Annotated in this window: 55 protein-coding genes, 1 tRNA gene and 1 pseudogene (1 of these 57 running past the window's edge); 17 read left to right on the top strand and 40 right to left on the bottom strand. The window is 58.1% G+C overall.

Translation table 11 applies throughout. From position 1 onward, the window contains the following. The 6 genes from hutH to F617_RS0122680 all read right to left on the bottom strand — a co-directional run. A protein-coding gene (gene hutH, locus F617_RS0122705; protein WP_019566839.1) for a histidine ammonia-lyase crosses the window boundary here: on the bottom strand, positions 1–622 show its 5' portion. The gene continues 869 nt to the left of window position 1, outside the view; 622 of the gene's 1,491 nt are visible here — the first part of the coding sequence; it begins with the start codon at positions 620–622; the stop codon falls past the left edge of the window. 79 nt (positions 623–701) lie between these two features. Beyond that, complete coding sequence (hutC, locus tag F617_RS0122700; RefSeq protein WP_019566838.1) at positions 702–1,445, bottom strand: histidine utilization repressor; 744 nt, start codon at positions 1,443–1,445, stop codon at positions 702–704. A 104-nt stretch (positions 1,446–1,549) separates the two neighbouring features. Next, entirely contained in the window at positions 1,550–2,464 is a 915-nt protein-coding gene (locus F617_RS0122695) for an ABC transporter substrate-binding protein (RefSeq protein ID WP_019566837.1), read from the bottom strand. 61 nt (positions 2,465–2,525) lie between these two features. Next, positions 2,526–3,203, bottom strand: a complete 678-nt coding sequence (locus F617_RS0122690; protein ID WP_003518330.1) for an ABC transporter permease — start codon at positions 3,201–3,203, stop codon at positions 2,526–2,528. Then, positions 3,200–3,850: an ABC transporter permease gene (locus F617_RS0122685; protein WP_019566836.1), complete on the bottom strand. Its 651-nt coding sequence runs from the start codon at positions 3,848–3,850 to the stop codon at positions 3,200–3,202. The genes F617_RS0122690 and F617_RS0122685 overlap by 4 nt, the downstream gene beginning before the upstream one ends. After that, a complete protein-coding gene (locus tag F617_RS0122680; RefSeq protein ID WP_019566835.1) occupies positions 3,847–4,959 on the bottom strand; it encodes an ABC transporter ATP-binding protein in 1,113 nt (370 codons plus the stop codon). The genes F617_RS0122685 and F617_RS0122680 overlap by 4 nt, the downstream gene beginning before the upstream one ends. 503 nt (positions 4,960–5,462) lie before the next feature. Between F617_RS0122680 and F617_RS0122675 the strand changes: the two genes are divergently transcribed. Next, entirely contained in the window at positions 5,463–5,666 is a 204-nt protein-coding gene (locus tag F617_RS0122675; RefSeq protein WP_003518333.1) for a cold-shock protein, read from the top strand. Positions 5,667–5,727: 61 nt separating this feature from the next. Here F617_RS0122675 and F617_RS0122670 read toward each other — a convergent pair whose 3' ends face one another. From F617_RS0122670 to F617_RS0122595, 16 genes are all read right to left on the bottom strand, one after another. Continuing rightward, a complete protein-coding gene (locus F617_RS0122670) occupies positions 5,728–7,485 on the bottom strand; it encodes a bifunctional diguanylate cyclase/phosphodiesterase (RefSeq protein ID WP_236772734.1) in 1,758 nt (585 codons plus the stop codon). A 66-nt stretch (positions 7,486–7,551) separates the two neighbouring features. Continuing rightward, the gene (locus F617_RS0122665) at positions 7,552–8,538 is read right to left on the bottom strand and encodes a GlxA family transcriptional regulator (RefSeq protein WP_003518336.1); all 987 of its coding nucleotides are present in this window, start codon (positions 8,536–8,538) and stop codon (positions 7,552–7,554) included. Between the two features lie 299 nt (positions 8,539–8,837). After that, positions 8,838–9,143: a putative quinol monooxygenase gene (locus F617_RS0122660; RefSeq protein ID WP_026331023.1), complete on the bottom strand. Its 306-nt coding sequence runs from the start codon at positions 9,141–9,143 to the stop codon at positions 8,838–8,840. 139 nt (positions 9,144–9,282) lie between these two features. Beyond that, entirely contained in the window at positions 9,283–9,876 is a 594-nt protein-coding gene (locus tag F617_RS0122655; RefSeq protein WP_256379952.1) for an NTP transferase domain-containing protein, read from the bottom strand. Positions 9,877–9,920: 44 nt separating this feature from the next. Beyond that, positions 9,921–10,880: an XdhC family protein gene (locus F617_RS0122650; RefSeq protein WP_019566831.1), complete on the bottom strand. Its 960-nt coding sequence runs from the start codon at positions 10,878–10,880 to the stop codon at positions 9,921–9,923. Continuing rightward, positions 10,870–13,068, bottom strand: coding sequence for an aldehyde oxidoreductase molybdenum-binding subunit PaoC (paoC, locus tag F617_RS0122645; RefSeq protein WP_019566830.1), 2,199 nt, complete (start codon positions 13,066–13,068; stop codon positions 10,870–10,872). Before paoC ends, F617_RS0122650 begins: the two co-directional genes overlap by 11 nt. Positions 13,069–13,073: 5 nt before the next feature. Beyond that, entirely contained in the window at positions 13,074–14,024 is a 951-nt protein-coding gene (locus tag F617_RS0122640) for a xanthine dehydrogenase family protein subunit M (protein WP_019566829.1), read from the bottom strand. Next, on the bottom strand, positions 14,021–14,659 hold the full coding sequence (paoA, locus tag F617_RS0122635) for an aldehyde dehydrogenase iron-sulfur subunit PaoA (RefSeq protein WP_034502497.1): 639 nt from the start codon (positions 14,657–14,659) through the stop codon (positions 14,021–14,023). The genes F617_RS0122640 and paoA overlap by 4 nt, the downstream gene beginning before the upstream one ends. A 218-nt stretch (positions 14,660–14,877) precedes the next feature. Then, a complete protein-coding gene (locus tag F617_RS28750; RefSeq protein ID WP_003518350.1) occupies positions 14,878–15,054 on the bottom strand; it encodes a hypothetical protein in 177 nt (58 codons plus the stop codon). Between the two features lie 551 nt (positions 15,055–15,605). Continuing rightward, positions 15,606–17,204 (bottom strand): MFS transporter, encoded by a 1,599-nt coding sequence (locus F617_RS0122625; RefSeq protein ID WP_019566827.1) that lies wholly within the window; start codon positions 17,202–17,204, stop codon positions 15,606–15,608. Further along, positions 17,201–17,644, bottom strand: a complete 444-nt coding sequence (locus tag F617_RS0122620) for a DoxX family protein (RefSeq protein WP_019566826.1) — start codon at positions 17,642–17,644, stop codon at positions 17,201–17,203. The genes F617_RS0122625 and F617_RS0122620 overlap by 4 nt, the downstream gene beginning before the upstream one ends. A 173-nt stretch (positions 17,645–17,817) precedes the next feature. Then, complete coding sequence (locus F617_RS0122615; protein ID WP_013762172.1) at positions 17,818–19,800, bottom strand: amidohydrolase; 1,983 nt, start codon at positions 19,798–19,800, stop codon at positions 17,818–17,820. Beyond that, positions 19,800–20,087, bottom strand: a complete 288-nt coding sequence (locus tag F617_RS0122610; RefSeq protein WP_003519470.1) for a XapX domain-containing protein — start codon at positions 20,085–20,087, stop codon at positions 19,800–19,802. The genes F617_RS0122615 and F617_RS0122610 overlap by 1 nt, the downstream gene beginning before the upstream one ends. A gap of 62 nt (positions 20,088–20,149) precedes the next feature. Next, on the bottom strand, positions 20,150–20,839 hold the full coding sequence (locus tag F617_RS0122605) for a hydrolase (RefSeq protein WP_013762171.1): 690 nt from the start codon (positions 20,837–20,839) through the stop codon (positions 20,150–20,152). Positions 20,840–21,565: 726 nt separating this feature from the next. Further along, positions 21,566–22,483: a LysR family transcriptional regulator gene (locus F617_RS0122600; protein ID WP_013762169.1), complete on the bottom strand. Its 918-nt coding sequence runs from the start codon at positions 22,481–22,483 to the stop codon at positions 21,566–21,568. 58 nt (positions 22,484–22,541) lie between these two features. Continuing rightward, entirely contained in the window at positions 22,542–23,474 is a 933-nt protein-coding gene (locus F617_RS0122595; protein ID WP_019566825.1) for a VOC family protein, read from the bottom strand. Positions 23,475–23,594: 120 nt separating this feature from the next. Here F617_RS0122595 and F617_RS0122590 point away from each other — a divergent pair, with 120 nt between their 5' ends. Next, positions 23,595–24,494: a LysR family transcriptional regulator gene (locus F617_RS0122590; protein ID WP_019566824.1), complete on the top strand. Its 900-nt coding sequence runs from the start codon at positions 23,595–23,597 to the stop codon at positions 24,492–24,494. Beyond that, positions 24,491–24,598: a hypothetical protein gene (locus F617_RS29180; RefSeq protein ID WP_370647637.1), complete on the top strand. Its 108-nt coding sequence runs from the start codon at positions 24,491–24,493 to the stop codon at positions 24,596–24,598. Before F617_RS0122590 ends, F617_RS29180 begins: the two co-directional genes overlap by 4 nt. On the opposite strand, the pseudogene F617_RS0122585 reads toward F617_RS29180, so the two are convergent. From F617_RS0122585 to F617_RS0122575, 3 genes and pseudogenes are all read right to left on the bottom strand, one after another. Then, positions 24,556–25,191: pseudogene (locus F617_RS0122585) on the bottom strand (gamma-glutamylcyclotransferase); the annotation flags it as partial. The gene F617_RS29180 and the pseudogene F617_RS0122585 overlap by 43 nt on opposite strands. 75 nt (positions 25,192–25,266) lie before the next feature. Then, positions 25,267–26,247 carry an alpha/beta fold hydrolase gene (locus F617_RS0122580; protein ID WP_019566822.1) on the bottom strand — a complete coding sequence of 327 codons (981 nt, stop codon included), beginning with the start codon at positions 26,245–26,247 and terminating at the stop codon, positions 25,267–25,269. A 187-nt stretch (positions 26,248–26,434) separates the two neighbouring features. Continuing rightward, the gene (locus tag F617_RS0122575; protein WP_003519240.1) at positions 26,435–27,226 is read right to left on the bottom strand and encodes an alpha/beta fold hydrolase; all 792 of its coding nucleotides are present in this window, start codon (positions 27,224–27,226) and stop codon (positions 26,435–26,437) included. A 143-nt stretch (positions 27,227–27,369) separates the two neighbouring features. Between F617_RS0122575 and F617_RS0122570 the strand changes: the two genes are divergently transcribed. Next, complete coding sequence (locus F617_RS0122570; protein ID WP_003519242.1) at positions 27,370–27,837, top strand: MarR family winged helix-turn-helix transcriptional regulator; 468 nt, start codon at positions 27,370–27,372, stop codon at positions 27,835–27,837. A 21-nt stretch (positions 27,838–27,858) separates the two neighbouring features. Here F617_RS0122570 and F617_RS0122565 read toward each other — a convergent pair whose 3' ends face one another. Both F617_RS0122565 and F617_RS0122560 read right to left on the bottom strand, forming a co-directional pair. Next, a complete protein-coding gene (locus F617_RS0122565) occupies positions 27,859–28,638 on the bottom strand; it encodes an SDR family oxidoreductase (RefSeq protein WP_019566821.1) in 780 nt (259 codons plus the stop codon). Continuing rightward, positions 28,635–28,958, bottom strand: a complete 324-nt coding sequence (locus tag F617_RS0122560; protein ID WP_019566820.1) for a nuclear transport factor 2 family protein — start codon at positions 28,956–28,958, stop codon at positions 28,635–28,637. The genes F617_RS0122565 and F617_RS0122560 overlap by 4 nt, the downstream gene beginning before the upstream one ends. A 47-nt stretch (positions 28,959–29,005) precedes the next feature. Between F617_RS0122560 and F617_RS0122555 the strand changes: the two genes are divergently transcribed. After that, positions 29,006–29,959, top strand: a complete 954-nt coding sequence (locus F617_RS0122555) for a LysR family transcriptional regulator (RefSeq protein ID WP_026331020.1) — start codon at positions 29,006–29,008, stop codon at positions 29,957–29,959. A 71-nt stretch (positions 29,960–30,030) separates the two neighbouring features. On the opposite strand, the gene F617_RS0122550 is transcribed toward F617_RS0122555, so the two are convergent. The 3 genes from F617_RS0122550 to F617_RS0122540 are packed head-to-tail and all read right to left on the bottom strand — an operon-like array spanning position 30,031 to position 32,617. Next, the gene (locus F617_RS0122550; protein WP_019566819.1) at positions 30,031–31,002 is read right to left on the bottom strand and encodes an alpha/beta fold hydrolase; all 972 of its coding nucleotides are present in this window, start codon (positions 31,000–31,002) and stop codon (positions 30,031–30,033) included. A 24-nt stretch (positions 31,003–31,026) separates the two neighbouring features. Further along, complete coding sequence (locus F617_RS0122545; protein WP_003519251.1) at positions 31,027–31,545, bottom strand: Dps family protein; 519 nt, start codon at positions 31,543–31,545, stop codon at positions 31,027–31,029. Positions 31,546–31,597: 52 nt separating this feature from the next. Further along, the gene (locus F617_RS0122540; protein WP_019566817.1) at positions 31,598–32,617 is read right to left on the bottom strand and encodes a cupin domain-containing protein; all 1,020 of its coding nucleotides are present in this window, start codon (positions 32,615–32,617) and stop codon (positions 31,598–31,600) included. Positions 32,618–32,979: 362 nt separating this feature from the next. On the opposite strand from F617_RS0122540, the gene F617_RS0122535 reads away from it, so the two are divergent. The 5 genes from F617_RS0122535 (at position 32,980) to F617_RS0122515 (ending at position 37,719) form a co-directional block, all read left to right on the top strand. Further along, entirely contained in the window at positions 32,980–34,557 is a 1,578-nt protein-coding gene (locus F617_RS0122535; RefSeq protein WP_019566815.1) for an ATP-binding protein, read from the top strand. Then, positions 34,550–35,191, top strand: coding sequence for a response regulator transcription factor (locus F617_RS0122530; RefSeq protein WP_013762159.1), 642 nt, complete (start codon positions 34,550–34,552; stop codon positions 35,189–35,191). Before F617_RS0122535 ends, F617_RS0122530 begins: the two co-directional genes overlap by 8 nt. 91 nt (positions 35,192–35,282) lie before the next feature. Further along, positions 35,283–35,654, top strand: a complete 372-nt coding sequence (locus F617_RS0122525; RefSeq protein WP_019566814.1) for a response regulator transcription factor — start codon at positions 35,283–35,285, stop codon at positions 35,652–35,654. A gap of 28 nt (positions 35,655–35,682) precedes the next feature. Beyond that, positions 35,683–35,988 (top strand): UBP-type zinc finger domain-containing protein, encoded by a 306-nt coding sequence (locus tag F617_RS0122520; protein ID WP_003519260.1) that lies wholly within the window; start codon positions 35,683–35,685, stop codon positions 35,986–35,988. A 57-nt stretch (positions 35,989–36,045) separates the two neighbouring features. After that, the gene (locus F617_RS0122515; protein WP_019566813.1) at positions 36,046–37,719 is read left to right on the top strand and encodes an FAD-dependent oxidoreductase; all 1,674 of its coding nucleotides are present in this window, start codon (positions 36,046–36,048) and stop codon (positions 37,717–37,719) included. Positions 37,720–37,815: 96 nt separating this feature from the next. Here the strand turns inward: F617_RS0122515 and F617_RS0122510 are convergent, their stop codons facing one another. Continuing rightward, positions 37,816–38,931 carry an FAD-dependent monooxygenase gene (locus tag F617_RS0122510; RefSeq protein WP_019566812.1) on the bottom strand — a complete coding sequence of 372 codons (1,116 nt, stop codon included), beginning with the start codon at positions 38,929–38,931 and terminating at the stop codon, positions 37,816–37,818. Positions 38,932–38,941: 10 nt separating this feature from the next. Next, complete coding sequence (locus F617_RS0122505; RefSeq protein WP_019566811.1) at positions 38,942–40,165, bottom strand: MFS transporter; 1,224 nt, start codon at positions 40,163–40,165, stop codon at positions 38,942–38,944. A gap of 156 nt (positions 40,166–40,321) precedes the next feature. On the opposite strand from F617_RS0122505, the gene F617_RS0122500 reads away from it, so the two are divergent. Continuing rightward, positions 40,322–42,607, top strand: coding sequence for an FdhF/YdeP family oxidoreductase (locus F617_RS0122500; RefSeq protein ID WP_019566810.1), 2,286 nt, complete (start codon positions 40,322–40,324; stop codon positions 42,605–42,607). Between the two features lie 219 nt (positions 42,608–42,826). After that, a complete protein-coding gene (locus F617_RS0122495; RefSeq protein WP_019566809.1) occupies positions 42,827–43,408 on the top strand; it encodes a TetR/AcrR family transcriptional regulator in 582 nt (193 codons plus the stop codon). 40 nt (positions 43,409–43,448) lie between these two features. On the opposite strand, the gene F617_RS0122490 is transcribed toward F617_RS0122495, so the two are convergent. The 4 genes from F617_RS0122490 to F617_RS0122475 all read right to left on the bottom strand — a co-directional run bounded on the left by F617_RS0122490 (position 43,449) and on the right by F617_RS0122475 (position 47,575). After that, positions 43,449–44,453: an NADP-dependent oxidoreductase gene (locus tag F617_RS0122490; protein ID WP_019566808.1), complete on the bottom strand. Its 1,005-nt coding sequence runs from the start codon at positions 44,451–44,453 to the stop codon at positions 43,449–43,451. Between the two features lie 111 nt (positions 44,454–44,564). Further along, complete coding sequence (locus tag F617_RS0122485) at positions 44,565–45,389, bottom strand: oxidoreductase (protein ID WP_019566807.1); 825 nt, start codon at positions 45,387–45,389, stop codon at positions 44,565–44,567. 254 nt (positions 45,390–45,643) lie between these two features. After that, positions 45,644–46,738 carry an alkene reductase gene (locus tag F617_RS0122480; protein WP_019566806.1) on the bottom strand — a complete coding sequence of 365 codons (1,095 nt, stop codon included), beginning with the start codon at positions 46,736–46,738 and terminating at the stop codon, positions 45,644–45,646. A 48-nt stretch (positions 46,739–46,786) separates the two neighbouring features. Beyond that, positions 46,787–47,575: an SDR family oxidoreductase gene (locus F617_RS0122475; RefSeq protein WP_026331019.1), complete on the bottom strand. Its 789-nt coding sequence runs from the start codon at positions 47,573–47,575 to the stop codon at positions 46,787–46,789. 112 nt (positions 47,576–47,687) lie between these two features. Here F617_RS0122475 and F617_RS0122470 point away from each other — a divergent pair, with 112 nt between their 5' ends. Beyond that, a complete protein-coding gene (locus F617_RS0122470; RefSeq protein WP_019566804.1) occupies positions 47,688–48,236 on the top strand; it encodes a TetR/AcrR family transcriptional regulator in 549 nt (182 codons plus the stop codon). Between the two features lie 202 nt (positions 48,237–48,438). Here the strand turns inward: F617_RS0122470 and F617_RS28465 are convergent, their stop codons facing one another. From F617_RS28465 to F617_RS0122455, 3 genes are read right to left on the bottom strand one after another with little or no spacing between them, the layout of a single operon-like run. After that, positions 48,439–48,597: a hypothetical protein gene (locus tag F617_RS28465; protein WP_019566803.1), complete on the bottom strand. Its 159-nt coding sequence runs from the start codon at positions 48,595–48,597 to the stop codon at positions 48,439–48,441. A gap of 8 nt (positions 48,598–48,605) precedes the next feature. Beyond that, on the bottom strand, positions 48,606–51,716 hold the full coding sequence (locus tag F617_RS0122460) for an efflux RND transporter permease subunit (protein WP_019566802.1): 3,111 nt from the start codon (positions 51,714–51,716) through the stop codon (positions 48,606–48,608). After that, entirely contained in the window at positions 51,716–52,828 is a 1,113-nt protein-coding gene (locus tag F617_RS0122455) for an efflux RND transporter periplasmic adaptor subunit (protein ID WP_019566801.1), read from the bottom strand. The genes F617_RS0122460 and F617_RS0122455 overlap by 1 nt, the downstream gene beginning before the upstream one ends. A gap of 98 nt (positions 52,829–52,926) precedes the next feature. Here F617_RS0122455 and F617_RS0122450 point away from each other — a divergent pair, with 98 nt between their 5' ends. The 4 genes from F617_RS0122450 to F617_RS0122435 all read left to right on the top strand — a co-directional run bounded on the left by F617_RS0122450 (position 52,927) and on the right by F617_RS0122435 (position 56,354). Further along, a complete protein-coding gene (locus F617_RS0122450; protein WP_003519277.1) occupies positions 52,927–53,514 on the top strand; it encodes a TetR/AcrR family transcriptional regulator in 588 nt (195 codons plus the stop codon). A gap of 173 nt (positions 53,515–53,687) precedes the next feature. Next, positions 53,688–54,971 carry a beta-ketoacyl-ACP synthase II gene (gene fabF / locus F617_RS0122445; RefSeq protein WP_025595181.1) on the top strand — a complete coding sequence of 428 codons (1,284 nt, stop codon included), beginning with the start codon at positions 53,688–53,690 and terminating at the stop codon, positions 54,969–54,971. Positions 54,972–55,027: 56 nt separating this feature from the next. Continuing rightward, positions 55,028–56,032, top strand: coding sequence for a cell division protein FtsZ (gene ftsZ, locus F617_RS0122440; protein ID WP_019566800.1), 1,005 nt, complete (start codon positions 55,028–55,030; stop codon positions 56,030–56,032). Between the two features lie 103 nt (positions 56,033–56,135). Beyond that, entirely contained in the window at positions 56,136–56,354 is a 219-nt protein-coding gene (locus tag F617_RS0122435) for a hypothetical protein (RefSeq protein WP_245260850.1), read from the top strand. A 203-nt stretch (positions 56,355–56,557) separates the two neighbouring features. Here F617_RS0122435 and F617_RS0122430 read toward each other — a convergent pair. Next, a tRNA-Met gene (locus tag F617_RS0122430) sits at positions 56,558–56,634 on the bottom strand. Between the last annotated feature and the right edge of the window lie 47 nt (positions 56,635–56,681).

Here is a 56,681-nt window from a genome sequence, read left to right as displayed (position 1 = left end):
GATTGGCCCGCGCAAGTGCCATGCAGGAAAGACCGGTCGCGCAGGCTGTACCATTGACGAGGCTCAGCCCTTCCTTGGCACCCAGCACGATGGGTTGAAGGCCCATTGCCGCCAGGGCATCCCGTCCACTCATAACGCGCCCGCCGAGCCGGGCCTGGCCCTCTCCAATCAGAACAAGCGCAACATGCGCGTTGTGCACCAGATAACCCGCCGATCCGCGGGACGGCACGTCGGGAATACAATCCTGTTCCAGAAACGTCGACAGATGCGAGACGATCTCGCGTCGGACACCGGAGTGCCCATGGGCAAAATTGGCGATCTGCGCCGCCATGATTGCCCGAACTTCGCGAGGATCCAACAACGGGCCGACACCGCAGGCATGGCTGAGAATAATGGAGCGCGAAAGCCGACCCTGCGCGGTGCGATCCACCACAGTGTCCGACAGTGCACCGACCCCGGTATTGATGCCATAGGCACGCACACCGCTTTCGACGATGCTGTCAACGATCTGGCTCGCCCGGTCAATCCGCAGATAGGCCGCGTCTGACACACGCAGTGCCTCGCCCTTGCCGATATGGGCAACATCGCGCCAACTCAATCCATCATCCAGTAGAACAGTCATGACGTTTTCCTATGATGCAGAAACGGCTGCGAGGAGCGGGAATTTTCCATCTTGAATACTGCCGGCGTTGGCCCGTGTCTCAATTACTGCTGTAAAGACGATAGCGGCTGCCGGGATAAAGGAGGCGGACAGAAGACACGATCCCCTTTGTCGACCATGTGCGACGACGCACGAGCAGGCATGGTTCCGTCTTGGAAATCGCCAGCAGCTTGCATTCCCAGGGCTGTGCGCTGACCGCCTCGATATGCTGCTCGGCTTTCACGATCGGTGCCACTCGCGTGAGATAACCGTTGGGTGTTACGAGGTTGAAATCCTGTTTGATGTAATCGGGGGCGCATTCCGAGTTGACGAAACGATCCTCGATTTGCATCGGCACGCCGTCTTCCGCATGCACAATGATCGAGTGCGCAGCAAGGCTGTCAGCCGGAACAGCGAGCGCTTCGGCAAGATCTGGATCGCAGGTTTCGATTTGAAGAAGTATGACCCGCGCGCTGTGAACACCGCCGTTGCGTGTTATTTCTTCGGCAATGTTGGGTACGCTCTGGAACTGCGATGTGCGCTTCTTGGACGCAACGAACGAACCTTTGCCACGTACACGCACCACAAGCCCTTCGTCGGCCAGCTCACGCAAAGCGCGGTTGGCCGTCATACGGCTGACACCGAGAATATCGACCAGTTCGTTTTCCGATGGAACACGTTGACCGATCTTCCACTCACCCGCCTCGACGCGACTGCGGACATAGTCCTTCAGCTTTACATAGAGCGGTGAACTCTGGTCTTCGGTGCCCTGCGCGTCATGAGCGTTCTCAGATATCGGCGACATCACTTCCCGGAAAATCTCTCTGTCGTGATCCATAGCTATGACGTCACCAATACGCAGGGTTGTCGGCAAAGGGCGGGGCAATGCCACGCCCTTTGCCGATGGATTCAGTTCAATTTGTGTTCGGCCAGCCAGTCGCCCGCCACGACATCGAAACTGTCGTGATTGGCCAGACGACCGTTCATAACGACGAGATCTTTCGTCGTCAGGGCGGCAGAAACAGCATCGAGAGTGCTTGTCACAACGTCGCTAACTTTCGGTGTGGCAATCACTGGTACGATGTTCTGGGCGGGAAAGAGGTTCTTGACGTCTTCAAGCACGATGAGATCGTTTGCAGCGATGGCCGGATCGGTCGAGAACAGGTTTGCAGCATGGACCTGACCGTTGATGAGTGCCGAAAGGGTCAGCGGGCCACCGACGTCAAGCGATTTGAACGACTGGAACTCGAGGCCATAAAGTTCCTTCAGACCGATAATGCCTTCCTTGCGCGTTTTCCATTCCGGTGGACCGCCAAGTACGAGCTGCGAGGCTACGGGTGCGAGATCGGCAATCGTCTTCAGCTTGTATTTGTCAGCGGTCGCGCGCGTCACAGCCACGCTATCGGAATCCTGTGCTGCGGAGGGTGTCAGCATCGAGACGCCTTTCGGCAGAGCCGCCTTGAGCGCTGCGGCCACATCGCTTGGCGAATGGGCCGTGGCGCTCTTGTCGAGATAGCTCAGCGTCGCACCAGCATACTCCGGCAACAGATCGATTGATCCGTCGAGCAACGCAGGGATATAGACTTCGCGGCTACCGATGCTCAACTTCGTTTCGACGGCAACACCCTTGGCGGCAAGGGCCTTGGCGTAGATCGTCGCCAGAAGTTGGCTTTCGGGGAAGTCGGCGGAACCGACGATGATAGTGGTCGTATCGGTTCGCGGAGTGGCTGGCGCGGCCAGCGGATTGCTTTGCGCCAATGCCGAAGCAGCGGAAAGTGCCATGAGCGCAAATGCGCTGGCGGCAGTGATGATCCTGAATGCCATGCGAGCTTCTCCTTTATGTTGAAACAGTCGTGGAATAGAAAACCGCGTTATTTTAGAACCTCTACCGCTTCGCTCGACGCGTCAGCCCTGGTGATACGGTGACCCTCGATATGACGCCGATGATCAGATCCACGGTCAGGGCCAACGCACCGACGAGAACGGCACCTGCGGCCATCTGATAATAATCGTTCTGCGCCCGCCCATCGATGATCAGGCGACCGAGACCACCAAGAGAAACATAAGCGGCGATAGTTGCGGTCGAGATGATCTGAAGCGTGGCGCTGCGCAGACCGGAAAAGATCAATGGCAGAGCGCAGGGCAGTTCCACATCGAACAGAATATCGAGCGGACGTTTCCCCATGCCTCTTGCAGCATCCACCGCAGCGGGATCCACCGCCGCGATACCGGCGTAACTGCCAGTCATGATCGGCGGCACGGCCAGAAGCACGAGCACGATAAGGCTGGGTACGATAAAAGCCATATCGGATGCGAAAACGGGGCCAAAAACAATCACAAGAAGTGCGATCAGGCCGAGGCTTGGAAGGGAGCGCAGCGCATTTGCAAGACCCGCGATGAAGACGACACCGCGTCCCGTGTGTCCCACATAAAGCCCAACCGGCAAGCCAATCAGACAGGCGAGAAAAAGGGCCGCAAAGCTATAAGCCAGATGCTGACCGACGAGAACGATGACACCATCACTCCCTGTCCAGTGAGCTGGATCGCTAAACCATTCGATCATCGCGCCGCACTCCCAGGCTGCCACGGCGTCAGGCGGCGTGAAATGAACAGAACAAGCCCGTCAAGCAAGGCTGCGAGAAGCACGCAGAGTACGATGCCTGCTATGATCGGCGTCAGGAACCGCAGCTGAAGCCCCTGCGTGAAGAGCAGACCAAGTTGCGGCGTTCCAACCAGTGCCGCTACGGAAACGATGCTGACATTGGAAACCACGGCCACACGCAATCCGGCGGCAATCACAGGAACGGCGAGCGGTAGCTCCACCATCACCAGACGCGCAACCTGTCTGTAGCCCATGGCATTCGCCGCCTGGAGGACGTCTGGCGAAACCGATTCCAAACCATCGTTCACTGTTCGCACCAGAAGCGCCAACGCGTAGATCGTCAGCGCGACGACGACGTTTAGCGGATCGAGTATACGGGTGCCGAGCACCAGCGGCAGCAGGACGAACAGCGCAAGCGACGGAATTGTGTAAAGAAGTCCGGCAACCCCCAGCAGGGTAGACCGGAATAAACCGGCCCGCTGCGCAATCCAACCGAGCGGCAGGGCAAGAAGCAGGCCGATCACCACCGGGATGACCGAAAGGCCGAGATGCCAGATAAAAAGCTCGAAAATCCGCCCGGATTCCCGGTAGAGCCAATCGAACCTCATGGCTGACCTCCGAAGCGACCGACCCGCGCGGCTTCGATGGCTTTGGCGACATCAGAGAGTGTGACGGTGCCGACAAGCTGGCCCGTTGACCCTACGATGACCCCGCGGCCGGAGGGCGAACTCAACGCTGCATCGAGCACATGGCGCAAACTGCTGCCCTCCGGCGCCAGCGTACCACTGAGATTGAGATCTCCCTCACGCAGTGGTTGCCTGAGACCCTGCGCATCGGCCCATCCGATGGGACGATGTTCGGCGTCAGTCACCAGAACCCAGCGATCCGTTGCAACGCCACGAAGGCTGTCCGGTGTTGCGCCGAGCAAGGCGGTCGGCTCTGCACCGAGAGGGACTGCACCATCAAATTCGGCGAAACTCAGGAAGCGATACCCTCTGTCCCGGCCGATAAAGTCCGCCACGAAGGCATCTGCCGGGCGCGCCAGCAATTCCTCTGGAGTGGCAATCTGCGCAAGCGTTCCGCCGGCACGCAAAACAGCAACCTGATCGCCAAGCTTCAACGCCTCGTCTATATCGTGCGTCACCATGATGATGGTCTTGCCAATCTCACGCTGCAAGCGAAGAAATTCGTCCTGCAACTGTGTGCGAACGACGGGATCGACAGCACTGAAGGGTTCGTCCATCAGCATGAATTTGGGATCTGAAGCGAGTGCACGTGCAACGCCGACGCGTTGCTGCTGGCCACCCGAAAGCTGCCACGGATAACGATCGGCAAAGGCGGCGGTCAGCCCTACACGCTCAAGCAACTCATGCGCTGTGCGCAGTGCTTTTTCCTTCGGCGCTCCGTTTAGCCGCGCAGTGGTCGCAATGTTCTGAACAACGGTGCGATGGGGGAAAAGCCCGGCATGCTGGATGACATAACCAATACGACGGCGCAGCAGTGCCACGTCCATGCCATCTGTCGGTTCGCCGTCAAGAAGGATCGAACCGGACGATTGTACGATCAACCTGTTGATCATCCGCAAGGATGTAGTTTTGCCGCAACCAGAAGGGCCGACGAACACGGTCAGCTTGCCGTTTGGCGCCGTCAGGGACAAACCGTTTACGGCAGTAGCCGCGCCCGCATATTGCTTGGTGACGTTGTCGAAGACGATCATGCAAATCTCTCCTGCGCTCTGTCTGCGCCTTCAGGCTCGGCAACTGTGATGACTGCCTAGGTTGTCTATACAAGCACGCAAATAGCGTATCCGCAAGATAGATCGATGAAAATATCCGCAACCCGGAAAATGACTAAACTTTAAGCATTTTGACCGCTATAGAGACGCTGTATGCACATAGAGCAAGCGATCTCGGCGGCCGCAACTCTCTACGCCTTCAAACTGCGCTGCTTTGCCGATCAAGATCAGGCCCGCTCAACGCGACAAATTTGTTCATAAGCAACTCGTTGCTTCGATTTTTGTGCGCGGGAGCAGAATGGAAATACGAATTAATTCGTGCTGAAATTCAACAGATCGCGTGCTGATCGTGACTGAGACCGCAAAACAGGCGTTTTTGAAAACCACTCATCCACGACGACTTGGCTCGAGAAGGCCATAAAGCCTTGTGGCCACCGCCATCGAACAATAGTATTACCGCGTCGTATTCAATTAACGAGGATAACATGGCAACAGGTACCGTCAAATTTTTCGCACAGGACAAGGGCTTCGGCTTCATCACTCCGGACAACGGCGGCCCGGACGTCTTCGTCCACATCTCCGCCGTAGGGTTTGGTGGTTCTCTTCAGGATGGCCAGAAGGTCAGCTACGATGTGGGACAGGACCGCAAGACTGGAAAGTCCAAGGCCGAGAACGTCAGCCTCATCTGATCAGCGTCTCTTGGCTCCGCGATTACTCGCGGGGCCAAATCGGTCCTTACTCCCGCTGACCTTAGGCTGTCTCCACCCCGTCGCTCCCGATCCGTGCCAAGCCGGCTGCAAAAACTTCCGCGTCGATGGGACGGCCGAAAAGGTAGCCTTGGCCGACCGGACAGCCCATTTCGCGAAGCATTTTGCGCTGGGCCTCGGTCTCCACGCCTTCTGCAACCACAGTTAACCCAAGGGCGCGTCCAAGATCGATAACGGCCTGGACAATCACCCTTCTGGACGGCCTCGTTGCGAGTTCGCTGATAAAGGTGCGGTCTATCTTGATCTCGGTAACCGGAAAGGTTTCGAGCGATCGCAGGTTTGAATAGCCCGTGCCGAAGTCATCGACGGAAAGGCCGACGCCGCTCTGTCGCAGCCGCTGAAATGCGTCCATCACGCCGGGTGTATCGCTGAGGAACATGCTTTCGGTGATCTCAAGCGTCAACCATGCCGGGTCGGCCTTGGTCAGGCAAAGGACCCGATCCAGCATTTCGGCCATGTCATGCTGCAGGAACTCCCCGGCGGATACATTCACCGCAAAGCGCAAAGCCTTGTCGCGATGCGCGTTAATGCGCCGTGCATAAGCCGCGACGGTCGTCAGACTTCGCTCGGTCAGATCAAGCAGCAGACCTGATCGCTCGGCAGTCTCAACGAAACTTCCGGGGAGCTGGCTGCCAAACAGAGGATGATTCCAGCGTATCAGAGCTTCCGCACCCACCCACTCGCCAGTTGCAAGGTCTACCTGGGGTTGGAAGTGATACACAAATTCATCATTCGCGACCGCGACCTTCAATTCGCGAGTCATTAGCACGCGTCGGCTTGCCTGTTCGTGATCCGAGTCTCGAAACCGTCGCGGACCACCCAGAGGGGCGGACTTGGCGGCCCACAGGGCGATGCCGGCATTGCGGATCAGCGAAATGGGTCTCGCCCGAGGCTGCCCCACCGCATAGCCGATGGCGAAACGCAGTGAGACACTTGCACCTGGCACGACGAAGTCTGCGGCAAGCGAAGCGGATACCGCTGCCACGATAGTATCCGCACTTGATCCATCCGTGAGCTCAAAAGCCAAAGCGAACTCATTGGCGCCCATGCGTCCCACCTGGGCAGCGCCCACGTCCCGCAGCCGCCGCCCGGTTTCATAAAGCAGGGCATCCCCGACTTCGAAACCGTATCCCGTGTTGAAATCGTGAAAACCGATCACATCCAGCTTCACGACCAAGGGCGTCGCTTTGGCATTGGTTGCGAAACGCTCCTCGGTAGCCAGGATAAATGCTTGACGGTTCAGGCAACCCGTGGTCGCGTCGAGGTTCGCGACACGATCCAGCGCGGTGTGCGCCTGGCGAATCGCCGAGACGTCGCGCAGTATGCCGACGTAGAATAGTTCTTCGCCCACCCAGGCAGGCCGGAGACTGAGACTGTTCCAGAACGCCGACCCGTCCTTTCGATAGTTACGCAGCGTTGAGTCCAGAGGCTCCGCCGCCTCGATCGCAGCGCGAATGTGGACGACCTCTTGTTGGTCGCGCTCGTTGCCCTGCAAATAGCGGCAATCTTTCCCGACGACCTCGTTCCGAGCGTAGCCAGTCAGATGCTCGAAGGCCTTATTGACATAGAGCAAAGGCGAATTGGCGCCCAAACGCTGTGCGATCGCAATCCCATCGGTTAGTTCTTCGACGAGCGTCGCAAGAATTGGCCTGATAGCGTCGGAGCTGAGAAGCGCATTGTCCGACATGACCGGCGCGGGCTGCATGGGGTGCGACTGCATGCGTTTTTCGAATTCTTCCATGACAGGAACCATGGACGGCGAACACGGACGGGGCAACCCGCAGCCGAGGCGGTTCCAGGACAAGCGTCAGCCGTTTTCGGACAAACTGATTCTCGCGCCATCGCCAGACGTCCGAAAGCGATCACGGTAGTCGGACGGCGTCACTCCAGCGTGCGAAACAAAGGCACGGCGCATCGCGCGTGTCGATCCAAAACCACTTCTCGCTGCCACCAAAGCGATTGGCAGGCGGCTCCCTTCCAAAAGGAAGCGCGCAACGTCGATACGGGTCCGGTCGACATAGTCTGATGGCGATATACCGACCTCCTGCGAAAAAACACGCGTAAAGTTCCGCACACTCATGGCCGCGATCTTCGCCAAGGCGCTGACAGAGAGGTCCGCCGCCGGATGGTTCAGAACATATTGCTGGACGTTGTGTAGACGGCTGCGGTCGATAGCCTGTGCCGCCAGATGCACGCTGAACTGCGACTGATCGCCTGGTCGCTTCAGAAACACGACGAGCCGGCGAGCAACGTAGAGCGCAATCTCCCGGCCCAAGTCCTCCTCGACGAGGGAAAGGCCGAGATCTATAGCCGCGCTGGAACCGGCCGACGTGATCATCGCGCCATCACGGACAAAAACCCGGTCGCTTTCCACCCGCGTCTCGGGGAAGCGCTCGGCCAACAGTGACGCGAACTGCCAGTGCGTCGTAACACGCCGGTCTTTTAGTAGACCTGCCTCGCCAAGCACGAATGCCCCTGTGCAGACGGAGCCATAGCGCCGCGCCTGAGCCGCGATTTTAACAATCCAGTCGACAACACGCCCGCCCGGACTTTGCGGAACTCCGACGCTCCCGGCCACAAGCAATGTATCGGGGCTCCCAAGGTACGCATCGAAAGCGCAGTCGGTCAGGATTTTTAGCCCCGATGCACAGCGGATCGTACCCTCGTGCCCTGCCAAGACAGCAACTTCGTAGAATAACTTTTCAACACGGGCATTTGCTTCGGCAAACACGTCCATTAGCCCTGCAAGCTCCAGAGAATGCACGTCCTTTGGAACGAAGATCACGATCCGCATGAGAGTATCTTTCCCTGCACAAAGGACTCAAAGCTCTCGACGAGGATCTACGCGCCGACGCCGGTCTATGTGGCGACGGTTGCACAATGCTGAAGGTCCGTCAAAGTCAAAGGTATTAGCTCGAAGCGACGGAAGAACTCTGCACGCGCTAGCTTTGTTCGAACTGCCGACCACTAACGGAGGCTTTTATGATTGCTACCGCAACCCCAGCCGCCCGCTATTGGTCAACGAGATATTATCTCATTTTGTTGCCGATCTGAGCCCATCTGTTCGACATTGTGAGGGCCGAATAGTCTGGGCTATGAACGCTTTTCGGCGAGGATAGACAGCATGTGTATCTGCGGCGGCTTGGCGAACAGGTCCCCTGCCTCTGCCTTCGCCATCAAGGCTGCAGCGACTTGGCCATTTAAGTGCGCATCCCTACCGTCCTCATCGTCGAACGTATCGAAGATTGCAAACGAACTTGGGCCTCCCTGTATCGCATACCAGGAAATCGTGCCGGGCTCTGCATTGACCAGCGGTAAGGCTGATCGCAGAAACTCGGCGACCTCCTGTTCCTTGCCGGGCATTGCCTCGAGCGGAACGTAAAGCGCGAATTTGGTCATGACCACCTCCATGGGCACATCATTGTGCCGCAACTGAAGGAACGCGTTAAGCACGACAAATGTTCGGTGGTGGACAATAAAAATGGGTGTCGATTAAAAAAAAGCGATCCACGCCTCTGCACACATGAGGTTTCGATGATCAGTCGATTTCTGGATGGCCACCTAAAGCAACGAGCTGCTCTGTGTTGTCTATGTCCACCTTGGCGCTTTCGCCGATCTCTATGTCGATGACGTCGAGAGCAGATTGCGTGATTATCTTGCGCGCGCCGCTGTCGCCTATAAGCTCCATGAGCTGCGGGAATGCGGCGCGAGGAAAGACAACCGGGTTTCCCGGATTTCCTTCGCACACCGCGCGGATAATCGCCTCTCCGTTTCTCTCCGCAAAAGCGCCGGTGAGTGCGTCAATATCCGCAGGTTCAAGCAGCGGCATATCCGCAAGCATGATCATAATCCCGTCGGGATCTTGCGAGGCGGCACGCTGGACGCCGAGCACGATCGAGCTTGCCATTCCGTCACTGAAGTTGGAGTTTCTCGCGATGATCAGGTCGAGCCCTGCAATTTCGGCCTCAACGTCCGAGCTTCGGTATCCGGTCACAACAACCACAGAACGATTGCCGGCCCCAATAGCTGCCAATGCGGCCCGACGAACGAGGCTGGTTTCCCGAAAACGCGCAAGAAGCTTGTGCCCGGCACCCGCCATCCTGCTCGATCGTCCAGCGGCCAGGACAACCACGGCAACTGAAACTCGTCTATCTCCTGCCGCTTCCACACCGAACCTCACGCATAGAGGGACAAGCGGCTCGCCGCGATGTCGGCAAGGATGGACAGTGCAAGAGAGTTCGCATCGCGGGTTGGCCCGAAAAGCCCGATCGGTGCCCTTATCCGATCAGTATCTGCCCGGGAGAAACCGGAGCTTACAAGGAAATCGACCCGTCTACGGTGTGTACGGGTGCTCCCCAAGGCGCCGATGTAGAATGCGGATGACCGTAACGCGGCTTGCAGAACGGCCTGCTCCGCATCAAGGTCGTGATGGAGAAGAACAACAGCGGTGTACTGATCGATATCGGGCACAACTTTTTCGTTTGCTGTGCAGGCCACCACCTCGAAGCCGGAGGATTGGGCTATATCAGCGGCCCTCTCGGCCTCTATACTTTGACCGGAAATCACGACACGCGTGCGCGGCCGATAGACCGTGAAAAAGCGGTCGTCGGCGTAACCGGCCCGCGATGGCGGCTCGACGATCTCGAGCTGTTGGGTCTGCCTCGTGTAGCACAGGCCCGTGGTCCGGCGCTGATAAAGCTGTTCAAGAACGCCGCTCAACATCTCGGTATTTTGCAGCACGTGGATCGACACGGTAATCCCACCGCCGCACGGCAGGGCAATATCGAAAAAGGGGGAGCCTAATCCGAACTTCACCTCCCTATCTCTGTTCTCGCCCATTGCGTCGAGCGCCTCGGAAGCGACCGCTGCCTCGATGCAGCCCCCAGACACATAACCACAAAAACGACCATCGGCCGCAACGGCGACATGGGAGCCAAGCGCGCGAGCCGCTCCACCGCGAATTTCGACAAGGGTGGCAAGTGCCACCCCGCCCTTTGCAAGCTCCCTCATCGCAAAGCCAAATATTTCTTCCGTATCATCGGTTAGCAACGACCTAACCGGCGTCGGCTTTGTCGCAGCTTGGATATCCTCCTGAGGACAGATATCCGTAAGGGCGGCGATGTCGTCATGCAACATCCGGCAGCCCGCCTATGATCTTGTCGAGCGTCACAGGATAGTGACGCACCCTCACCCCGGTGGCATTATAGATTGCGTTGGCGACGGCTGCAGAAACCCCGCAGAGACCAAGCTCGCCAACGCCCTTGGCCTTCATCGGCGACGACATGGGGTCTGCTTCGTCCATGAAAATCACTTCCTGATGGGGAATGTCGGCATGCACCGGAACTTCGTAGCCAGCCAGATCGTGGTTGACGAAGAAGCCTTGCTTCGTATCGACCGCCAACTCCTCTGACAGCGCTCCACCCACACCCATTGTCATGGCACCAATCACCTGGCTGCGCGCTGTTATCGGGTTCAGGATCCGTCCGGCCGCACAGACGGCCAGCATGCGTCGAATGCGCGTTTCACCCGTGGCCACGTCAACGCCGACTTCCACGAAGTGGGCACCGAACGTTGACTGTTGATGGGCTTCGGAAAGATCGCCCCATTCCATTCCATCCTCGCCAACAAGGCCGTTTGGCGCAGCCGCCTCCGTAAGCGCTACCGAACGGTTTCCTGATCGAACCTGTCCGTTCTCGAACACGACGTCATCAGTGTTAAAGCCGAGTTTCTGCGCCACCGCCTCACGAAGCTTCACGCAGGCCGCGTAGACGCCGGAGGTAGAACAGTTCGCGCCGAACTGCCCGCCCGACCCCGCCGAAACCGGAAACCGGGAATCGCCCAGCTGAACGGCTACTCGATCGACCGGCAGGCCCAACATCTCAGCTGCTGTTTGTGCGATGATGGTATAGCTGCCGGTCCCGATATCGGTCATATCGGTTTCAACCGTCGCAATGCCGTCAGCGCCGAGCCGAACCCTTGCTGCGGATGGGAGGAGAAGATTGTTGCGCAAAGCGGCTGCGACACCAGATCCGATCAGCCAGTTTCCTTCTCGTCGGGAACCCGGCTTGCCGCGCTGGTTCCAGCCAAACCGTTCCGCGCCGAGCTTGAGACAGCCGACCAGGTTCCTTTGGGTAAAAGCGCGCTCGGGCTTCTCAGGGTCGACCTGAGTGTCGTTGAGTATCCGAAACTCGACCGGATCGACGCCCACCTTTTCGGCTATCTCGTCTATGGCGATCTCGAGGGCCATCAACCCCGGCGCTTCGCCGGGCGCCCGCATCGCATTGCCTTCGGGCAAGTGAAGCGTGGCCAGTCTCATGGCAGTCATCCGGTTCTCACCCGCGTAGAGCAGTCGTGTCTGGTTGACAGCCGTTTCCAGCTGGCCCCCAGGCTGGTCACCCGACCAGCTTTCGTGAGCAATCGCGGTGATTTTGCCGTCCTGTGTCGCTCCAATGCGAATACGCTGGATTGTCGCCGGCCGATGCGTCGTGTTGTTGGCTATGAACGGACGGGGAAGCGCGACCTTGACCGGACGTCCAGTAGCCTTTGCTGCAAAGGCAGCAAGCACCGCGTCGGCCCGCAAGAAAAGCTTACCCCCGAACCCCCCGCCTATGAATGGCGACATCAAATGGATATTGTCCTTGTCGATACCAAGTGTAGTCGCCAGATCGGATCGCCACCAATCAATCATCTGGCTGGACGTCCAAACGGTCAGTTTATCGCCATGCCACGCAGCGATGGACGCATGGGGCTCCATCATGGAATGTGACTGATCTGGAGTGGTATAACTTTCGTCGAGAGTGACCGGTGCGCTATTGAAGGCTCCCTCGAAGTCACCGACTGCCGTGTCGGGCTGCTGCTTCTCGTCGGGCTTGACCGCACTGTCCTTGGCCTTCTTGAGATCGAAGCTCCCGGGCGCAGTTTCATATTCTACTGTCACAAGCGAAGCTGCGGCGCGCGCCTGCTCGAAGGTTTCTGCGACGACCACTGCCACCGCCTGGTGATAGTGCTGGACTTCATCGCCACCAAAAAGATTGGCTGTGTTGAATTTACCCTTCTCGCGCTTGCCCACGTCCAAGGTGGTGACAACAGTCAAAACGCCGGGGGACCGCTTTGCGGCGTCGGTCGATATCGACCGGATACGGCCCTTCGCAATCGCGGCACCGACCGGATACCCGTAGGCGTAAGGAATATTCGGATCATGCCATTCGTAGGCATACATTGCTCGGCCCGTCGTTTTCTCTTGGCCGTCAATGCGGGGGATAGGCTGACCGACGACTTTCATCTGGTCGATGGGATTGTTGATTGCAGGTGTGTCGAATTTCATGGTCGTTATCCCCTTGCCTCTGCGATCACCGCACCGATCGTTCGTTCCACGAGGGTTATCTTGAAGCGATTTTGCTCCGTCGGGCGAGCGTCGCCGAGAAGTGCCGCACTTGCGGCTTTTGCACCGCTCTTCAGCTCCTGGTCACCTGAGCCTGTTCGCCAGGGCTTGTGAGCGACGCCACCTACAGCCACGCGGCCGGTGCCATCCGGCTGGATCACCGCAGCGACGGATACGAGCGCAAACGCGTAGGAGGCCCGATCGCGCACCTTGCGATAGATATGCTTGCCCCCAATTGGCTTCGGCAGCGTGACCGCAGTTATGAACTCGCCCGGCTCCAGGACCGTCTCGATGTGTGGGGTATCGCCGGGAAGCCTGTGAAAGTCTGCGATCGGGATTGCGCGGCTACGGCCGTCGCCATTGACCGTTTCGACGGTTGCGTCGAGCGCCCTCATCGCAACAGCCATGTCGCTGGGATGAGTGGCGATACAGGATTCGCTGCTTCCGACGACTGCATGCTGTCGCGAAAAACCGCCAAGGGCCGAACATCCGCTTCCCGGCTGCCGCTTGTTGCACGGTTGGTTGGTGTCATAGAAATACGGACAGCGCGTGCGCTGGAGGAGATTGCCCGCGGTGGTGGCCTTGTTTCGCAGTTGACCAGACGCCCCAGCGACCAGGGCGCGGGTAAGCAAACCATAGTCGCGACGGACAATCTCGTCGCTTGCCAGATCGGTATTGCGGACCAGAGCCCCTATGCGCAGACCGCCATCAGAGGTGGTTTCGATCTTGTCGAGACCAACTCCGTTGATGTCGATGAGATGCGCCGGGTGCTCGATCTCCAGCTTCATCAAGTCCAGGATATTTGTCCCGCCGGCGATGAATTTGGCTTCCGGATTGGCTGCTGCCGCTTTCGCTGCCGCCTGAGCCGTTGTGGCTCGCTCGTATGTGAAGGCTCTCATGCTTCGATCCCCCCGACTTCGGCAATTGCATCGAGAATGTTCGAGTAGGCGCCGCATCGACAGATGTTTCCGCTCATTCGTTCCCGAACTTCTGCCGCGGTGATTTCAACCTTTGCGGAAATGTCTGCAGTGGCGTGGCTTGGGATGTTCGACTTGATTTCCTCTAAGACCGCCACGGAGGAACAGATTTGTCCGGGAGTACAATAACCACACTGAAAACCGTCGTGTTTGATGAATGCGGCTTGCATGGGATGCAGGTTTCCAGGTTGTCCGAGGCCCTCGATGGTGGTGACCTCGTCACCGTCGTGCATCACAGCCAACGTCAGGCACGAATTGATCCGGCGTCCATCCACCATCACGGTACAAGCGCCGCACTGTCCGTGATCGCAGCCTTTCTTTGTGCCGGTTAGATGAAGGTGCTCGCGCAAGGCGTCGAGCAAGCTCGTGCGATTGTCGAGTTCGAGATCATGCATCTCGCCGTTCACTTTGAAGGAAACACTTGTCTTGAAATTCATTTCTTCCCCCGAGGACTGTGCTGCGGCTCCTTTTGCCGCAACTCCCGTGACAGCAATTGCCGCCGCCGAGGAAACAAGTAAGTCCCGCCGCGAAAGTTCCAAATGTGAGTGATCTCTCATCTCCAGCTCCATTCGTTGTTGATGGTCTGGCGCACTCGGAGAAACGCCATATCCCAACATAGGGAAGCAAAAGAAGATGATTAGATGCGCCTTTTCGCTAACACTTATTAGCGAGGCTCATAAATCGGCATACGCGATCCATGGGGCAGCCACCGTCAGCCGCCCACTGTCACGCAGGCTGTCTTTCTAGAGATGGAGTAGACCATGCGCTCATAAAACTAACGCATCTGGCAGAGTTGCGACAATTGCGACCCCGTCCAGCGCCTCGCGAGTTCGCTGGCATCCACCGTGCCGGGCAGGAGGCTTCCCAGCTCACCGCCGATCTGAATTTGAGCATCGGTGATTTTGCATGCTCTTTCGTTGACTGAAACGATCACCGCAATCTCCGACTGCATCGGTGGCATCTCGAAAAGCGCGTCGGGAGGGCTTTCGCAAGTAACTATGGCCGTAGCTCTGAGAGTGGAGTTTTGATCCACGCCACGGCAAAGTTCTGCGGATTGCACACGGAAACTGCGAGTTTGGTTGGGTCCGGCTGGGAGCTGCTCACAAACCTGTGCTGAGGAAACTGCCCCTGCAATGAGCGGCCATTCAGGTCGCCCAACCAGAGAAAAGCAATTTGCGAAAACGGGGGCGGCTGAGGCGACGAGCGACGCCATACATACAAACAGCGCTGGGACAGGATGTTTCACGGTGCCACGCTCCTCCACGTCTTTCAGACAGTTGTAAAGCTGGATTGCGGCTTTTTCGCTTCGAACGCAGCAGGAGCCGGTTAATCGATCCGTATATGCGCCGTTTGGTCAGGCTTTTCTGGCGGGGAGGATGGCCGACATCCATCTGGTACCTTCTCACGACAACGGATGAATGAGAAAAGTTTAGTCGGCTCCAAGTTTCCTGTGTCAAATGGCATAAAAAAAGAGCGGCCAGAGCCGCCCTTTTTATGGAATATTTACGCCGCCCCTGGCCGATTGATCGTCAGGAAGTGACGAACGACGGGTTTGTCCGGACCAACATGGTAGGTCAGAACCTTTCCCTGCACGTCTGCATCGGCGTTGGAAACCCGCTTGTGCTGGCGGAGGTGCTCAGCCCAGGATTCCACCATGAACCACTCGACGATCTTTTCCGGATCGGCGGAATCTTCCGTCACACCCCACCCATAGGCACCATCGCGGCGGCGTTCTTGAGAGAGGTGGTCGAGAGCACGCAGGAAGGCTGAACGATGCTGTTTCTCGACCTTGTACTCGATGAGGATCAGGACAGGACCACGGTCATGAGCAACAGGCTCGGCGACCAGCGGTTCCGGCCAGTGGTTGGACGGCACCATGTCGGCGTCACCAGCCGGGAGCTTTACGCGGTGCATGATGAACCCTGCAACGAGCAAGCCAGCTGCACCGATAAGCAATGTCGTCTGAATTCCAACGGCTTCGCCCACAGCACCCCAGCCGAGGCTGCCCGCCGTCATGGCTCCGTTGAATACGGTCAGATAGACAGCGAGGCCACGCCCACGCACCCAGTTGGGCAGAACAGCCTGGGCTGCGCCGTTCAGGGTCGTCAGGGCGGTGATCCAAGCACCACCGAGGAACAGAAGAGCGATAATGGCGACGATCTTCGGCGGGGCGAGCGAAAGGACACCCATGACAACTGCGGTGATCACCGCTGCGCCAAGAAGCAAACCATCCGAGCTCAGGCGTTCGCGTAGCCTCGGCATGACCAATGCTCCACCGATCGCACCGGCGCCGACCGCACCAAGCAGAATACCGTAGAAGCTGGCATCACCACCCAGCAGTTGTCGGGCAACCAGCGGAAGAAGTGCCCAGACGGCACTGGCGAATGCGAAGAAGATGGCGGCACGAAGAAGGACGACATGCAGGGGGCGGCTTGAGCGAGTGTAACGTAGGCCAGCCCTGAACGCGCCGAAGAAGTTCTCTTGTAGAGCGTCGTTGGCGTTTTTGGCACGTGGCCACCACACCAGAGCCGCGATAACGAAGATGTAGCTTGCAACGTCTGCGCCATAGGTGATCCCCGCCCCGAACGCTGCCAGAAGCAAACCGCCAGCAGCTGGGCCGATGGAACGAGCGATATTGATGCCGAGGGAGTTGAGAGCGACAGCGCTCTTCACTTCCTCGCGTTTCACCAGTTCAGGAACAATCGCCTGCCAGGTCGGGCCCATCAATGCGGCACCAATGCCGCCGAGGAAGGTCAGGCCGATCAGTGCGCTCACGGAAAGCATGCCTGTCTGCGAGAGGACCATCAGCGAGATACTTACGAAGGCCAGCAGGATCTGGACCGCAATCAGGAACTTGCGGCGATCCAGAATGTCGGTGAGAACGCCTGCCGGAATGGCAAGCAGGAAGATCGGCAATGTTCCGGCCGCCTGAACCATGGCGACTGCAGCAGGCGTTGCCGAGAGGTCCGTCATCAGCCATGAGCTTGCGACATCGCGCATGAAGCTTCCGGTATTGCCGAGAACCGTTGCAATCCACAGGACCGCGAAGACGGGCTGTGCGAGAGGAGCAAAAGTGCCCCCGGATGTTTTCGCGGCGCTCATTTACCCGCTCCCTTTGCAAGGTCGGCCGCTGCAACGAAGATGAATGCACCGGCCAGACCGATGTGTTCGAAGAAGGCGTTCGTTGCCATCATGCGGTCCATGCCGGGCGCCATTTCCCAGAAGCGAAGAGCAATGAACGTTGCGAGAAGCGTAAAGCCTGCAAGTGCGAGTGCGCCTGCCCAGCGCAGGAAGCCCGAGACCACCATCGCGGAGGCCGTAAGCTCGAACACGATGACGACGACGGCAAAGAGAGCGGCAGGGTGCAGACCGAAATGATTCATCTCAGCAAGCGCGCCATTGAAATCGAAAATCTTGGTGAGTGGACCCTGGATGTAGGCAGCGCAGAGAGCAAGCAGCGATACAGTTCTCGTAATGGGAGAGCCGACGACGCGGGCAAGTCCGCTCAAGGCCGAATTCGATATAGGGGATTGGTAGGTCATATCCTGCTCCTTTTTGGTCGCTGACGGGATCGAGCGGCCGCGTTTGATGGAGCGATATTGGCCGGTGATCGCTCTGCCAACAATTGCAGCAATAGTTTCGATTTAATTGCCAATATTGCAATTATGGGGTCGGATCGCTTGGGCGAACAGAAGTCGCCCAAGCGATGACACGATCAGACTGCCCAGCAAGAGCAGCCAAGAGCGCCGAAGAAACCCTTGAGGTCGGCGATCGGAAGTTTCGAGGTCCAGGCTCCCGCATGGTCGTGACCATGCACGCCGCAATCGCTGGCGCAGCCACAGGTCGAGATAGCCGTGCGCCTTAGAGACCGCGCGCCAGCACCTTCCGGCTCGCCCCATGCAGCATATCCGCCGAACTTGCGGACTGGAGACCAGTCGGGCATTGCAGGCGGCACGTCGTTCTCGTCGAGCGTTTTGAAGTCACCCGCTCCATAGACGATTTTGCCGCCAACCATGGTCAGCTCCGATACCAGGAACGAGATCTCGTCTTCGGCGCAGGAGAAGAAGTCCTTGTCGGGAACGACAAGGTCGGCGAACTGGCCTTTCTCGATACGGCCTTTCTTGCCTTCTTCATTCGAAAACCATGTGACTTTTTCAGTCCACATCCGCAGAGCCGTCTCGCGATCAAGGCAGTTGGCGCGCGGATAGAGTTGCATGCCACCTACCGTCTTGCCGGTCACCATCCAGGACAGCGAGACCCAGGGGTTGTAGGAGGCGACGCGTGTCGCATCCGTGCCGGCAGAAACGTTGACACCCTTGTCGAGCATCTTTCGGATCGGTGGGGTCGCTTCGGCAACGCCTTGGCCATATCGCTCGACAAAATATTCGCCCTGATAGGCCATGCGATGCTGGGTTGCGATGCCGCCACCAAGGGCCGCAATGCGGTCGATGGACCGGTCCGAGATGGTTTCGGCATGGTCGAAGAACCAGTTCAGACCTTCAAGCGGAATGTCCTTGTTGACCTTCTCGAAGACATCAAGCGAACGGGAGATTGTCTCGTCATACGTGGCGTGCATGCGCCATGGCCAACGGTTCTCGGCCAGAACGCGCACCACTTCTTCGAGTTCACCTTCCATTTCCGGCGCCATTTCCGGACGTGGCTGGCGAAAGTCCTCGAAGTCCGCCGCGGAGAAGACCAGCATTTCGCCGGCACCGTTGTGACGGAAATAGTCGTTGCCCTGCTTGTATTTGACCGAAGACGTCCAGTTGAGAAAGTCTTGCTTTTCTTCCTTGGGCTTCTGGGTAAAGAGATTATAGGCCAGACGCACCGTCATCTGGTTCTCATCAGAGAGTTTTTGAATGACCTCGTAGTCATCAGGGTAGTTCTGGAAGCCACCGCCTGCATCAATCACACCCGTTACGCCAAGACGATTGAGCTCACGCATGAAATGGCGGGTGGAGTTGACCTGATAGTCGAGAGGCAGTTTGGGTCCCTTGGCAAGGGTGGAATAGAGAATGCCGGCATTAGGCTTGGCCAGCAACAGGCCAGTCGGATTGCCGTTGGCATCACGGGTGATTTCGCCACCGGGTGGATTGGGCGTATCGCGGGTGTAACCGACGGCGCGCAGTGCAGCGCCGTTCAAGAGCGCGCGGTCATAGAGGTGCAGCAGAAATACTGGGGTATCTGGCGCAACCGCGTTGATCTCCTCGATCGTCGGAAGACGCTTCTCCGCAAACTGGTGTTCGGTGAACCCGCCGACAACACGCACCCATTGCGGGGCTGGCGTTATCGCCACCTGGCGCTTGAGCATGTCCATTGCATCTGCCAGCGAGCGCACGCCGTCCCAGCGCAATTCCATATTGTAGTTTAGCCCGCCACGCACAACGTGGGTGTGGTTATCGATGAGGCCGGGCAGGACGCGCTTGCCCTTGAGATCGACGATCCTGGTGTTGGAACCAGCAAGGGACATGACCTCGCTGTCCGAACCGACTTCAAGAAACAGTCCATCCTTGATGGCGACCGCGGTCGCGTTTGGATTGGTGCGGTCAAGGGTCGTGAAACGACCGTTATGGAGGATCAGGTCTGGGTGCATGGTATCTATTCCGGTCTGGTTGGGATCGGCGGCATTGGCCTTTGAGAAGAGGTTCGAAAACGCCAGGCTCGAGGCCGCTCCAAGGAAGGTTCGGCGCGTCGTCATCAGCTCCGCTCCTCCAAATTGGTTTGCGAACGATGGGCAATCTCCGGAGAATTTCCGCCCTTCGGCATGTGACCGAACATGTGGGGCTTCACCTGCTGGAGCCAGGAAACCGCTGCCGGCTCCTTGCTCCAGAGCGATTTGGCGAGCGGGATGATCTGCTCACCGACGAGAATGCCGAGCAGGCCGACAAGCGCGATAACCGGCGGAGCAGGCGAACGCACGTTGAGCAGGCTGTAGACGATGCCGACCAGCAGACCCGCGCCAAGAGACAGAAGATAGATTTTCATGAGAGTCATCCTCGTTAAAACGGACAACCGCTCCGATGCGTCACCGGAGCGGTTGATCTGGCTTACTTCGCGGGGTTCGGGCCGATGCGCTTCCCATGGCTGACGCGTTCGGCACCGCCGTGGACGTGGGTGACTGCGTAATCGATGCCCATGCCGTAAGCGCCGGAATGCTCCTTCACAAGTGTGGTGACCGCATCGTAGGTTTCCTTGCGAGCCCAGTCGCGCTGCCATTCGAGCAAGACCTGCTGCCAGGTGACGGGTATGACGCCAGCCTGCACCATGCGGTCCATTGCATATTTGTGCGCATCGGAAGAGGTGCCGCCGGAAGCGTCGGCGACCATGTAGATTTCGTACTCCGGAACGTCATGCAAAGCAGAGAGTGCAAAGGTCGTGTTGCAGACTTCGGTCCACAGACCGGAGACGACAATCTTCTTGCGGCCGTTGGCAGCATTCTTTGCCAGCGCATCGCGTACGTTCTGATCATCCCAGGAGTTCATCGAGGTGCGTTCAAGGATGTCATTCTGCGGATAGACGGCCAAAAGTTCGGGGAAGGTGTTGCCGGAGAAGCTCTCGGTCTCAACCGTGGTAATCGTGGTTGGCACGTTGAAAATCTTGGCAGCCTTGGCCAAGCCAACGACGTTGTTCTTCAGGGTCTGGCGGTCGATAGACTGAACGCCGAATGCCATCTGCGGCTGCTGATCGATGAAAATGAGCTGGCTGTTGGCGGGGGTAAGAACTTCAAGCTTGGACATGTCAATTCCTCTTCGGTTGTTTTGGACCGCGAATGCGGCCGGTTATGAAATGAGCAGGACCTTTCGGTCGGATGCCGTGCCCAGGGCCACAGCTTCCAAGACCGTCGGGAGGTTGAAACCGATGCTTTCTTTCGCTTGCTGCCTCGGCTGCTGAAAGAAAAGGTAGCGCGACTTGCGACCCCGTAGAATTGCAATATTAATTGCGAATGAATTGCTTTTATCGCAATAATAATCTCTAGATCCGGCTGAGCTGTGGACTTCGCACGGGGCTGCGATACGCGGCCACTCTTTCCGAAAAGTTCTGAAGGAAATTTGATGCGCAGAGTCGGCCTTGAAGACCTCTGCAGCGTCCTTGGTTTCGCTGCTCGGTGGGAAGCGATTTGGCTGAATTTGCCCTGCGCGGCACTGCCAGTGAACAACGGTTGCGCGGTGTGGGAGACGCGTAATCCTTGGCAGTCTGCCGTTGGGTATTGACGCGACAAGATGGCGGGTCACCGTTGGCATTGACGCCCCATATCGCGATCACGTCGCCTTATACTTGATCTGAACAACCGTTATTCCAAATTGCAGGTGGGTTTCGTGCGACCAAGGAGCCAAGCCTGTCACAGCCTACTCCCATTCGGGATAGAGCCACGGGCTCACATCACAGCCGTGGGATATCGTCAAAGGAGAACGTGGAGAAGCCCGCCGTTGTGGAGTAACTATCCATGGATATGGATAAAGCTATCAGGACGTGGCGGTACCCTCGTCGTAGGCAGAAAACACGCCCGCAACCCAGTCTGCAAATACCCGATACTTCACGCTCGGAAACCGGCCCGCTGGCCTAACGATGTGAACAGGATAACGTGGTGGCGCCCAATCTTGCAGGATGGGGACCAGTGCGCCGCGAGCGATGTGGGCGCGTGCCAAGAATTCAAATGTCTGACCAATACCCAGCCCCGCTAATATTCCATGCAAATGCGCAGTCGCATCACTGGTGGAGAGCTTGATCGGGCTGTAGATTTCTATTTTCTCGTCACCATTCATCAATCGCACTGGTGCGGCCTTCAGGCTGCGCGCGAAAAAGTACTGAACGAAAACATGATCACGCTGCAGATCCGATGGCGAAGCTGGCACGCCGTATTTTTCGAGGTACGCCGGGGTGGCGCAGGTTACTATCTCGACGCTGCATAGTTTCTTCGCAACAAGAGATGCGCTGGGCAGATCTCCGGCACGAATGACGCAATCTATTCCCTCTTCAACGATGTCGGCCTGACGTTCTGTCACACCAAGGTGCAACTCGATCTCTGGATAGAGCGCGTAAAACTCTGGCAACCGAGGGATCAGAATCGTATTGGCGAAGGTCCCTCCTACGTCAACACGAAGTTTTCCCCTGGTGGCAAGGCGCCCGCGGGTCGCCTCGTTGTTCATTTCATCGAAATCGGCGATCAGCCGGAGGGCGCGCTCGTAATAAGCAACGCCCTCGGGTGTCACCGTGAGTGAACGTGTCGTTCGTTCCAGCAATTTGAGGCTCAAGCTGGCCTCAAGATCCTGAACAAGCTTGCTCACGGTGGACCGTGGCGCACCCATCGTGCTGGCAGCCTTTGCAAAGGATCCGGCCTCGACGACGCGAACAAAGGCTCTGATTGCTCCCAATTGATCCATTGGCATTTCTCCATAGAAGCCCGATCAGTTGCCACAGACACCAGTGAGCGGGGGGTTGTTAGGCAGTCAGCGGCTCGAGATTTGCCTGGATCTGGTCACGGAACGCTTCATACCGGCTCGGCAACTTAAGCGCCTCGCCCAGATGTGCCGTGTCCTCGTCCCGGTCAAACCCCGGCTCGTTCGTGGCAATCTCGAACAACACGCCGCCTGGTGTGCGGAAGTAGATTGCCCAGAAATAATCGCGGTCAATGACGGGCGTAACCTGATAACCCGTGTCCATCAGTGCCTTGCGAACTTCGAGTTGCTTTTCGCGGTTTTCGACGGCAAAGGCGATATGGTGAACCGAACCGGCGCCCTGACGGGCAAACGACGTTTTCGGCAGTGCTGCGACATCAATCGTATCGGCGCCGTTTCCATTGGGAATGATAAAGCGGGTCACGTCACCTTCCTTCTCGGCGCGTTGATACCCCATGAAACCCAGAAGCTCTTCTGTCGCGGCAGTATCGTGCAGGCTGAACCGGGCGCCGGCAAAACCGCGGATAGCTGCATCGCCCGGAATGCCGTCCGCCAGCCACGGAGCGCGGTTGTCATCGGCAGATTCAATCAGCGCCAGACTGTCACCGTCCGGACCCATGAATTGAAGTCTGTTGGCGCCAAAGACGGTGTCAGTTTCCAAGCCATCGACACCGTGCGCGGTAAACCGATCCTGCCAGAATTTCAATGCGCCCTTTGGCACAGAGAACTGGGTTTCCCCGACCTCACCAACACCGGGACGACCCAGCATCATGTTCGGGAACGGGAAGTAGGTCATGACGGTGCCTGCGGAGCCGTTCTCGTCACCATAATAAAGGTGGTAGACGTTCGGGTCGTCGAAGTTAACGGTCTGCTTGACGCGACGCAGGCCCAGTGTGTCGGTGAAGAAGCGATTGTTCTGACGCGCATCCGAAGCCATTGAGGTTACGTGATGCAGTCCCTTGATATCCTTGATCATGTCCTTGCCTTTCAATGTCGCCGTTAGTGTTTGGCTGTTGACGAATATCTAGGCCGATTGATCACGCCAGAGAATTGCAATATTCATTTCGACTGCGTTGCTCTTTTTGAAACAATCCCAATGAACGATTACAAAGCTCTGCGAACCTTCCTCCTTGCGGCCGAAAAGCGAAATTTCGCCCAGGTTGCCCGCGAACTCGACATGACGCCGGCTGCAGTCACAAGGGCTATTGCGGCACTTGAAGCCGAACTCGGCGTTCAGCTGTTTGTCCGTACGACCCGGCAAGTGTCGCTGACAACAGACGGTGCGATCTTCGCCGCCCAGATTCAGCCGGCGGTGAAGACGCTTGAAGAAGCGCGCCGCGACGTGATGAACGCTCACAAAGCCGACGAAGGGCGTCTCAGGATCAGTGCGCCGACGTGGTTTGGCAAGGCGGTGCTCCCACCGATCCTCTCCGGCTTCAAAGAGCGGTACCCGAAGATGGGCTTCGAGATATCACTGTCCGACGGACTGGTGAATATCGTTGATGATGACTACGATCTGGCGATCCGCATCTCGTCTCAGCCGTCGGACAAGTTCACGATATGGAGGAAAATCCGCGTCGTGCCGCGCATTCTGGTTGCGGCACCGGGAAGCCGGTTTGTCGAGATGCAGCATCCGAACGAGCTGACGCCAGACGATTGCCTCGCCTATAGCGGCGAAAGCCGGCGAGAGAACTGGGTGCTCTCGGACGGCGGCTCGAGCATGACGATATCGGCAGGGCGCGCCTTCAGCGCCAATAATGGTGAGGTTCTGGCCGACATGGCCGCAGATGGAGCAGGCGTTGCCATGCTGCCGAACTTTCACGTCTCGGAACACCTCAAGAGTGGGCGCCTCGTGCATGTCTTCAAGGGCTGGGACCCACCCGATCTGTGGTTGACCCTCTACTACCCGCCCTATCAGGCTCTGCCTCCCCGCATTGCATCCTTCTCCAAATTCTTCGAGGAGCAGGTTGCGGCGCAGATGGTCATGCTTGATTGATATCCCGGACTGTCCCGCCACAGCGTCCTTGCTGTGCGGAGATCTCGGCCGCGACCCGCGCCTGTAACTGCCAGAGGTTTCGATCGCGAATGCCTTCTGCCTGAAGATCGACGATCGTGTTGTGCAGATACTGGGCGCAGGATCCGCCCTCTCCGCAGGCGCTGGCGATCAGTTTTGCGGTCGTTTCCACCGGTAGCGGCGCCGTCAGACCCGCGCGCTTTGTGCTCGCCCAGAATGTCAGAGCCTTCTGGATGCCGTCAGGCGTTTTGACCTTTACCCAGCGCACCATGTCGATGACTTCCCGATACCTGATTTCGCGGGCGACGAGAGCTCGAAGGTCGTCACGCCGCCGCTCGGACGAGAGTTGCAGGATGACGCCGTCGCACTGTCCACCACGCTCAAGCGCCATCATCAGACCTGGCTGCGCGCTCGTTGCCCGCCAGCGCTCGATTTTCAGGGAAAACGAACGATGCCAGCCATGGGCGGTGGCGCGTCGCCTGCCGGCTGGCTTGAACTCAGGATTCCAGATCAGGGAACCGTATGCAAACACCCAGATCGGATCGCTATCGGCTTCGCGCTCGATAGCGGCAACCAGAGCGTCAAGTTCTGTTTCAGATAACGGCGTCCAGCCCGGCTCCGGGCCGTCGTCACGGACGTCTCTGATGGTCAGGGCTACAAGCTCGGGCGTCAACTGCATCGTCGTCTCGATCGGTAGTGCGGCAAGGATTGCATCAGTGGCCGTGGCAGGTTCCGCCACGGCCACCTCTTATCGTCAGGATCGAATGAATGCCAGAAGATCGGCGTTCAGGACATCGGCATTCACGGTCAGCATGCCATGCGAGAAGCCGGGATAGGTCTTAAGCGAACCATTCTTCAGCAGCTTGGCGGACTTCAGTGCAGAATCCGCGATTGGAACGATCTGATCGTCTTCGCCGTGGAGAACGAGCGTCGGCACCGTGATTGCCTTCAGATCTTCCGTCTGGTCGGTTTCGGAGAAGGCCTTGATGCCATCATAGTGCGCCTTTGCACCGCCCATCATGCCCTGGCGCCACCAATTCTGGATTACGCCTTCCTGAACCTTGGCGCCATCGCGGTTAAAACCGTAGAACGGGCCGGCCGGGACGTCGCGGAAGAATTGCGCCCGATTGGCCGCCAGCGCCGAACGGAAGCCGTCGAACACTTCGATCGGCAGGCCTTCTGGATTGGCTGCGGTCTTCAGCATCAGTGGCGGGACTGCCGATACCAGAACGGCCTTGGCGACACGACCGGCCGGCTGACCAAACTTCGCCACATAGCGCGCCACTTCGCCACCGCCGGTGGAATGGCCGATATGCACGGCATTTTTCAGGTCCAGCGCTTCGACGACAGCGAAAGCGTCGGCGGCATAGTGGTCCATATCATGCCCTTCGGAGACCTGGGCAGAGCGTCCGTGGCCACGGCGATCATGGGCAACGACCCGGTAACCGTTGGCGAGGAAGAACAGCATCTGGGCATCCCAGTCGTCAGACGATAACGGCCAGCCGTGATGAAATACGATGGGCTGAGCATCCTTGGAGCCCCAATCCTTGTAGAATATTTCGACGCCGTCCTTGGTGGTGATAGTACCCATGGTCTTGTTTCCTTCGATTGATGTGTTGGTGGGGGCAGCGTTTGCTGCGAAGGTGAATACGGGTGAAATGGCCATCGCCGCTGCGGCTGCACCAACTGAAAGCAGTGCGCCACGGCGCGTTATGGAAAAGTCGTTCTGGGTCATCTCACGTCCTGCAAATGTATGGTTTCGTGTTTCAGGCGACGCCGTTGCTCGTCTGATGCGTGGATATTGCTACCAAGTCGCGGGCACAACAATTGAACTAATAATTCATAGTTTGTTGTGAAATTCGAAATAATACGTTCCGGTCGTTATCGGGACAGTGCGGATTGTCCCGATAACGCGGAATCTATCATTTCTGCTTTGCCGAGACGGCCTTGGCGGCAGCATCGATGGTATCAGCGACGACCGTCGGCTGCGTCATGAACAGGGCGTGGCTTGCTGAGACCTTGGTGATCTTGGCTTTGATGCGTTCGGCCATATGGATCAGCATTGCCTGGTCGAATGCCTTGTCCTCGGTAGCGATCACAGCCCAGCTGGGCTTGGTGCGCCAGGCAGCATGTTCGAGCTTCGTGCCGAACGCCGACATGTTGATCGGGACCTGAGCGTCCCTCATGAACGCAACATCGGCATCGCTAACGTCATGAGCAAAACCAGCCTTGAACTTTGCCGGGCTGACATATCCAAAACCATCCTTCGTGGTTTCGATGACGAATTCCGATGCGGGAGCAAACCCCTGATATTGCTGGGCTGTCGTTTCGCCGGCATCTGGTGAGAGCGCAGAGACATAGACGAGGCCAGCAACCTTTTCATCAACGCCCGCTTCTGTAATGACCGTGCCGCCCCAGGAATGTCCGACCAGAATGACCGGACCGTCCTGCCGCTCGAGAGCACGCTTTGTGGCGGCAACGTCGTCCGCCAGAGAGGTCAGGGGATTCTGGACGATGGTCACGCGGTAACCACGCTTTGTGAGATTGTCGTAGACACCCTTCCAGCCAGAGCCGTCAGCAAAAGCGCCATGGACAAGCACGACGTTTTTTACGGACTGGTTCTGGGAAATGGTGTCGGCAGCGTTTGCCGGCAGTGCGGCAGACAATGCGGCGGTGGCAATTGCAGAAAGGGCGGTTGCGGACTTGCGTGTCATGGCTTCTTCCTTTTTGTTTTGCGATAACTGTTATCGCGATACACATAAGCTGACAGATACTGACCCTTCCGTCAAGATAATTCTTATCGCGATATTTATTTTTGCCATATGATTGGCTATATGTATGTGTGAAGGAGCCTAGAATGACCATACGTCACAACAATCCACCGCCTTTGCACGACCAGCTGTGCTACGCAATTTATACTGCCGGCATTGCCATCCAGCGCGCTTACAAGCCCCTTCTGGATGAGCTGGGGCTGACGTACCCGCAATATCTCGTGCTAAACGTGCTTTGGAGCGGAGATGAGCAAACCGTTGGCGCCATTGCAAACGCCCTCGCATTGGAATCGAGCACACTGACGCCGCTCTTGAAGCGCCTTGAGACAGCCGGCTTGTTGCGCAGGACCAGAAACCTCAGCAATGAGCGGCAGGTGGTCATCGCTTTGACCGAGGAAGGCCGCGCATTGCAGCACAGGGCGGGCTGCCTCAGCGACACCTTGCTTGCAGCTTCAATGCAAACTCCAAAGGAGCTGGCCGATCTGAACCACGACGTCCGCCATCTCCGCGACGCGATCTATTCACAGATCGGCGGGTGGGACGCGCCCGCCTGATCTGCAGGCGCATCTCGGAACCTACGCTGTCGGCACCGTCCCCCCATCAATTGTGTATTCGGTACCAGTAATCGAAGCCGCACGGTCGGAAGCGAGGAAGGCGATCAGGTTTGCGACCTCTTCCGGTTTTGCCGGGCGGCCGAGCGGAATGCCGCCCAGTCCATCCATGATGATCTTCTTGCCACCCTCAAGGTCAGTTCCGGCCTGCTTCGCCAGGCGCTCTGCAAGGTGGACGGAGGCTTCCGTTTCGATCCAGCCCGGCGAAACCCGAACGACACGCACACCTTTGGGCGACACTTCCTTCGACATCGCCTTGCTATAGGTCGAAAGTGCCGCTTTTGCTGCGGCATAGGCTGTTGTCGATTCCGGAAGTGGCAGGACTCTCTGGATGGATGTCACATGCACGACGACGCCGCTTCCCCGGGCGACCATATCCGGGACCAGTTGCCGATCCAGCCGGACAGCCGGATAAAGGTTAAGCGACATTTCCTTGTGCCAGTCATCCTCCGACAGGGCAGAAAAGCCGCCCCCCGATGCTGAGGAGCCACCCAGCATATGGACGATGACATCGACGCCGCCAAGGCGCCGCCGCGTGGCCTCTGCGACGATTTCACATCCCTCTTCGGTGCTCAGGTCCGCATCGACGAACAATTCTTCCGGCATGTTTTCCGGACGGGCACGCGCTGTCGTCAGCACCTTTGCGCCGAGTTCGCGAAACAGGCTGACGGTCGCAGCGCCAGCACCCTTGGTTCCAGCCGTAATGAGTGCGCGTTTGCCTTTCAGATTGAGAAAGTCAGTCATGACCGGATCTCCAGCCTGACGATCCTGTCGTCCTTGATCGTGAAGGCATGGATTAGCATCACCGGACTACCGGGAAACTTGCCACTCACCCTCGCCCGCACGAGTGTCTTGTCACCGTCCACCGTGGTTTCCACAGGTTCGGCAACGTATTGAGCCGACCTCTTGGCGGCCACCCACCATTGACGGATGGCGGCAGTGCCCTGATAGCGGGCATTCTCGTCCTCGACCACCGCATCGACATCAAGCGTTTGCAACAGCGCGTCGGCATCGTTGCGGGTGTCGGCGTCAAAATACATATTCACAACTTGGGGCATATCCATCTTATTTCTCCTTCTGAGGTGCCCTTAAGTTAGTGCTCTACCATTGCATGGATAAGTGGGATAAACATGCACGTGATGTTGAACAGATCGGGATAATGGAACAGTTAAACCTTAGGGAACTCGAAGCAGTCATCGCGATCGCCAGGCGCGGGACGTTTCGCGCAGCGGCTATCGATCTCGGCATGTCCACAACTGCGCTCAGCCACACCATCGGCAGGCTTGAGGCGGGGCTCGGCGTACGATTGTTCAATCGCACCACGCGTAGCGTCTCGCTGACAGATGCCGGCAGGCTCTTTGTACAGCAGGTTGCGCCTTCGCTTCAGGACCTTCATGCCGCTCTGGAAACGGTTCGCTCACAACGCGAGACACCGTCTGGAACGATACGCATCAATGCGGCACCGTTTGCAGCACGCGCCATCATCTCACCGCTCGTGCTTGAGTTCCTGCGTCGCTATCCCGAGATGAATGTCGATCTGGTCACGGAAGGAAAAATGGTTGATATCGTCAATGACGGTTTTGATCTGGGCGTCAGGGTGGCAGGTCTCGTTCCCAGCGACATGATTGCCGTTTCGCTCGGCCGGCCACAGCGACACGCTGTTGTCGGTTCTCCGGACTATTTCGCACAACATCCCAAACCCGTGGTTCCTCCGGATCTTCTCAATCACAGATGCATTCGCGTTCGCTTGCCGGACGGCTCACTGTTTCGATGGCGGTTTGAAAAAGACGACGAGCCGGTGCAAATCGATGTGCGAGGCCCGATCACACTCGATGAAGCGGGCCTTGTGAGGACTTCGGTGCTGGAAGGTACCGGCCTAGGCTATACCATGGAAGAGGAAGTGCTTCCCGACATCAAAGCGGGGCGCCTTGTCCGGGTGCTGGAGGACTGGACACCACCGTATCCGGGGCTCTGCCTGTATTATCCCGGGCGCCGAAATCTGTCGGCTGGAGTGAAAGCGTTTCTTGATCTGGCCCGCGAGCTTTCGCGACGAGCGGCTGACTGACCCGCTGACCTCGCATTTGTAGTGGCGGCCCTTTGGGGAGCCGCCACACACGTCTTGGAATAGGGAAACAATCAAGCCTTGATGAAGGCCAACAGGTCTGGATTGATCACGTCGGCATGCGTGGTCAGCATCCCATGCGGGAAGCCCTTGTAGATCTTCATCGTGCTGTTCTTGATCAGCTTGGCCTGAAGCTCTACGGCGGCCTTGTAGGGAACGACCTGGTCGTCATCACCCTGGGTCACCAGCGTGGGAACGGTAATCGCCTTCAAGTCTTCGGTCTGATCTGTCTCCGAAAACGCCTTGATACCTTCATAGTGCGCCACGGCGCTGCCCATCATCCCCTGGCGCCACCAATTGTCGATCACACCCTGCGAAACTTTCGCATCCGGCCGGTTGAAACCATAAAATGGGCCCGACGCAACATCGAGGAAGAACTGCGCGCGATTGGCTGCCAGGGCGCTACGGAACCCATCGAAGACTTCCATCGGCGTGCCATCAGGATTGGCTGCGGTTTTCAGCATCAGCGGCGGAACGGCGCTGACGAGGATAGCCTTTGCCACGCGGCCCTGTGGCTGACCATGCCGTGCGACGTACCGAGCGACTTCGCCGCCGCCTGTGGAGTGGCCGATATGAACGGCATTGCGCAGGTCAAGATATTCGGCGACGGCGGAGGCATCGGCAGCGTAATGATCCATGTCGTGACCATTGCTCACCTGGCTGGAGCGTCCATGGCCGCGGCGGTCGTGGGCCACGACACGATATCCCTTGCTGAGGAAGAACAGCATCTGGGCATCCCAGTCGTCTGACGACAGCGGCCAGCCATGGTGGAAGACGATCGGCTGTGCATCCTTCGGACCCCAGTCCTTGAAGAAGATCTCTACGCCGTCTTTGGTGGTGACGAAATTCGTGGTCATCGATACAATTCCTTCTGGGTTACGGGAAATTTTCTTTTCGGAAGCCATCGCCGGCATGGCCAAGGCCAGAGAAACCGTGGTGCCGGCCAACAGGACCTGCCGACGGGACAGTGAAAGTTCGTTGATCATGGGCCTCTCCGAAATTTCGCGCGCTCATTCGGCGCCGCGGGTGCTTTCGAACAGGAACCAGGCACGGCGCTCTGCCTCATCCACCCAGTTTTCGATCAGGCTGGCGGTTGCGATGTCGCCATGGTCTTCACAAAGATTGTGTGTCGCCTTCATCAGCGAGACGAGTGTGAGGTTATCGTCGCGAAGCTCGGCCAGCATATCCGCCGGGGTCACGAAATCGGCGTCGTTGTCGAGAAGCCGCTGCAACCTGGAAATATGGCTGATCGAACGAAGTGTGGTGCCGCCGATCTTGCGGGCTCGCTCGGCAATGTCGTCCGTCATGGCGAAGATCTGCTCGCCCTGCTCGTCCAGCATCAGGTGGTAATCACGGAAATGCGGACCGCTCATATGCCAGTGAAAATTCTTCGTCTTGAGATAAAGCGCGAAGACATCGGCCAGCAGCGCCGTCAACGCGCCGGAAATATCGGCGGTTGCGTTCGTGCCAAGGGCAGTCGGTGTTGCAAGAGGCGACTTGCGATGTTTTTCGGCGAGGGTGCGGTTCATGGTAATCTCCATTGGGTTTGGGCTTGGGTTTGGGTTTCAGGGATTCAGGGCTTCAGAGCCGTGCAACGATCAGCGGATCGTCGATATCGACAGGAAGAGGCAGGAGGGCTTGCTCGGAAAGGCCCAGCTGGCTAGCGATCACATTGCGTGAATAACCGGCCGCCGCTGCTCGGTAACCGATATCTTGTGGCGCGCTGCGACTGAAGAAAATCAGGATATGCAGTGTGCCACTGCCGGTGTTTTCGATGTGATGCGGGTAAGCCGGCGGCACGAAATAGGCGTCACCCGGATGGATCGAATAAGTGTCAGCGCTTCCATCGGGATCAAGGACTGTCATCTGACCGGTCCCTTCGAGCACATAGCCCATTTCGGCGGTCTCGGGGTGCCAGTGCGGGTCGCGCAGGCCAATCTCGCTGATGCGGACAGAAAACATCGAAAGACCATCGAGAACAGACCAAGCCGGAGCCTGCGCGGTCCTTGCAGAGCCCGCCGGCGACGATACGTGCGGCGCTGACTCCTCGACACGGAATTTGAGCCTGTTTGGATGAAGCGCCTGCTTTTCAACGGCTGGCTGGGCCTGCAAGTCGAATATCTCTGTGTTTGCGTTCAGCCTGCCAAAACTCGGCGGCTTTTGCGGTTGCCACTCGAAGGTGCTCAGCAGCACGGCGTCGGACATCACGTCGAAGGCGCCAGACAGGCTGAAATCTTCCGGATCCTCGTTCGAAAAGGCAAGGATGAACTCCGCCTCCGTTTCACCGGTATTTTCAATTGCGTGAACCGTGCCTGACGGAACGAAGAACATTTCGCCAATGCCGATAAGAAAGACATCGCGGCTGCCATGATTGCCGACGACAGTCACCAGTACCTGGCCGCGGACACAGTAGCCCAGTTCATTGGCATTCGCATGCCAGTGAGGCTCCCTGATCGCGTGTGCCGTGAGCACCAGCCTGCGTATTGAAAGGCCTTTGAGGATTGGCAGTTGATCGCGACCAAGGCGCATGATCGATCCCGCCGGGCTTTCGAAGGCTGCAGGCCGGTCCTTGAGAGAAAGAACATGTTTTGAAATCTGCATCTTCAACTCCTGCCCACATCGTTTGTTTGACGAGATGGTTGTAGGCGAGGATCTGGTTGCGCGGTATCCAATGCTTGGTTAGTCGGACTGACACCTAAGTATAGTGGCTCGCCTGCCGAACCGAGGCTACAAATCCAGGCCCTCCACTGAAGAGATGCTGGATGCCAATGCGCCCTGAATTTTCAAGCGCGCCCTTTCACATGGATGTCGCGATCCATCTGAGGCCATCCCAGTCCTGGAATGGCCATTCTTTTTTGCGCGGTTATGAGATTGAGTTTGCATAGGAATATTGGAATTGCCAATTGCGTTTCGGCAGCAGGGATGGCTTGATAATGCGGTCGATCTCAACGTGGGAAATCTCCTTGCATTCGCTGGTCCTGGTAAACCCGGAAAGACGGCTGCCGGCGCGCTTTGAACTTGGCGTGCTCGTCTGCGCATTTTTGCTCGCAGCGCTGATCTTCTATCTCGATACCTATACCGACATTCACAGCGCGCTTGCCACGCTCTATGTCATCACCTTGCTTCTGTCGGCAGAAACCCTGACAGAAAAAGGAACGATGCTGGTGACCGGTATCTGTATCAGTCTGGCGGCAGTCTCGTATCTTGCAGCTCATGGGCTGCAAACCGACCTCGCCGCAACCCTACGCCTGGCGGTCGCGGTTGCTGCAATGTTGATCACCTGCGCCTTGATCATCCGCAATCAGCGCGCGCGCCTCAATCTTGTGAAATTCAATGCCGCCCTGCAGAGCAGCGAAGAGCGCTACCGTACGATTTTCGAGCAAAGCCGCGTTGCACTTTGGGAGCGCGACTATTCGCAGGTCCGCGCAATGCTGATGGCGTTGAAAGCAAATGGTGTCAAAGACCTTGGTGCTCACGCTCGGGAGAACCCGGATTTTCTGGAGCGATGCATTGTCAGCGTCCCTACCGTTGCCGCCAACGCGGCGGCACTTGAATTGCTGGGTCATGTGGGCAACAACAATCCCGGCGCCATGCGCCGCTATATTGCCCAGGACGACGCCACCTTTCTCGATCTCATCGCGGCAATTTTCAACAACGAGACGCATTTCGAAGGCAAGGGCAGCATCATCACCAGCGATGGCACCAGCAAGTTTGTGCTGCTGACCGTTGGCTTTCCTGAAGATCCTGCCAATTTCAACCGTGTCATTGTCGGTATGTTCGACATTACGGAGCGGGAACTCGCCCAGAAAGCACTGTTCGAGGCCCAGGCGGAATTGGCATTGGCGTCGCGCGCGGCAACCGTCGGTGCGTTATCTGCCTCGCTCGCGCACGAACTCAATCAGCCGCTCGGCGCCTTGGTGGTCAACGCCCAGACCCTGCAGCGCTGGCTGGATCGCGACCCGCCGGATCTGGCAGCCGTTTCCCGCTCAGCTGAGCGCATCGCTCGTGACAGCCAGCGTGCCAGCGACATCATTCAGAGCGCACGATCAATGCTTGGTAACCGCCCGCCCGATATCGAGCCGGTTTCGCTGGCCGATCTCGTCACGGAGACACGCGCGCTGATGGAGAGCGAGCTTGTCAGAAACGGGGTCATTGTTGAAATAGCTGAAGCAAGCGATGTGCCCACCGTCAACGCTGTGCGGATAGAGCTGCAGCAAGTCTTGATCAACCTGATCACCAATTCGCTTCACGCCATGGCCGAAACCCCGGAAGCGATCCGGCGGATATCGGTAACGATCGAGCCTGGGGATGATCAAAGCGTGATCATCAAGGTTCTCGACACAGGTCCCGGGCTCAGTCCGGACGTTCTCAAAAACCTGTTCAAACCATTCTGCACGACCAAACCAACCGGGCTTGGCATGGGCCTTGCCATCTGCCGCAGCATGCTCGAAGCCCGCGGCGGCACGCTGTCTGCCGGCAATCACACCGATGGTGGCGCATTGTTCGAAATGATCGTCCCGATGGAGGCAACCCATGAATGATGCGAGAAAGTCCGCCAAACCGCCGAACGGCGATACGCCGGTTGTCTACGTCGTCGATGACGATACTGCGATACGCGAGGCTTTGGTCGATCTGTTCCTGTCAATTCGAACAGAAGCAAAATCCTTTGAAAGCGCCCAGGACCTGCTCGAAAATGCCGATCTGGACCGACCTGGCTGCATTCTTCTCGACGTTCGCCTGCCCGGTGCGAACGGCCTTGATTTTCAGCTCCACCTGGAAAAACTCGGCAACCGAATGCCTATCATCTTCATGACGGGTCACGGTGATATACCAATGACAGTCCGTGCCATGAAAGCAGGCGCCATCGACTTCCTGACCAAACCTTTTCGGGACCAGGACATCCTCGACGCCGTCTCGGTTGCTTTTCAGAAAGATCGGGAAATGCGCCAGCAATCTGCTGCAAATGGCGCCGTCGTGGAGCTGGCCAAGACATTGACCCGCCGCGAGCATGAGGTCATGACGGCTGTCGTGCAAGGCCTGATGAACAAGCAGATTGCGTTCAACCTCGGGATCAGCGAGATCACGGTCAAGCTGCATCGCGGCAATGTCATGCGCAAAATGGAGGCGCGCTCCGTAGCCGAACTGGTGCGCAAGGCGGAACTGCTGGGCCTTTGAGGCCAAAACCTAGACCCTTGTATGGTGCAATGTTGTGTCTCGATGGCGCATATAGAAGCCAGTTGATTTTAAGAGGCAAGGCCCAATCAAATTGTCCAGAACACCTGTCATAGCCATCGTTGACGACGATCGGTCGATCCGCGAAGCCCTTGACGATCTCGTTTTGTCCTGCGGTTACGAGAGCCGGCTGTTTTCGTCTGCGGAAGACTTTCTGGCCCGCGGTGATCGCGTCGCGATCGACTGCATGCTGGTCGATGTTAAAATGCCAGGCTTGAGCGGCATCCAGATGCAGGACGTGTTAAACTCGCGTGGTGATCATAAGCCGCCGATGATCTTCATGACATCCTATTGCGACGAGCGAACGAGAGCAGCGGCAATGGATGGCGGTGCATTCGCATTCCTTGGGAAGCCAGTCGATTTCAACCAGCTTATACTGTGTCTTGAAGAAGCACTGAAGCACTGAAATTTCCAACACGTTCAGGAGTGGAACCATGTCTGATCAATGCTCGCACCTGCCGACGATCCGATCGGTCAAGCCCATGACGCTTGGCTGCGAGGAATGTCTCGAAACTGGCCAGATATGGCTTCATTTGAGGCTCTGCCGCGAATGTGGTCATGTCGGCTGCTGCGATCAGTCCCCCGGCCGCCACGCGACCGCGCATTTCCACACCACCCGCCACCCCATCATCGAGGGCTATGACCCGCCGGAAGGCTGGGGCTGGTGTTATGTGGACGAAACCATGGTGGACCTGCCTGATCAGACACCGCAACGCGGGCCGATACCGCGATATTACTGAACTTCGCCGAAAAATCGGCGGTGACCTGCGGACGACATTTCCAGCTGGAGGTAACAGATGGCAGATCTCAGCGCGCGCCTGGACCAGATGTTTCCGGTGCTCAACCCCCATCAGGTCGAGACGGCCAAGCGTTTTGCCAGCGGCGAGCCAAAAGATTTCGCCCGTGGTGACTTCGTCTACAAGGTAGGAGACCACGCAGCGCCCGCCTGGCTGGTGCTGAAGGGATCGATGGACGTGTTTCGCCACGAAGGTCTTTCCGGCGAGGCGCCGATCACGACGCATGGAGCAGGCCAGTTGTCTGGCGAAGTCAACCAGCTGTCGGGTCGACCGACACTTGCCGGGGCCCGCGCCGGGTCCGAGGGCTGCACGGCCATTCCCTTTGATGCCGCCCATTTGCGGGCCTTGGTGATCGGATCGGCCGATGTCGGCGAAATCATCATGCGCGCCTTCATCCTGCGCCGCGTCGGTCTGATCGATGCAGGCGCAGGTTCTGTTCTGATTGGAACCGCTGGCAATGCCGCGCTCTCGCGCCTGCAAGGATTTCTAGCCCGCAATGCCTTTCCCCACATCGTGCTTGATGCTGCCATGGAGGGTGAAGGTAAGGCGCTGATCGAACGTCTGGGTATTCTCGCCTCCGACCTTCCGCTAATGGTCTGCCCCAACGGCACCGTGCTCAAGAAACCGACCGATGCGGAGGCCGCAGCATGTCTCGGCATGACGCCGGACCTCAAGCCCGGAAAGCTCTATGACGTCGCTGTTGTCGGCGCTGGACCGGCGGGCCTTGCCACCGCCGTCTATGCCGCTTCGGAAGGGCTCGACGTCCTTGTCATCGACGAACACTCGATTGGGGGGCAGGCCGGCGCTTCGTCTCGGATCGAAAACTATCTCGGCTTCCCGACGGGCATATCCGGACAGGCGCTGGCGGGACGTGCCTACAATCAGGCCCTCAAGTTCGGGGCGGAAATGGTTCTTCCCGTCGCTGTCAAAAATCTGATCCCTCCGAAAGATGACGCCGGTGTGCTGGCGCTCGAACTCGACGGTGGAAAATCGGTGACGGCCCGCAGTGTCGTCATCGCATCCGGCGCTCGCTACAGGCGACCGGACATCACCAACATTGACGGTTTCGAGGGCAACGGCGTTTCCTATTGGGCCTCGCCGATCGAGGCAAAACTTTGCGCCGGCGAAGAGATCGTCCTGGTTGGCGGCGGCAATTCGGCAGGCCAGGCCATCGTCTTTCTGGCGCCTCAGGTCAAGACACTTCATCTGGTCGTGCGGCGCGCACTCGAAGATACGATGTCGCAATATCTGATCGACCGTATCAAGGCCCTGCCGAACGTCCAACTGCACATGCATTGCGAAGTGGACGCGATCAATGGCGATAACGCCACTGGCATTTCCTCCGCAAGACTGCGCAACCGCCTGGATGGAAGCGTGAACACCTTACCGCTTCATCATCTCTTCCTTTTTATCGGCGCGGATCCGAACGCTGGCTGGATCAGCAGCCGGGTGCAAACCGACGACAAGGGCTTCATCGTCACTGGGCAATCCTTCGATGAGCATTGTCGTTTTTCCCGCAAGCCATTGCCTCTCGAAACCAGCCTGCCAAATGTCTTTGCCATCGGGGATGTCCGTGCCGGATCGACCAAGCGGGTCGCGGCAGCAGTTGGGGAAGGTGCCGCCGTCGTCTCGCAAATCCACGCCGCACTAAGCCTGATGAAGCCCCCAAACTGAAGCATCCGACCTTTCTCAAAATTAAAAACCCGCTGGCAGAAGCCAGCGGGTTAAAAATATCGTTCTTGAGTACCGTGACAGACAGCCGGTCGATACTCAGATAGCCGACGCACCGAGTTGCCTGCCATAAGCAACGATTTCTCGGCCAACCGCGATGCGATCGTCCTCGAACCGCTGCAAGGCACTGGGAAGGTCAACCTCGGACTCCAGGCTGTTGCTCAACGCCATGACATCGCCCGCTGCCTTCGACACGCCCATCGCGGTGTGCGGACGCGCGACAAAGGCGGCGTCGCCGATGAGGACGACCGAACGGCCCGTCATGCGGGGCGACTCGTAGTCGAAAATGCCCTGGATAGAGGGGCTTGGCTCCGCCTCGACCGCCTGGGCGAATTGCGGCGGAAGCATCTGCAGCGCATCGACGCGCAACGCCTCCAGACGGTCGCTCGACAAGCCATCACGCGGCAGCGAAAATGCATGCGTTCGCCCATCCAGATCGGTGAACGTGTGGGCAAGTTCGCTTGCTGGCACTTTGCGATACCAGACCCAGTTATATCGGCGATTGCCGATGTCCATTTCGCCCTTCGAGCCCGGGACAAGATAACCGAGCGCATGTACGCCAGGCCTGACATGAAAGGCAAACCGGTCGAGAAGCAGATTTGCTGCCGTTGGAAGCCTCGTTTCCAGGATCAATCCACGCCATGCGACATAGCCGGAATAGCGGTTTTGAGTGTCTCCGGGATTGACCGCTGCGCGCACCACCGAACCAAGGCCATCGGCACCGATAACCAGATCGGCATTCACCCGCGTGCCGTCACCAAAAATCAGCTCCGCGCCACTCTCGCCATCCAGCACTTTGACGACATCCCGACCCAACACATAGCTTCCTGAAGCGATGCGGGAAGCGACAGTTTCGAACAGATAGTCCCAGGAGATCTGGGTCTGGGGCGCCTTAATGGTCTGGGCGATACGGCCGTCCTGATCGAGATAGATGCGTTCCTTAGCCACCACGCCGATACGGGCGACATGCTCGCAGCCAATCAGCCGGAGAATGTGCAGCAGGTCCCTCTGACCGACGAGGCCAGCTCCCCGACCTGCAAGACCGCTCTTCGATCGCTCGTAGATGCGAACATCGTGGCCAGCCTGTTGTAACATGATGCCAGCGAAGAGGCCGGCAAGAGAACCGCCGACGATTCCTATACGTAGCTTTTCCATCGTTCCGCCCTCAGTTTCCGACAACCGTCAGCGAATGCCGGCGATGATGAAATATTTTAACCGCGAAGGCTGCGAGGCCAAACGCCGCGCCGAGAAGGCTGACGTCAAGCCAGCCGCCCTGGCCCCAGGCCAGTGTCGCCATCGCCGAACCTGTGGCACCCCCCAGAAACATTCCAGTCATGAAGACCGTGTTGAGACGGCTACGCGCATCGGCATCCAGGGCATAAATGATGTGCTGGTTAGAAATCAGCGCGCTCTGTATGCCGAAATCAAGTACGATGACGCCTACAACCAAGGAAGCGATCGATGCCCAGAGGCCGAAGATAAGCCAGGCGGCGATCGTCAATCCGGCGCCCATCCAGACCACGAAATGCGGTCCCCGTCTGTCGGCAACAACTCCTGCCAGAGGCGCTGCAAAAATGCCTACCGCACCGACGATCCCAAACAGACCCGCGACATCCGCACCGAGCTGAAATTCTGGCCCCGCCAGATAGAGAGCGAGGATGGTCCAGAAGGCCGTGAACGACGCGAACAGAAACGCCTCGATGATAGTCGCTGCCCTCAAGGCCGGGTGGCGTTTCCATAGCTGGCCGAGCGACCGGAGCGCCTGATGATATCGCAAAGTCGAGGTTGGCCGATGATGCGGCAGGACCGCAAACATGAGGCCCGCGGCGAGCAGGGCGAGCGGTACGCCGATCCAGAACATTTCCCGCCAGCCAGCGTGTTCGCCCACAAAGCCCGACAGGGTGCGGCTGAACAATATGCCCGACAATACGCCTGCCATGACGGTGCCGATTGTGGCGCCGCGCTTTTCCGGCGCGGCCAGCGATGCCGCAAAGGGCACGATCTGCTGGGCGACTGTCGAGCATGCTCCAACCATGACCGATGCTGCAACCAGCATCCAGGCCGTCGGCGCCAGTGCAGCCAGCGCGAGCGCGGCGGCAAGCACCACGAATTGCCCGATGATCATCCGGCGGCGATTAACGAGGTCGCCGAGCGGCAGTAAAAGGAACAACCCCAGTGCGTAACCGAGTTGCGTTGCGGTGGGCACCATGCCGGTAACTGGCTGCCGACTGAAATCGGCCTCGATAAGCCCAAGCATCGGCTGATTGTAGTAGATGTTTGCGACGGCAATACCGCCCGCGACGGCCATGGCCAGAAGCGCCACTTCTCCGATCGCATCATTGTGGGTGGCGCTTGCCGCCCCGGCTTGCATCTGTCCTGTCTTTTCCATGATACTGTTCCACCGCCAGTCTTGATCTGGGCAAAATATGCTCAATCTCGTTGGCCGCACATTCGATAGACGTCTACCTGGACCTATACATCGGTCTAGGTTCGTACTGATGCGTTCGATGCTAGATTTATTGAAACACGCTGAAGGGAGACTGTGATGAGCGAGAAGCGGCCGGATGGGATAGAGCATTATACAGCGCCAGCAGGTGGCTGGGGCGCACTAAAAGCCGTCGCCAAAACCCTTGCTCACCAGCAGATCATCGCCGAGGGCGCGGCGACATTGTTAAAGGCAAACCAGCCCGAAGGCTTCGATTGTCCTGGCTGCGCCTGGCCCGATCCGAAGCACACAAGTTCGTTTGAGTTCTGCGAGAACGGAGCAAAAGCGATCACCTGGGAATCGACGGCCAAGCGGGTTGGCCCCGATTTCTTTGCCGCTCATTCGGTGACTGATCTCTGGCAATGGACCGACCACAAGCTTGAAGATCAGGGGCGCCTGACGCATCCGCTGATCTATGATCATGCCAGTGACCGCTACGTGCCGATCGAATGGGATGCCGCATTCGCGCGTATTGCCTCGGAGTTGAACGCCCTTCCCAGCCCTCATATGGCCGAGTTCTACACGTCCGGTCGTGCCTCCAACGAAGCGGCGTTTCTCTTTCAGCTCTTCGTTCGCGCCTATGGCACCAACAATTTCCCCGACTGTTCCAACATGTGCCACGAAGCCACCAGCGTCGGTCTGCCCCTGTCGATCGGTGTCGGCAAGGGCACTGTAACGCTGGAGGATTTCGATCATGCCGACGCGATCTTTTCGTTCGGGCACAATCCCGGCACCAACCATCCGCGCATGATGACGACATTACATGAGGCCTCCCGCAGGGGTGTGCCGATCGTCGTCTTTAATCCACTCAAGGAGCGGGCGCTGGAGCGGTTTGCAGCCCCCCAGGATCCGATCGAAATGGCGACGATGTCATCCACGCCGATCGCATCTGCCTATCATCAGGTTCGTACCGGCGGCGATCTTGCCGCACTCAAGGGCATGATGAAGCGCATCTTCGAGCGCGACGCGGCCGATATCGAAGCTGGCGGACCCGGCGTCATCGACCGCGATTTCATCGCGGCGCATACGATTGGCCTCGAAGCCCTGCAAGCCGATGTAGATCAGACGCAATGGCCGGAGATTATCGAGAAATCCGGCCTCTCACTGGAAGCACTCGATAGCGCCGTGGATGTCTACCTCAAGGCGAAAAACGTCATTCTCTGTTATGGCATGGGCATCACACAGCATGCCCATGGCACGGCCAATGTGCAGCAACTCGCCAATTTCCTGATGCTGCGCGGCAATATAGGCCGGCCAGGCGCCGGTATCTGTCCCCTGCGCGGCCATTCCAACGTTCAGGGCGACCGAACCGTCGGCATCACTGAAATTCCCAATGAGGCTCTTCTTGCTGGCATGGAGAAAGCCTTCGGTTTCCGCCCGTCTGGTGAAAAGGGCCATAATGCCGTGGAGGCAATCGAGGCCATCATTGAGGGCAGGTCGAAAGCGTTGGTGTGTCTTGGTGGCAATCTTGCTGTCGCCATGTCCGATCCTGAAGCGACGTTCGCGGGCATGCGGAAACTCGATATGGCCGTTCATCTTGCGACAAAGCTCAATCGCTCGCATCTGCTGCTGGCAAAGACATCGATCCTCCTGCCGGTTCTGGGCCGAACGGATCTGGATATTCAGGCGACAGGGCGCCAATCCGTCACGGTAGAGGATTCCATGTCGATGGTGCACGCGTCGCGCGGTTTCCTCAAACCGCCAAGCGATGAGTTGCGCTCGGAACCCTGGATCGTTGCCGGCATGGCCAAGGCGACGCTAGGTAACCGGCACGACATCGACTGGGACGGCATGGCCGGCGACTATGAGCAGATCCGCGACAAGATCGAAATCGTCTTTCCCGATTTTCATGATTTCAATACGCGCGTGAAAACGCCCGGAGGCTTCCGGCTCACGGTCGCGGCTTCTGATCGTGTGTGGAATACGCCGTCCGGCAAGGCCGAATTTCTCGTCGCACCGGGACTTGATGAGGACACACGCTTGCACGACCCCGAAGCCCTTGTGCTGACCACCTTGCGCAGTCATGACCAGTACAACACCACCATATACAGCCTCGACGACCGCTACCGTGGTGTCTACGGCCGCCGCGACGTCATCTTCATGAACCAGCGGGACCTTGAAACGCGGGGACTAAGAGACGGAGACCTCATCGATGTCGAAGCAATTTGCGGGAGTGGCGCCAAAACCGCTACCGGATTTACCGCCGTTGCCTACAATATTCCGCCCGGCTCGGTAGCAGGTTATTACCCCGAAATGAACCAGGTCATTGCGCTCGCAGACTACGACAGGAAATCCGGGACCCCAGCATATAAGGGCGTTCCAGTGAGGATACGCCGATCCACGTAGCCGAGTTTGATTTTACCAAACAATCCGGGCCAGCTTCCCAGAAACAGAAGCTTCGTTGCAGCCAGCGACAAGATATCGGCGGCGAAGGACGGAAAATTAGGTAGTCCATACGACGTGTTCCTTGTGTTGAGCGCATTATTAATGATAAGCGTCAGCAATACTCTCAATCCATGATGATATCCAACATCATGGAGACGGCGCCGTCGAAAGGGTTCGGACATGCGGATCACCAAGGAAAAGAAGCAGGAAAATCATGAACGGATTGTTGCGATTGCATCCGGGATGTTTCGCGAACGAGGGTTCGATGGCGTTGGCGTGGCTGACCTGATGGAGGGTGCGGGCCTGACCCATGGTGGATTTTACAACCACTTCGTCTCGAAGGAGGCGCTCATAGCAGAAGCATCCGCCAAAGGGTTTTCCGAAACGTTGGCACGCTATGCCGGGTATGATTTGGGCGAGATGATCGACGCCTACATCTCGCGGACGCATCGTGATGCGCGTGGCCAAGGCTGCACGGCCGCCGCACTGAGCGGGGAAGCAGCGCGGCTGCCAAACGAAACCAGAGCTGTTTTCGGCGAAGGCATCGAGCACCTTGTTGACGCACTGGAGAGCAATCTTGCGGCGAACCAGCCCGCCGGCTCAAATGCCCGCACGCAAGCCATCAGCATTATGGCGCAAGCTGTCGGGGCCATCGTGCTATCGCGGGCCTGCCCGGACGCATCGGCCCTGGCGGATGAAATTCTCGATATTTGCCGCGCAGATTGCCGGGCTTCTGTCGAAAATGGCGGGCGGGAGCAATAGGGCCGCAGCCAAGCGACCCCATCTCCTGCAAAATACGAACTCAGTCTGCGACCTTCACAACGACCTTGCCCCTGGCGCGCCCGGTCTCGACATGGGCCAAGGCCTCCGCCGTCTGAGCAAAGGGAAATACCTTGTCCACGACCGGACGGATCACGCCGGCGTCGATCAGCTTGGCGATCTGGGCAAGTTGTTGCCCTTCCGCGCGCATAAACAGGAAGGAATACAAGACGCCCCGGCTTTTCGCCTTCTTCAGCACGCCCCGGCTCAGCATCCGTACCACCAAGCGCAGGAACAGGTTCAGCCCCAGAGATCTGGCAAAGGGAACATCCGGCGGCCCCGAGATCGATATCAACCGACCCCCCGGTTTCAGAACATTCAGCGACTTGGCCAACGTCTTGGCATCCTGACTGTTCAGCACCAGATCATAACCGGATAGCACCTGTTCGAAATCCTGCGTCCTGTAGTCGATCACCACATCGGCGCCGAGGCTTTTGACCAGGTCAATATTCGCGGCACTGGTCGTGGTGGCCACCGTGGCGCCGAGATGCTTGGCAAGCTGGATGGCAAAGGTCCCAACCCCACCGGAACCAGCCTGAATGAACACTTTCTGGCCGGGCTTGACCTTGCCGACCTCCACCAGCGCCTGCCAGGCGGTCAGTCCAACCAGCGGTATCGATGCGGCCTGCTCCATCGAAAGGCTCGCGGGCTTCAGCGCTACATCGGCGGCGTCAATTGCGATGAACTCTGCAAAGGTACCGGCTCGGTGATCCCTCGGACGGGCGTAAACCTCGTCCCCAGCCTTGAATTGCCGCACATTCGAGCCCACGCTTACAACCGTTCCGGCTAGATCGTGACCCAGAATAAAGGGCGGGCGATAGGGCAGGAACAGCTTGAACTCGCCGTCCCTTACCTTGGAATCCAGAAGGTTGATCGCCGTGGCCTGAATGCGAACCAGAACATCATTCGCGCCCATCCGGGGCTCGGGCATGTCTGCCAGACGCAAGGCGCCCTTCTTTTTGTATTTGTCGACGACGAAGGCTTTCACGGACGTTCTCCAGTGTAAAAATATTATCGGCTCAGATGGCTAAAAAAGCCAAGGCTTTCAGCGCGAACTGAGCATGTTGTTGGAAGGCCCTGCCGTGGCCGTCATTCTCGCTCACGCGATGTTGAATTGCTTGCGCAAGGTTCGATCAAACAGCGCGCGCGGCAGGAAACGCCGGGCAAACGAGGTCTGCCGGGCCGCCTTGCCGGAGGGGTAGCGCAACCGCGGCGCCTTGTCCTGCGCCGCCATCAGGATGGTGGCCGCAACATCATCCGCCGTGTCGCCGGTCGCCATGGCCAAGTCAAACGCCGTGCGGTATCTGGCCAGTGTCTGGCCATAGGCTGCAACCGGACGGTCGCCTTGCGGAGAATTGGCCTCGATCGAGGTTTTCGTTGCCCAAGGCTCGATCACGGCGACACGGATGCCGAACTGGCGAACCTCATGGTCCAGCGATTCCGAATAGCCCTCAATGGCGTGCTTGCTGGCCGAGTAATAGGCTCCAAAAGGACCGGGTATTAAGCCCAGGACAGAGCCGATGTTCAATATCCTGCCATAGCCCTGTTGGCGCATCATCGGCAACACGGCATTGGTCACCCGAACGACACCCAGAAAATTGGTTTCGAACAGCGAACGAACCTGATCCACCGAGCTATCTTCGGCCGCCCCGGACAGGGCGTAACCGGCATTGTTGACCAGAAGGTCGATACGGCCAAGTTCCTGATGTGCCAGCGCCACGGCATCCGAGACAGACAAATCGGAAGTCACGTCACAAGCAATCATCCGAATGCCATCACGTATCTCGCCAGGTGCGGCCTTACGACTCGTGCCAATCACCCGGTAGCCTGCCCGGGCCAGAGCCGTGGCGGCCGCCTTGCCAATCCCACTGGAAGCCCCGGTCACAAAGGCGGTCTTCTGTCTTTTAGTAGCAAACGTCGCCATAGCGTCTTTCTCTCTTTTCGGTATCACCATGGATTGCCGCCAAGGCATATGGTTTTACGACACTAATTTTATGATGATTGCCGTCATCATTGATGATTTTTAATGATATATATCATCATTAAAGTCAAGCGTGACTTTCATGTGGTGAGGGAAAGGGTAACCCTTCAGGGTCGGGACCCGGCACCAATCCGCAAAGGATCAGGCACAGCACACTGATTTGATGGGGCCGCACCAGCGAGCGACCCCAAAAGTAGTCAACGCCCGGCAGCTGCCGCCAAAGAGGGGTAATCGATATAACCCGCAGCACCGCCACCGTAGAGCGTAGCCGGGTTTATCTCTGCCAACGGCGCATCGCTTTTCAATCGCTCAACCAAATCGGGATTGGCAATGAACGGCCGGCCGAAGGCGATCAGATCCGCCAGGCCCTCGGTAAGATGCGAAGTCGCCAGTTCGAGGTCATAGCCGTTGTTGGCGATATAGGTCTTGCTGAAGCGACGGCGCAATGATCCGAAGTCGAATGGCGCGACATCGCGCGGCCCACCTGTGGCACCCTCGACGACATGAATGTACACGATGCCAAGGGCTTCGAGCTGATCGACGATGTAATCGAACTGCGCCTGCGGATCAGTACTCGAAATGCCATTGGCGGGCGAGACCGGCGAGATGCGGATGCCGGTGCGTGCAGCGCCGATTTCCTGGACAACCGCGGCCGTGACTTCCAGCATGAGGCGCGCACGGTTTTCGACAGAGCCGCCATAGGCGTCTGTGCGAACATTGGCACCGTCCTTGGCGAACTGATCAAGCAGATAGCCGTTGGCCCCGTGGATCTCGACACCATCGAAACCAGCCTCGATGGCGTTGGCTGCTGCCTGACGGAAATCCTTGACGATTCCAGGAAGCTCTTCCAGTTCAAGGGCACGGGGTTGCGAAACGTCCACGAAGGCGTTGTTGACGAACGTCTTTGTCTCGGCGCGGATGGCTGAAGGGGCAACCGGCGCTGCGCCGTTCGGCTGGAGATCAACATGGCTGATGCGACCGACGTGCCAGAGCTGGAGGAATATATGGCCACCCTTCTCGTGGACCGCACTGGTGACCTTGCGCCAGCCTTCGATCTGCGCCTGGGTATAGATACCGGGCGTATCCTGGTATCCCTGCCCCTGCTGTGATATTTGCGTGGCCTCGGAAATGATGAGCCCGGCAGAAGCACGCTGGCCGTAATATTCAGCCGTCAGGTCACCTGCGACAAAGCCCGAACCGGCGCGATTGCGCGTCAGGGGCGCCATGACGATCCGGTTGGAAAGCGTCAAGGAGCCGAGCGTATAGGGTTCGAAAAGCGTCTTTTTAGTCATGATTTACCTATGTGTTGCCGCCGCAGCGGTATGGGTTGCGCGGTCTGCTCAAGCGACGGTGCGGTACCGTTCGGCTGGCAGCGCATTGCCGAAGTTGGCCAGCATGGTCTTGCGCGCAGCTTCAAAGGCTTCCCACTGACCGGCATCGGGAAGCGGCGGGATGGTCACCGGCTCGCGACGGTCGAAGCCGACCAGAGCCGCATCCACAAGATCGCCCACCTCCATGACGTTGTTCAGTGCGTTGACGTCGGCGCCGACATGGTCCCAGATTTCGGTTCGTGTCGTGGCGGGAAGAACAGCCTGAACGTAGACGCCCTTCGGTCCAAGCTCGAGGCTAAGCCCCTGAGACAGGAAGAGGACAAAGGCCTTGGTTGCGCCGTAGACCGTCATGCTGAACTCCGGCGCCAGACCAACCACGGAGCCGATGTTGACGATTGCGCCCTCACCTTTCTTGACGAGTCGAGGAGCAATTGCGCTGGCAAGGCGAACGAGTGCAGTCGAGTTGAGTGCAACAAGCCGGGCCATGTCGTCGGTGCTCTGATCGATGAACGTTCCACCGATGGCCGTTCCGGCATTGTTGACGAGGATGCCGATGCTGTCATCGTCGCGCAGTCTCGTCTCTACTTTCGCAACATCGGCGAGTTGCGTGAGATCCGCCTGGACGATGTCTATGGCAACGCCGGTTTCCTGTCGCAGACGGCTTGCAACGGCCTCCATTCGCGCCACGTCACGGGCGACCAGCACGAGATCGTGGCCGCGCCGCGCAAACCGATCGGCATAGGTTGCACCAATACCGGTGGAAGCGCCGGTGATGAGGACTGCAGGATTTGTGCTCATAGGATTGCTCTTTTCTGTGATGGAACCTATATTCATGACGATCATCATGATTGGATTTAAATATGATAGCCATCATGTAAATGTCAACGACCATGTTGGGAGAATTGTGAAAATGAAGGTCAGCCGAGAACAGATGGCGGAAAACCGTCGCCGGATTCTGGATGTCGCCAGCCGGCTGTTTCGCGACAAGGGGTTCGATGCCGTCAGCGTTGCGGAGGTGATGAAGGCAGCCGGTCTTACTCACGGCGGCTTTTATGGACATTTCAGTTCAAAAGACGATCTGGTCGCGGAGACCCTTGCCCATGCCCTTGCTTCAGATAGCGTCGGAGGAGGCAACTTCAGCGATTTCGTCAAATCCTATCTTGCGCCTCGCCATCGCGACAACGCTGCCGGTGGCTGCCCAACCGCCGGTCTCGCTGCAGCAATTCGCCACCAGACGCCGCCGGCGCGCTCCGCCATGACAGAAGGCCTTCGCGCACAGATCAGCCGGATCGAAAAGGCACTCCCGCAACTGGACCCGGCAGATCGCCGACGCACAGCGATAGGAAGCTGGGCGGCCATGGTTGGGGCAGTCATACTCGCCCGGGCAATCGACGATCCGGAACTATCGGACGAGATTCTGGAACAGACGCACGCATGGATCGATAACAGCGTCGGTTAGTCCGCAAAGAACGACGACGCGTACCGGCATAACCTCCCACGGAAGCTTCATCCAAATGCGATTGGAGGTTCTGCGTTTTTCAACATTCCAGTTGGCGCGGTGTGGGCAATCGGTAGCAAAGCAAAGCTTTGATCTCGCGCAGCATTGGAGCCGGGCGCAGTGATGATCCCGGCATAGGTGCCGGGATCTTGTCTCCGTGTTACTAGTCCAGGCGGAAGATCGGTCCGGATGTGGACGAGATGGAAAATCCCAGCCTTTCAACGGTGCTCGGCCAGATGGTGTGCGGCCCCGCATTGTTGCGGCTCCTGCTGCCCTTGAACGCCGCCGTCACATCACGCTTCAGGTTTGAGCCGGCACGCATGGACGCCCCTACTCTGCCGCGAGCGCCAGTGGCTGCCCTACGTGCTCGACCGTCTCTTTTTCGGCACCTGCCTTGGGTGGCTTGATCCGGAACCAGACAGCATAGAGGGCCGGAAGGAAGAGCAGGATCATCACCGTGCCTGCTGCCGTTCCACCGATCAGGGTATAGGCCATCGACCCCCAGAATACTGAGTGGGTCAGAGGTATGAACGCCAGGATCGCCGCGAGAGCCGTCAGGATCACGGGTCGTGTCCGCTGCACTGTCGCTTCGATAACGGCATGATAATCATCGAGCCCTGCCGCCTTGTTCTCCTTGATTTGCTCTGTCAGGATAAGCGTGTTGCGCATCAGGATACCCGCCAGTCCGATCAAGCCGAGAATGGCGTTGAAGCCGAAAGGCTGATTGAACAGGAGCAGGGTCGGAACCACCCCGGCAAGACCAAGCGGCGCTGTCAGCATCACCATTGTCATTGTCGAGAGACTGCGAACCTGCAGAATGATGACGATCAGCATGGCAGCAATCATCACCGGGAAAACCTGAGCGAGTGCCGTATTCGCCTTGAGAGACTCCTCGATGTTGCCGCCCATCTCGATACGATATCCAACGGGAAGCGACGCGATGAGTGGCTGCAGAGCTTTCATAACCTGCTGGGAAACCTCCGGAGGCTGCGTCGCCTCGTTGATATCAGACCTGATCGTGATGACAGGCGTGCGGTCACGACGCTTCAGGATAGGTTCTTCAAACCGGATTTCGGAGTGCCCGAGTTGATCCAGCGGAACCTGACGGCCATCCCTGCTCATTAGAGAGAAGTCGGCAAGACGTGACGGATCGAGGCGGTTTTCGCCAGCACTGCGAGCGACGACGGGCACGTTGCGGATATTGTCGCGCACCTGCGTAACTGGGATGCCGGAGAGCAGCATCTGCAACTGCTGGGCTGCCTCCGATGGAGAAAGACCAATCAGATTGAGCCGCTCCTGGTCGGGCACAAATCGCAGAACGGGTGTTCGGTTGCCCCAGTCACGGTTGGCTTGGCGAACATCGGGTATAGTCTTCATGATCGCCAGAGCCTGCTCAGAAATCCTATAGAGTTCATCCTGATCGGGACCCATGATCCGGAACTCGACCGGGAACGGCGTGTAAGGACCAAACACAAGCTGGGTGACGCGGACGGACGCTTCAGGAACAAGACCCTCCGAAATAGCTGCACGAAGGCGATGCTTCAGTTCTTCACGAGCGTGGGCATCGGGTGTGAGCACGACGACCTTGGCGAAGGCAGGATCAGGTAGTTCCGGTGCCATGGCAAAGAAGAACCGGGGTGCGCCCTGCCCTACGTAGGACGTGACGATATTGGTCTCACGCTGAGTTTGCAGCCAGTCCTCGACTTTCTTCACCGCAGATGTCGTCGCCTCAATGCTCGTGCCCTCGGGCATGCGCACCTCGACCAGCACCTCAGGCCGATCCGATGTCGGGAAAAACTGTTGTTTCACGCCGCCCATTCCAACGACCGAAACGGCCATGGAAATGCCGACCACGGCGCAGACCATGAACTTATGGCGGACAGCGAACTCGATGAAGGAGCGCAGACGGCGGTAATTCGGCGTGTCATAGATGGCGTGATGACCGCCCTCGACCGGCTTGATGTTGGGCAACATCTTCACACCGAGATAGGGCGTGAAGGTGACGGCGACGATCCAGGATACTATGAGCGCAAAGCCCACCACCCAGAAGATGTTGCCGGCATATTCGCCTGCGGTCGACTTGGCAAAACCCACGGGCATCAGTCCGATGATCGTGACCAGCGTGCCGGACAGCATCGGCGCTGCCGTATGGCTCCAGGCATAGGCGGCCGCCTTGATGCGGTCCATGCCCTCCTCCATCTTCACCACCATCACTTCGATGGCAATGATGGCATCGTCAACTAGAAGGCCAAGCGCGAGGATCAAAGCGCCAAGCGTGATGCGGTCGAAGAAGCGCCCGGTCTCCAGCATGATGAGAAAGACCACCGCAAGGGTGAGTGGCACAGCAAGTGCGACAACAATGCCAACGCGCCAGCCAAGTGCCACCAGACTGACAAACAGAACCACGCCAAGCGCCATCGCGAACTTGAGCATGAACTCGCCGACGGCTTCATCGATGTTGACGGCTTGGTCGCTGACTTTGGTAAGCGTCATCCCCAGCGGCAACGTTTGCGCAATGGCGGCAGAGCGAGCCTCAAGCGCCTTGCCGAGATCAAGACCGTTCCATCCCGCCTGCATCACCGCACCCAGCATGATTGTCGGTTCACCCTCGTGGCGGATGATATACGTGGCGGGATCCTGATAACCGCGTCGCACCTCTGCAAGATCGGAGAGCTTCAGGGTTCGTCCAGCAGCAACGATCGGCGTGTCGGCAATCGCCTGCACACTGTTGTAAGCTCCGTCGAAGCGGATAAAGACCTGTGGGCCTCGTGTGTCGATTGAACCCGCAGGCGTGACCGTGTTCTGTCGCTGCAACGCAGAAGCGATATCCTGCGCGGATATGCCGAGTGTCGCGAGCTTCGCATAGGAGAACTCGACGAAAATCTGCTCGGGGCGCTCGCCGACGATGTTGATTTTCTTGACGCCAGGCACGTGCAGGAGGTCCTGGCGGATGACTTCCGCTTGCCGAACGAGATCGCGCATCGGCATTCCTTTTGCCTTCAGGGCATAGAGGCCGAAACTCACGTCAGAATATTCGTCGTTGACGAATGGGCCCATGACGCCCGGGGGGAGATTGCGGGCTTCGTCGCCAAGCTTCTTGCGCGCCTGATAGAACTCTTCAGCAACCGCACTTGCCGGCGTGTTATCCTTGAGGGTGACTGTCAGGAAAGCGTAACCTGGCCTCGTTGTGGTCTCGACGCGGTCGTACCAGGTTAGTTCCTGAATACGTTTCTCAAGCGGCTCGGCGACGAGGTCCTGCATTTCTCGCGCTGTTGCACCCGGCCAGACTGACGTGACCGTCAATGTCTTGATGGTGAAGGACGGATCCTCGGCGCGCCCCAGCTTGACGAAAGCGTAGACGCCGGCTGCGGCCAGCAGCACGATAAAGAACAGGGTGATGGCGCGTTCGCGAACCGCGATGGCTGACAGGTTGAAGCGCATTAGTTTTTCACCTCTTGGCTCGAGGCAATCCTGACGGTCGCACCATCGTCGAGAAGATGCGCGCCGAGGGCAACGACCTGCTCCCCGGTGCCGATCCCCGTGACAAATGCCGTCTCCTCGCCAATCTGCTGAACTTTAATCGGGGTGAACTTCACCTTTGACGTTGTGCCGTCGACGATCCACACACCTGTGCGATTACCGTCGTCCAGAATGGCGCCGACGGGGATGGTGACTTCCGACTGGCGTTCGGCATCCGGTGTTCTGATTGTTACAGTGGCGCCAAGCGGTGCTGAGGCCGCATCACCCTCAAGAATGTAGCGCGCTTCATAGGTTCTCGTTTGAGGATCAGCCGAATCGGAGATCTGTCGCAGTCTGGCGTTTCCACTAAGCCCGTCGCTTCCATAAACACTGGCCTGTGCTTCCGATCCCACCTTAGGTCGCAGTGTCTCAGGCAGCCAGACGACCGCCTCGCGAGGGCCCGCCTCTGCAAGTTGAACAACCGTCTGGCCGGCGGCGACCACTTGTCCCGGATCACCGAGAGTTTCGACGACCGTTCCATCCGAGTCAGCAACAAGAGTGGTGTAGGTTGCCGCATTCTCGGCAACCTCCGCTTCGGCCTCGGCCGCCGCAAGCTGTGCTGTCGCTGTATCGAGAGCCGCCTTTGCCTGTTCATAACGCTGGGGCGTGGCCGCGAGGCCATTCTTGACCAGTGCCGCATAGCGCTTCTCATCGGCTTGCGCCTGAAGCAGAATAGCACGCGCTGATATGACCGAATTCCGCTTTGCTGTCAGTGCAAGCTGAAGATCGGTCTCATCAATGCGCATCAGCGGTTGGCCCTGTTTGACCTGCTGACCGACATCGACCAGCCGCTCCACGATTTTACCGGGAACGCGAAATCCGAGATTGCTTTGAACGCGCGATGCGACCGTCCCGGTGAATGACCGATCGGCCCTGCCGGTCCTTTTCGCCTCCGCAATCCTTACCAGTGGTGAAGCCGTCCTTGGGTCTGCGGCCTCGGCTTCCCGTTTTGGGGTTTCAGAAACGAGGAAAAAGGCGGCGGCCCCAGCCGCTGCGACAAGACCCACGACAGTCAGGACATGTTTGCGTTTCATTGTAAGTTCTCTTCTTGACCAGCGGTGCAAATGATTTAGATTGCGATCTAAATCTATGTGCGATATAAATGTCAAACGAAATCTAACCGGAGGTCGATATGAGAGTGAGCCGGGCACAAGCCGAGGAAAATCGGGAGACGGTGATCAACGTTGCCAGCCGTCTGTTTCGCGAGCACGGATTCGATGGCATTGGCCTGAAAGATTTGATGAAGGGTGCAGGACTCACTCAAGGCGGGTTCTACAAGCAGTTTGCATCGAAGGACGATCTTGCAGCCCAGGCTTCAAGGCGCGCGATGGAAAGCGCTACACGCAGATGGTCTGAAGCGGCTGCGGACAGTTCCGATCCTCTAGAAGCAGTGATGGCGTTCTATCTGTCCAAGGACCACCGTGGAGAAAAGGCAGAAGGTTGCCCCCTGGTGGCACTGGGGTCGGACGCTACTCGGCAGAGTGAAGAAGTCAGGCGTCCATTCGAGGATGGGATACGCGCTCACTTCGAGGTGCTCAATGAACTGCTTGATGACACCAGAAGCTCCAATCCCAGCGGCAAGGCGATGGCGATCCTGTCTCTCATGGTCGGCGCCGTCACCCTGTCGCGGATCATGGAAGACGAGAATACGTCTCAAGGAATCCTCGACGCAGCGGCGGAGGAAATCAGGCGCATCGCAGGCGCTGATCATGCGGCCTGAGGATCGCGCTCGGTAGCTAGGGAAAACAAAAGCCAAACGCAGTCGCCGCGTCGGGTTCGGGCGGATGCGATTTAGGCACTGAAGAAACTGCATATCCGGAGAACAGGCCCTGACCGCACCGTCGGTCGGGATGCCGAAGGCATGCCAATTTAAACGAAGAACAGGTGTAAAACATGCGTCGTATCGTTGTCACAGGAATGGGAGCTGTCAGTCCCCTTGGAGCGAATGTCGGTATCTCCTGGTCGCGCCTGCTCGCGGGTCGAAGTGGCATTCGACGGCTGGGTGACGACGTGGTGGCGGACCTTCCATCGAAAATCGGGGGCATTGTCCCCTCATTGATGGAAGATCCCGAGGGCGGCTTCGATCCCGACACCATTGTGGCTCCGAAGGACCAACGCAAGGTCGACCGTTTTATCATATTTGCACTGGCAGCCGCGGAAGAAGCGCTTGCACAAGCAAACTGGAAGCCGACCTCGAATGAGGAACGGCTGAGGACCGCGACGATTATCGCGTCCGGTATCGGCGGCTTTCCTGCGATAACCGAAGCGGTCCGCACCGTCGATCAACGCGGTGTCCGTCGCCTTTCGCCCTTCACCATACCGTCGTTTCTGGTCAATCTCGCAGCCGGGCATGTCTCAATCCGTCATGGCTTCAAAGGCCCTCTCGGTGCACCGGTAACCGCGTGCGCCGCCGGCGTTCAGGCAATTGGCGATGCTGCGAGGCTTATTCGGTCAAATGAAGCCGAAATTGCGATATGCGGCGGAACAGAAGCCTGCATGAACATCGTTAGCCTCGGAGGTTTTGCAGCCGCCAGATCTCTGTCGACTGCTTTCAACGAAACGCCGGACAAGGCATCGCGCCCCTTCGACACATCACGCGATGGCTTTGTCATGGGCGAAGGAGCGGGCATGCTTGTCATTGAATCCCTGAGCCATGCACTTGCTCGCGGCGCTACACCAATTGCCGAACTTGTCGGCTACGGCACGACAGCCGACGCTCATCACATCACGTCAGGACCAGAAGACGGGAATGGTGCCAAAAGAGCCATGGAGATCGCCATTGCGCAGGCAGGCATTTCCCCCCGCGAAATTGGTCATCTGAATGCCCACGCCACCTCGACCCCGGTCGGAGACCTCGGCGAAATCAGGGCCATCAAAAGTATCTTTGGTTCCGAGAAGACTGTCGCTGTCAGCGGGACGAAGTCAGCGACAGGACACCTACTTGGCGCGGCTGGAGGATTGGAAGCAATCTTCACCATTCTGGCACTCCAGCACCAGATTGCGCCGCCAACTCTCAACCTGAATGCTCCGGATCCGGAAGCCGAAGGCATCGATTTTGTGGCGAACCACGCGCGCCAATTAGACGCTGAATTCGCAATATCCAATGGTTTCGGTTTTGGTGGTGTCAATGCGAGCGCAGTGTTCCGGCGGTGGCCGAAGGCAAACGGCGCTGGCTGAGGGTCACCGTCGCGCCACCACACTCTGAAACTGTTTCGCTTGGGACTTGAACGTCAATGAACCAAACCTTGGGCACGACACCGGACATACTGCACCTCAAACCGAGGATTGCCATTATAGGCGTCGGCGGCGGTGGTGGTAATGCGGTCAACAACATGATGGCGCAGAAGCTGCAAGGGGTAGAATTCATTGCAGCAAACACCGATGCACAAGCTCTCTCCATGTCTAAAGCCCCACGAGTTGTTCAACTCGGCCTGATCGCGACTGGCGGGCTTGGGGCCGGATCACTCGCCGAGATCGGACAAGCGGCGGCCGAAGAAACGATCGACGAAATCATGGACCATCTGACCGGGATGCATATGTGTTTCGTGACCGCGGGCATGGGGGGCGGCACTGGAACGGGCGCCGCGCCTGTTATAGCTCGAGCTGCGCGGAAGGCCGGAATACTGACGGTCGGCGTGGTAACCATGCCATTCGCATTTGAGGGCATACATCGAATGCGAATGGCCCAACACGGGGTAGAGTGTCTAGCCGAAAGCGCGGATGCCGTGATCGTGATCCCAAATCAGAACCTTTTCCGGGTGGCAGATGCCACAACGACGTTTGCTGAGGCTTTCGAAATGGCGGATCGGGTTCTTTATGCAGGCGTAAGCTCCGTCGTCGATCTGATTGTCAGGGAAGGGCTTATCAATCTCGATTTCGCCGACCTAAGGTCAGTGATGCGCGGTATGGGCCGAGCTGTGATGGGCACGGGAGAAGCGGCAGGCGAAGGCCGTGCAAGAGCTGCCGCCGAAGCAGCGATTGCTAATCCGCTTTTTGACGACACATCGGTCAAAGGTGCCAAAGGGCTCCTCGTCTCGATTTCCGGTGGACCGGACATGACGCTGTTCGATGTGGACGAAGCGGCCACGCGCGTGCGCGAAGAGGTCGACGCTAACGCCGATGTCGTGATCGGCGCGACGTTCGACGATGCGCTTGCGGGTCGACTGAAAGTGTCCGTTGTCGCGAGCGGATTGCGACAACCGGCAGAGGTGATCTTTCTTGCGGAGCGCACGGGGTGAGCCTGCTCCTTTGCACCCTCGAGCGAGCATGTCCTTGCAGACTTGAGAGTGCCTGCGTGTCTGCTACCGCCCGGCCCAAGATAGGGCGACATAGAAAATTCCAGTGAAATCGATCGAGAGAAAACAGCACATGCTGAAGCACTTCTTAGAAAAATGGCGTCTATGGGAAGAAGCATTCCTCGGTATCGATGATTTGCAGGGGGACTATCTCTTCTCCTTGGAAAAGCGCGTGGCTCGGCTCGAGGCAGCTACGGAGGCGTTAGATAGAAAACGGCTGCCTGCGACCTTGCCCGAATCTGCCGAAACAACGCCACGTCGGTGACGCGGAAACCCTGATCACAGAGTGAATGCCGCTCTGAGCGCTTGAAGTGCTTGTTCCGGCTCGTGTTTTACAAAGGCCTAGGTGCACGCTATCAGAGCCCCACGTGGCTATACCGCCAGCAATTCATTTGCGGTATCCAAGGCCCTAAACGCAAGGTGCCCTCCGGGATGGGAGGGCTTTGTTGTTGATAGTCTTGAATATATTGGTTGCGGGGGCAGGATTTGAACCTGCGGCCTTCAGGTTATGAGCCTGACGAGCTACCGGGCTGCTCCACCCCGCGTTACCAGCGTAAATCCCTATTGGATTTATCGCGACCAGCGTAAATCC

It is taken from the genome of Agrobacterium sp. 10MFCol1.1, assembly GCF_000381165.1.
In the GTDB taxonomy this organism is placed as follows: domain Bacteria; phylum Pseudomonadota; class Alphaproteobacteria; order Rhizobiales; family Rhizobiaceae; genus Agrobacterium; species Agrobacterium tumefaciens.
The sequence above is the reverse complement of the archived record's forward strand: the minus strand, read 5'-3'. Positions and strand labels throughout refer to the sequence as shown.

Excerpts from the sequence above, each read along its gene's own strand:
- F617_RS0122690 (WP_003518330.1), bottom strand. The coding sequence starts at position 3,203 with ATGATCGAATGGTTTAGCGATCCAGCTCACTGGACAGGGAGTGATGGT.
- F617_RS0122620 (WP_019566826.1), bottom strand. The coding sequence starts at position 17,644 with ATGACCTACCAATCCCCTATATCGAATTCGGCCTTGAGCGGACTTGCC.
- F617_RS0122500 (WP_019566810.1), top strand. The coding sequence starts at position 40,322 with ATGAGCGAGAAGCGGCCGGATGGGATAGAGCATTATACAGCGCCAGCA.
- paoA (WP_034502497.1), bottom strand. The coding sequence starts at position 14,659 with ATGAGAGATCACTCACATTTGGAACTTTCGCGGCGGGACTTACTTGTT.
- F617_RS0122455 (WP_019566801.1), bottom strand. The coding sequence starts at position 52,828 with ATGAAACGCAAACATGTCCTGACTGTCGTGGGTCTTGTCGCAGCGGCT.
- F617_RS0122600 (WP_013762169.1), bottom strand. The coding sequence starts at position 22,483 with ATGGATCAATTGGGAGCAATCAGAGCCTTTGTTCGCGTCGTCGAGGCC.
- F617_RS0122560 (WP_019566820.1), bottom strand. The coding sequence starts at position 28,958 with ATGGATATGCCCCAAGTTGTGAATATGTATTTTGACGCCGACACCCGC.
- F617_RS0122665 (WP_003518336.1), bottom strand. The coding sequence starts at position 8,538 with ATGCGGATCGTGATCTTCGTTCCAAAGGACGTGCATTCTCTGGAGCTT.
- F617_RS0122530 (WP_013762159.1), top strand. The coding sequence starts at position 34,550 with ATGAATGATGCGAGAAAGTCCGCCAAACCGCCGAACGGCGATACGCCG.
- F617_RS0122495 (WP_019566809.1), top strand. The coding sequence starts at position 42,827 with ATGCGGATCACCAAGGAAAAGAAGCAGGAAAATCATGAACGGATTGTT.
- F617_RS0122470 (WP_019566804.1), top strand. The coding sequence starts at position 47,688 with ATGAAGGTCAGCCGAGAACAGATGGCGGAAAACCGTCGCCGGATTCTG.
- F617_RS0122450 (WP_003519277.1), top strand. The coding sequence starts at position 52,927 with ATGAGAGTGAGCCGGGCACAAGCCGAGGAAAATCGGGAGACGGTGATC.
- F617_RS0122570 (WP_003519242.1), top strand. The coding sequence starts at position 27,370 with ATGACCATACGTCACAACAATCCACCGCCTTTGCACGACCAGCTGTGC.
- F617_RS0122615 (WP_013762172.1), bottom strand. The coding sequence starts at position 19,800 with ATGACGACGCGCCGAACCTTCCTTGGAGCGGCCTCGAGCCTGGCGTTT.
- F617_RS0122695 (WP_019566837.1), bottom strand. The coding sequence starts at position 2,464 with ATGGCATTCAGGATCATCACTGCCGCCAGCGCATTTGCGCTCATGGCA.
- F617_RS0122555 (WP_026331020.1), top strand. The coding sequence starts at position 29,006 with ATGGATAAGTGGGATAAACATGCACGTGATGTTGAACAGATCGGGATA.
- F617_RS0122510 (WP_019566812.1), bottom strand. The coding sequence starts at position 38,931 with ATGGAAAAGCTACGTATAGGAATCGTCGGCGGTTCTCTTGCCGGCCTC.
- F617_RS0122580 (WP_019566822.1), bottom strand. The coding sequence starts at position 26,247 with ATGACCCAGAACGACTTTTCCATAACGCGCCGTGGCGCACTGCTTTCA.
- F617_RS0122540 (WP_019566817.1), bottom strand. The coding sequence starts at position 32,617 with ATGCAGATTTCAAAACATGTTCTTTCTCTCAAGGACCGGCCTGCAGCC.
- F617_RS0122675 (WP_003518333.1), top strand. The coding sequence starts at position 5,463 with ATGGCAACAGGTACCGTCAAATTTTTCGCACAGGACAAGGGCTTCGGC.
- F617_RS0122610 (WP_003519470.1), bottom strand. The coding sequence starts at position 20,087 with ATGAAAATCTATCTTCTGTCTCTTGGCGCGGGTCTGCTGGTCGGCATC.
- F617_RS0122625 (WP_019566827.1), bottom strand. The coding sequence starts at position 17,204 with ATGAGCGCCGCGAAAACATCCGGGGGCACTTTTGCTCCTCTCGCACAG.
- F617_RS0122565 (WP_019566821.1), bottom strand. The coding sequence starts at position 28,638 with ATGACTGACTTTCTCAATCTGAAAGGCAAACGCGCACTCATTACGGCT.
- F617_RS0122590 (WP_019566824.1), top strand. The coding sequence starts at position 23,595 with ATGAACGATTACAAAGCTCTGCGAACCTTCCTCCTTGCGGCCGAAAAG.
- F617_RS0122680 (WP_019566835.1), bottom strand. The coding sequence starts at position 4,959 with ATGATCGTCTTCGACAACGTCACCAAGCAATATGCGGGCGCGGCTACT.
- F617_RS0122485 (WP_019566807.1), bottom strand. The coding sequence starts at position 45,389 with ATGGCGACGTTTGCTACTAAAAGACAGAAGACCGCCTTTGTGACCGGG.
- F617_RS0122520 (WP_003519260.1), top strand. The coding sequence starts at position 35,683 with ATGTCTGATCAATGCTCGCACCTGCCGACGATCCGATCGGTCAAGCCC.
- F617_RS0122670 (WP_236772734.1), bottom strand. The coding sequence starts at position 7,485 with ATGGAAGAATTCGAAAAACGCATGCAGTCGCACCCCATGCAGCCCGCG.
- F617_RS0122595 (WP_019566825.1), bottom strand. The coding sequence starts at position 23,474 with ATGATCAAGGATATCAAGGGACTGCATCACGTAACCTCAATGGCTTCG.
- F617_RS0122685 (WP_019566836.1), bottom strand. The coding sequence starts at position 3,850 with ATGAGGTTCGATTGGCTCTACCGGGAATCCGGGCGGATTTTCGAGCTT.
- F617_RS0122460 (WP_019566802.1), bottom strand. The coding sequence starts at position 51,716 with ATGCGCTTCAACCTGTCAGCCATCGCGGTTCGCGAACGCGCCATCACC.
- fabF (WP_025595181.1), top strand. The coding sequence starts at position 53,688 with ATGCGTCGTATCGTTGTCACAGGAATGGGAGCTGTCAGTCCCCTTGGA.
- paoC (WP_019566830.1), bottom strand. The coding sequence starts at position 13,068 with ATGAAATTCGACACACCTGCAATCAACAATCCCATCGACCAGATGAAA.
- F617_RS0122480 (WP_019566806.1), bottom strand. The coding sequence starts at position 46,738 with ATGACTAAAAAGACGCTTTTCGAACCCTATACGCTCGGCTCCTTGACG.
- F617_RS0122545 (WP_003519251.1), bottom strand. The coding sequence starts at position 31,545 with ATGAACCGCACCCTCGCCGAAAAACATCGCAAGTCGCCTCTTGCAACA.
- F617_RS0122505 (WP_019566811.1), bottom strand. The coding sequence starts at position 40,165 with ATGGAAAAGACAGGACAGATGCAAGCCGGGGCGGCAAGCGCCACCCAC.
- ftsZ (WP_019566800.1), top strand. The coding sequence starts at position 55,028 with ATGAACCAAACCTTGGGCACGACACCGGACATACTGCACCTCAAACCG.
- F617_RS0122605 (WP_013762171.1), bottom strand. The coding sequence starts at position 20,839 with ATGTCCAAGCTTGAAGTTCTTACCCCCGCCAACAGCCAGCTCATTTTC.
- F617_RS28750 (WP_003518350.1), bottom strand. The coding sequence starts at position 15,054 with ATGCAGTCGGAGATTGCGGTGATCGTTTCAGTCAACGAAAGAGCATGC.
- F617_RS0122550 (WP_019566819.1), bottom strand. The coding sequence starts at position 31,002 with ATGATCAACGAACTTTCACTGTCCCGTCGGCAGGTCCTGTTGGCCGGC.
- hutC (WP_019566838.1), bottom strand. The coding sequence starts at position 1,445 with ATGTCGCCGATATCTGAGAACGCTCATGACGCGCAGGGCACCGAAGAC.
- F617_RS0122575 (WP_003519240.1), bottom strand. The coding sequence starts at position 27,226 with ATGACACGCAAGTCCGCAACCGCCCTTTCTGCAATTGCCACCGCCGCA.
- F617_RS0122515 (WP_019566813.1), top strand. The coding sequence starts at position 36,046 with ATGGCAGATCTCAGCGCGCGCCTGGACCAGATGTTTCCGGTGCTCAAC.
- F617_RS0122650 (WP_019566831.1), bottom strand. The coding sequence starts at position 10,880 with ATGTTGCATGACGACATCGCCGCCCTTACGGATATCTGTCCTCAGGAG.
- F617_RS0122475 (WP_026331019.1), bottom strand. The coding sequence starts at position 47,575 with ATGAGCACAAATCCTGCAGTCCTCATCACCGGCGCTTCCACCGGTATT.
- F617_RS28465 (WP_019566803.1), bottom strand. The coding sequence starts at position 48,597 with ATGCGTGCCGGCTCAAACCTGAAGCGTGATGTGACGGCGGCGTTCAAG.
- F617_RS0122640 (WP_019566829.1), bottom strand. The coding sequence starts at position 14,024 with ATGAGAGCCTTCACATACGAGCGAGCCACAACGGCTCAGGCGGCAGCG.
- F617_RS0122660 (WP_026331023.1), bottom strand. The coding sequence starts at position 9,143 with ATGACCAAATTCGCGCTTTACGTTCCGCTCGAGGCAATGCCCGGCAAG.